This window comes from Bradyrhizobium sp. SZCCHNRI3043 (assembly GCF_032377735.1).
Classification (GTDB): domain Bacteria; phylum Pseudomonadota; class Alphaproteobacteria; order Rhizobiales; family Xanthobacteraceae; genus Bradyrhizobium.
On the sequence record NZ_JAUHID010000006.1, the window covers coordinates 1 to 57,671 of the forward strand.

General features: G+C 65.3%; 44 protein-coding genes (1 of these 44 running past the window's edge). 31 read left to right on the forward strand and 13 right to left on the reverse strand.

The genetic code is table 11. From position 1 onward, the window contains the following. Positions 1 to 317: 317 nt before the first annotated feature. A complete protein-coding gene (locus QX124_RS14790) occupies positions 318 to 737 on the forward strand; it encodes a DOPA 4,5-dioxygenase family protein (RefSeq protein ID WP_315797542.1) in 420 nt (139 codons plus the stop codon). Positions 738 to 801: 64 nt separating this feature from the next. On the opposite strand, the gene QX124_RS14795 is transcribed toward QX124_RS14790, so the two are convergent. From QX124_RS14795 to QX124_RS14810, 4 genes are all read right to left on the reverse strand, one after another. Then, entirely contained in the window at positions 802 to 1,692 is an 891-nt protein-coding gene (locus QX124_RS14795) for an alpha/beta hydrolase family esterase (RefSeq protein WP_315797543.1), read from the reverse strand. After that, the gene (locus QX124_RS14800) at positions 1,692 to 2,573 is read right to left on the reverse strand and encodes a sterol desaturase family protein (protein WP_315797544.1); all 882 of its coding nucleotides are present in this window, start codon (positions 2,571 to 2,573) and stop codon (positions 1,692 to 1,694) included. Before QX124_RS14800 ends, QX124_RS14795 begins: the two co-directional genes overlap by 1 nt. Positions 2,574 to 2,690: 117 nt before the next feature. Beyond that, positions 2,691 to 2,993, reverse strand: a complete 303-nt coding sequence (locus tag QX124_RS14805; protein WP_315797545.1) for a hypothetical protein — start codon at positions 2,991 to 2,993, stop codon at positions 2,691 to 2,693. A gap of 242 nt (positions 2,994 to 3,235) precedes the next feature. Continuing rightward, positions 3,236 to 4,603: a polysaccharide biosynthesis/export family protein gene (locus QX124_RS14810; RefSeq protein WP_315797699.1), complete on the reverse strand. Its 1,368-nt coding sequence runs from the start codon at positions 4,601 to 4,603 to the stop codon at positions 3,236 to 3,238. Between the two features lie 404 nt (positions 4,604 to 5,007). Between QX124_RS14810 and QX124_RS14815 the strand changes: the two genes are divergently transcribed. From QX124_RS14815 to QX124_RS14825, 3 genes are all read left to right on the forward strand, one after another. Beyond that, positions 5,008 to 5,277, forward strand: a complete 270-nt coding sequence (locus QX124_RS14815; RefSeq protein ID WP_409997705.1) for a hypothetical protein — start codon at positions 5,008 to 5,010, stop codon at positions 5,275 to 5,277. Between the two features lie 405 nt (positions 5,278 to 5,682). Continuing rightward, complete coding sequence (locus QX124_RS14820; protein ID WP_315797546.1) at positions 5,683 to 6,141, forward strand: hypothetical protein; 459 nt, start codon at positions 5,683 to 5,685, stop codon at positions 6,139 to 6,141. A gap of 923 nt (positions 6,142 to 7,064) precedes the next feature. After that, positions 7,065 to 7,448, forward strand: a complete 384-nt coding sequence (locus tag QX124_RS14825; protein WP_315739468.1) for an H-NS histone family protein — start codon at positions 7,065 to 7,067, stop codon at positions 7,446 to 7,448. A gap of 221 nt (positions 7,449 to 7,669) precedes the next feature. Here QX124_RS14825 and QX124_RS14830 read toward each other — a convergent pair whose 3' ends face one another. Next, on the reverse strand, positions 7,670 to 9,142 hold the full coding sequence (locus QX124_RS14830; RefSeq protein ID WP_315739469.1) for an undecaprenyl-phosphate glucose phosphotransferase: 1,473 nt from the start codon (positions 9,140 to 9,142) through the stop codon (positions 7,670 to 7,672). Positions 9,143 to 9,624: 482 nt separating this feature from the next. On the opposite strand from QX124_RS14830, the gene QX124_RS14835 reads away from it, so the two are divergent. Together QX124_RS14835 and QX124_RS14840 are read left to right on the forward strand one after the other, a co-directional pair. Continuing rightward, positions 9,625 to 10,422, forward strand: a complete 798-nt coding sequence (locus tag QX124_RS14835) for a glucose-1-phosphate cytidylyltransferase (protein ID WP_315739470.1) — start codon at positions 9,625 to 9,627, stop codon at positions 10,420 to 10,422. Next, complete coding sequence (locus QX124_RS14840) at positions 10,419 to 11,072, forward strand: PIG-L deacetylase family protein (RefSeq protein ID WP_315739471.1); 654 nt, start codon at positions 10,419 to 10,421, stop codon at positions 11,070 to 11,072. Before QX124_RS14835 ends, QX124_RS14840 begins: the two co-directional genes overlap by 4 nt. 122 nt (positions 11,073 to 11,194) lie before the next feature. Here the strand turns inward: QX124_RS14840 and QX124_RS14845 are convergent, their stop codons facing one another. Continuing rightward, positions 11,195 to 12,295 carry a hypothetical protein gene (locus QX124_RS14845; RefSeq protein WP_315781261.1) on the reverse strand — a complete coding sequence of 367 codons (1,101 nt, stop codon included), beginning with the start codon at positions 12,293 to 12,295 and terminating at the stop codon, positions 11,195 to 11,197. 380 nt (positions 12,296 to 12,675) lie between these two features. Between QX124_RS14845 and QX124_RS14850 the strand changes: the two genes are divergently transcribed. The 11 genes from QX124_RS14850 to asnB all read left to right on the forward strand — a co-directional run bounded on the left by QX124_RS14850 (position 12,676) and on the right by asnB (position 26,433). Continuing rightward, on the forward strand, positions 12,676 to 13,713 hold the full coding sequence (locus QX124_RS14850; protein ID WP_315797547.1) for an SDR family oxidoreductase: 1,038 nt from the start codon (positions 12,676 to 12,678) through the stop codon (positions 13,711 to 13,713). A gap of 52 nt (positions 13,714 to 13,765) precedes the next feature. Next, the gene (locus tag QX124_RS14855) at positions 13,766 to 15,028 is read left to right on the forward strand and encodes a class I SAM-dependent methyltransferase (protein WP_315797548.1); all 1,263 of its coding nucleotides are present in this window, start codon (positions 13,766 to 13,768) and stop codon (positions 15,026 to 15,028) included. Positions 15,029 to 15,069: 41 nt separating this feature from the next. Then, entirely contained in the window at positions 15,070 to 15,612 is a 543-nt protein-coding gene (locus tag QX124_RS14860; protein ID WP_315797549.1) for a dTDP-4-dehydrorhamnose 3,5-epimerase, read from the forward strand. 103 nt (positions 15,613 to 15,715) lie between these two features. Beyond that, positions 15,716 to 16,684, forward strand: coding sequence for a phytanoyl-CoA dioxygenase family protein (locus QX124_RS14865; RefSeq protein ID WP_315797550.1), 969 nt, complete (start codon positions 15,716 to 15,718; stop codon positions 16,682 to 16,684). Between the two features lie 24 nt (positions 16,685 to 16,708). Then, positions 16,709 to 18,076, forward strand: a complete 1,368-nt coding sequence (locus QX124_RS14870; protein WP_315797551.1) for a DUF4910 domain-containing protein — start codon at positions 16,709 to 16,711, stop codon at positions 18,074 to 18,076. Beyond that, on the forward strand, positions 18,073 to 19,230 hold the full coding sequence (locus QX124_RS14875) for a glycosyltransferase (RefSeq protein WP_315797552.1): 1,158 nt from the start codon (positions 18,073 to 18,075) through the stop codon (positions 19,228 to 19,230). The genes QX124_RS14870 and QX124_RS14875 overlap by 4 nt, the downstream gene beginning before the upstream one ends. A gap of 186 nt (positions 19,231 to 19,416) precedes the next feature. Further along, positions 19,417 to 20,916, forward strand: coding sequence for a lipopolysaccharide biosynthesis protein (locus tag QX124_RS14880; protein WP_315739483.1), 1,500 nt, complete (start codon positions 19,417 to 19,419; stop codon positions 20,914 to 20,916). A 139-nt stretch (positions 20,917 to 21,055) separates the two neighbouring features. After that, complete coding sequence (locus QX124_RS14885; protein WP_315797553.1) at positions 21,056 to 22,357, forward strand: glycosyltransferase family 4 protein; 1,302 nt, start codon at positions 21,056 to 21,058, stop codon at positions 22,355 to 22,357. Further along, a complete protein-coding gene (locus QX124_RS14890) occupies positions 22,357 to 23,415 on the forward strand; it encodes a Gfo/Idh/MocA family oxidoreductase (protein WP_315739485.1) in 1,059 nt (352 codons plus the stop codon). The genes QX124_RS14885 and QX124_RS14890 overlap by 1 nt, the downstream gene beginning before the upstream one ends. Continuing rightward, positions 23,412 to 24,443 (forward strand): NAD(P)-dependent oxidoreductase, encoded by a 1,032-nt coding sequence (locus QX124_RS14895; protein ID WP_315797554.1) that lies wholly within the window; start codon positions 23,412 to 23,414, stop codon positions 24,441 to 24,443. Before QX124_RS14890 ends, QX124_RS14895 begins: the two co-directional genes overlap by 4 nt. A 49-nt stretch (positions 24,444 to 24,492) precedes the next feature. Then, positions 24,493 to 26,433, forward strand: coding sequence for an asparagine synthase (glutamine-hydrolyzing) (gene asnB, locus QX124_RS14900; RefSeq protein WP_315797555.1), 1,941 nt, complete (start codon positions 24,493 to 24,495; stop codon positions 26,431 to 26,433). 38 nt (positions 26,434 to 26,471) lie between these two features. Here asnB and QX124_RS14905 read toward each other — a convergent pair whose 3' ends face one another. The 3 genes from QX124_RS14905 to QX124_RS14915 form a co-directional block, all read right to left on the reverse strand. Further along, a complete protein-coding gene (locus QX124_RS14905; RefSeq protein WP_315797556.1) occupies positions 26,472 to 27,248 on the reverse strand; it encodes an SDR family NAD(P)-dependent oxidoreductase in 777 nt (258 codons plus the stop codon). Positions 27,249 to 27,519: 271 nt separating this feature from the next. Next, positions 27,520 to 28,689 carry an acyltransferase gene (locus QX124_RS14910; RefSeq protein WP_315797557.1) on the reverse strand — a complete coding sequence of 390 codons (1,170 nt, stop codon included), beginning with the start codon at positions 28,687 to 28,689 and terminating at the stop codon, positions 27,520 to 27,522. Between the two features lie 178 nt (positions 28,690 to 28,867). After that, positions 28,868 to 29,818 (reverse strand): glycosyltransferase, encoded by a 951-nt coding sequence (locus QX124_RS14915; protein ID WP_315739492.1) that lies wholly within the window; start codon positions 29,816 to 29,818, stop codon positions 28,868 to 28,870. A 182-nt stretch (positions 29,819 to 30,000) separates the two neighbouring features. Here QX124_RS14915 and QX124_RS14920 point away from each other — a divergent pair, with 182 nt between their 5' ends. After that, on the forward strand, positions 30,001 to 32,052 hold the full coding sequence (locus tag QX124_RS14920) for a glycosyl hydrolase family 28-related protein (RefSeq protein WP_315739493.1): 2,052 nt from the start codon (positions 30,001 to 30,003) through the stop codon (positions 32,050 to 32,052). A 29-nt stretch (positions 32,053 to 32,081) separates the two neighbouring features. Here the strand turns inward: QX124_RS14920 and QX124_RS14925 are convergent, their stop codons facing one another. After that, positions 32,082 to 33,476, reverse strand: a complete 1,395-nt coding sequence (locus tag QX124_RS14925) for an O-antigen ligase family protein (protein ID WP_315739494.1) — start codon at positions 33,474 to 33,476, stop codon at positions 32,082 to 32,084. 475 nt (positions 33,477 to 33,951) lie between these two features. Between QX124_RS14925 and QX124_RS14930 the strand changes: the two genes are divergently transcribed. The 3 genes from QX124_RS14930 to QX124_RS14940 all read left to right on the forward strand — a co-directional run bounded on the left by QX124_RS14930 (position 33,952) and on the right by QX124_RS14940 (position 36,566). Beyond that, positions 33,952 to 34,983 (forward strand): WecB/TagA/CpsF family glycosyltransferase, encoded by a 1,032-nt coding sequence (locus QX124_RS14930; protein ID WP_315777005.1) that lies wholly within the window; start codon positions 33,952 to 33,954, stop codon positions 34,981 to 34,983. A 168-nt stretch (positions 34,984 to 35,151) separates the two neighbouring features. Then, positions 35,152 to 36,186, forward strand: a complete 1,035-nt coding sequence (gene opgC, locus QX124_RS14935; RefSeq protein WP_315777004.1) for an OpgC domain-containing protein — start codon at positions 35,152 to 35,154, stop codon at positions 36,184 to 36,186. Between the two features lie 119 nt (positions 36,187 to 36,305). Next, complete coding sequence (locus tag QX124_RS14940; protein WP_315797558.1) at positions 36,306 to 36,566, forward strand: hypothetical protein; 261 nt, start codon at positions 36,306 to 36,308, stop codon at positions 36,564 to 36,566. Between the two features lie 52 nt (positions 36,567 to 36,618). Here QX124_RS14940 and QX124_RS14945 read toward each other — a convergent pair whose 3' ends face one another. Next, positions 36,619 to 38,910 (reverse strand): polysaccharide biosynthesis tyrosine autokinase, encoded by a 2,292-nt coding sequence (locus QX124_RS14945; RefSeq protein WP_315797559.1) that lies wholly within the window; start codon positions 38,908 to 38,910, stop codon positions 36,619 to 36,621. Positions 38,911 to 39,324: 414 nt separating this feature from the next. Here QX124_RS14945 and QX124_RS14950 point away from each other — a divergent pair, with 414 nt between their 5' ends. The 3 genes from QX124_RS14950 to QX124_RS14960 all read left to right on the forward strand — a co-directional run bounded on the left by QX124_RS14950 (position 39,325) and on the right by QX124_RS14960 (position 44,911). Beyond that, the gene (locus QX124_RS14950) at positions 39,325 to 40,047 is read left to right on the forward strand and encodes a response regulator transcription factor (protein WP_315797560.1); all 723 of its coding nucleotides are present in this window, start codon (positions 39,325 to 39,327) and stop codon (positions 40,045 to 40,047) included. Positions 40,048 to 40,049: 2 nt separating this feature from the next. Beyond that, on the forward strand, positions 40,050 to 41,426 hold the full coding sequence (locus QX124_RS14955; protein ID WP_315797561.1) for an ATP-binding protein: 1,377 nt from the start codon (positions 40,050 to 40,052) through the stop codon (positions 41,424 to 41,426). Positions 41,427 to 41,791: 365 nt separating this feature from the next. Next, positions 41,792 to 44,911 (forward strand): NAD(P)-binding protein, encoded by a 3,120-nt coding sequence (locus tag QX124_RS14960; RefSeq protein ID WP_315797562.1) that lies wholly within the window; start codon positions 41,792 to 41,794, stop codon positions 44,909 to 44,911. An 8-nt stretch (positions 44,912 to 44,919) separates the two neighbouring features. On the opposite strand, the gene QX124_RS14965 is transcribed toward QX124_RS14960, so the two are convergent. Together QX124_RS14965 and QX124_RS14970 are read right to left on the reverse strand one after the other, a co-directional pair. Beyond that, positions 44,920 to 47,985, reverse strand: a complete 3,066-nt coding sequence (locus QX124_RS14965; protein WP_315797563.1) for an ATP-binding protein — start codon at positions 47,983 to 47,985, stop codon at positions 44,920 to 44,922. Between the two features lie 1,069 nt (positions 47,986 to 49,054). Continuing rightward, positions 49,055 to 50,005 (reverse strand): helix-turn-helix domain-containing protein, encoded by a 951-nt coding sequence (locus tag QX124_RS14970; protein ID WP_315797564.1) that lies wholly within the window; start codon positions 50,003 to 50,005, stop codon positions 49,055 to 49,057. A gap of 162 nt (positions 50,006 to 50,167) precedes the next feature. On the opposite strand from QX124_RS14970, the gene QX124_RS14975 reads away from it, so the two are divergent. From QX124_RS14975 to QX124_RS15005, 7 genes are all read left to right on the forward strand, one after another. Continuing rightward, on the forward strand, positions 50,168 to 51,385 hold the full coding sequence (locus tag QX124_RS14975) for an amino acid ABC transporter substrate-binding protein (RefSeq protein ID WP_315797565.1): 1,218 nt from the start codon (positions 50,168 to 50,170) through the stop codon (positions 51,383 to 51,385). Between the two features lie 78 nt (positions 51,386 to 51,463). Continuing rightward, positions 51,464 to 52,339, forward strand: coding sequence for a branched-chain amino acid ABC transporter permease (locus QX124_RS14980; RefSeq protein WP_315772819.1), 876 nt, complete (start codon positions 51,464 to 51,466; stop codon positions 52,337 to 52,339). Then, positions 52,336 to 54,006 (forward strand): branched-chain amino acid ABC transporter ATP-binding protein/permease, encoded by a 1,671-nt coding sequence (locus tag QX124_RS14985; RefSeq protein WP_315797566.1) that lies wholly within the window; start codon positions 52,336 to 52,338, stop codon positions 54,004 to 54,006. The genes QX124_RS14980 and QX124_RS14985 overlap by 4 nt, the downstream gene beginning before the upstream one ends. Next, positions 53,999 to 54,748 carry an ABC transporter ATP-binding protein gene (locus tag QX124_RS14990; RefSeq protein WP_315797567.1) on the forward strand — a complete coding sequence of 250 codons (750 nt, stop codon included), beginning with the start codon at positions 53,999 to 54,001 and terminating at the stop codon, positions 54,746 to 54,748. The genes QX124_RS14985 and QX124_RS14990 overlap by 8 nt, the downstream gene beginning before the upstream one ends. A 9-nt stretch (positions 54,749 to 54,757) precedes the next feature. Further along, complete coding sequence (locus QX124_RS14995; protein WP_315797568.1) at positions 54,758 to 56,209, forward strand: aldehyde dehydrogenase; 1,452 nt, start codon at positions 54,758 to 54,760, stop codon at positions 56,207 to 56,209. A gap of 273 nt (positions 56,210 to 56,482) precedes the next feature. Continuing rightward, the gene (locus QX124_RS15000) at positions 56,483 to 57,613 is read left to right on the forward strand and encodes a PepSY-associated TM helix domain-containing protein (RefSeq protein ID WP_315797700.1); all 1,131 of its coding nucleotides are present in this window, start codon (positions 56,483 to 56,485) and stop codon (positions 57,611 to 57,613) included. Next, positions 57,610 to 57,671, forward strand: the start of a protein-coding gene (locus QX124_RS15005; protein WP_315797569.1) for a hypothetical protein. Its footprint extends 208 nt past the window's final position; 62 of the gene's 270 nt are visible here — the first part of the coding sequence; the start codon lies at positions 57,610 to 57,612; its stop codon lies off the right edge, out of view. The genes QX124_RS15000 and QX124_RS15005 overlap by 4 nt, the downstream gene beginning before the upstream one ends.

Sequence of the window (57,671 nt, forward strand, 5' to 3'; positions counted from 1 at the left end):
CAGCGCCAATGGTACTATGGCTCAAGCCCTGGGAGAGTAGGTCGCTGCCAGGCCTGCAAAGGACATCCCCTCTTCACTCCCCAAAACGACAACGCCGCGCTGAAACCTCAGCGCGGCGTTGTCGTTTGTCTTGGTGCGTCAGCTCGCGTGGCGACATGCTGCCGGGGGCGGAGCTCGAGCCCCGCCGAGCTCTCGAGGCCAGAGTCCGCTGGCGATGACTTGCGCCGCGACTGAGGCCGGGCTGCGATGCTAGGATGACCATGCCGCATCGGTTCGCCCGCGCGGCCGACGCGATTGAAAATGATCGAGAGGCGCGGATGGAAACGACCTCGGCGGGGCAGCCGCATCGTCTGAGCGCAATTGCGAGCTTTCATGCCCACATCTATTTCGATGATGCCACTCGAACCGAAGCCGCACAGCTGCGGCAGTGGATTGCCGACCGCTTCCTTGTGACGCTCGGGCGTTGGCATGACGCGCTGGTCGGGCCTCACGAGCGGCCGATGTATCAAGTCGCCTTCGCGGTCGACGTGTTTCCAGTGCTGGTGCCATGGCTGATGCTCAATCATGGCCGCCTCCGCGTGCTGGTGCATCCGAATACGACGGAGCCGTTGGCCGATCACACCGCGCACGCGTTGTGGATCGGACCGCCGCTCGGCATCCGCGGCGAGAATCTTCCCTCGCACGGCGAGGCAGAGCTGCCGCGCGAGCCGAACACCACGCCGACGATCGCCGCCTGAGCTCGCGCGCGCACTGGTGACCGCGCCGTCTCCGCACGGTCGGAGCCTGGGCGGACTTGCCGGACTACAGCGTGCGCGCGAGATCGAACGCGCGGAGAATGACCTCGGCGGCATCGATGTCGAAATTGCTCGGGCCTAGCAGGCGCGGCGCCAGCGGGCGGCGGCCGGGCAGGGCATGCCCGCCACCTTCGACGCGATACAGCGACACGCCGCCGATCACCTGGCAATCGCGCCAGCTGAGTTGCGTGACGGAGGTGTCGCTGGCGAGATCCCGATGCGGCAGCGCCGCGGCCTGGCGCGCGCCGCAGCCGTCGCGCCGCGCAAAGAACTCCGCCGTCTTTTCAGCGCTCCACACCCGGCCGCGCCCGCCGCGCAGCCCGACCTCGCCACCGCGATAGGGCACCATCGGATCAGCCGTGCCGTTGATCATGACCACCGGCACCGGCCGCGCGGCGCAGGGCGCGATGCCGTCCGGCATGTTGGCGATCACCGTGCCGATCCCGGCAAACAACTCCGGCGCCTTGCAGGCCAGGGTGAAGCTCATCATGCCGCCATTCGAAATGCCGGCAAGATAGATGCGCCGGGGGTCGGCCGTGCCGTCGGCGACGAGCTGCCGCACCAAGGCGCGGATGAAGCCGACATCATCGGGACCGCCGGAGCGGCCGTCGCGGCCGTCATTCCATTGCCAGTCGAGGCCATCGGGAAAGACCGCGGCGAAGCCATGAGCTCTGGCGGCTTCGGCAAAACCGGTCGTGCGCGCGGTGCCGGCGCCGCTGCCGAGCGCGCCATGGAGCACGATCACGGTCGGCTGCGGCGTCTTGCCCGTGGTCATCACCAGCGCATGACGCGGACCGTCGCTTGTGTCGATGGTGATGCCGCGCCCCGCGGCGACCGCCGTGGTCGAGACGAACAGAGCCGCTGCCATGGCGGCCATGAACGATCGGAGATGTGACATCATGAGCATCCTTCTCGGCTGTCGGGTGACTCCCCGCGGTGGAGCTTCTGTCCGGGCGCAGCAGCCAGCACGCGCAGCCGCATCGCCCAGCTCCGGGCTGCCGCGAGGTCGCGGGCGATCGCAATCCATTCGCCAAATGCGATCCGCAACGGATTGAAGCTCGGCGCAACGCCGACGAGGCCGTAGCGCAAGGCCTCGCCGGCCGGGGCCTCGGCGAAGCTACCGAACAGCCCGTCGAAAATGATGAGCACGCCGCCATAGTTGCGATCGAGACAGGACTCGTTCGCAGCGTGGTGGACGCGGTGATGTCGCGGCGTGTTCAGCACATATTCGAGTGGACCGAGATGCGGCGCGAGCTCGGTATGGATGAAGAACTGGTAGAGCAGATTGACGCCGAGCATGCCGATGATGGCGAGCGGATGGAAGCCGAGCAGCGCCAGCGGCAGATAGAACAGGAAATGACCGGAGATCTCGCTCGTCCAGCCGAGACGAATGGCGGCGGTCAGGTTCAGATGCGTCGAAGAGTGGTGCACGGCATGCGTGGCCCACAGCCAGCGAACCCGATGCGAGGCGCGATGGTGCCAGTAGTAGACGAACTCGCTGGCGAGAAACAATGCGAGCAGGGCGAGCGGCCGGCTCGTGTCGAAATCGAAGATCCTGTGGCGATAGGCGATGGTGAAGGGAAAGGCCGCGACGAGCGCGACCATTGCGCGGATCAGATGCTGTCCAATCGCGATGGCGAACGAGGCTGCGGTCTCGCGCAGGTCGTGAGTCTTGCGGCCTGCGAGCCGGCCGAGCCCATATTCCAGCGTCATGAAGCCGAGCGCCGTCAGCAGCACGATCATGCGCGTCGACGGCGGTAGGGAAGAGAAGATGGGCATGGCGCGCATCCGACCTCATCGAATGGAGGCGGCGCGCCGGTCCGCCCCGGAGAGGCAGGCGGACCGGCGACATCGATGCTTCAGGGAGGCCGCCAGCAGCAACGCTATGGTGTTCGTTCAGCGCGTGAAGGTGCGGCTGTAACTGTAGGAGTTGCCGCGCGGTCCCGTGCCCTGGCCCTGCCGGGTGCAGCTGCCGTCACTGCAGCTCGCGGAGCCGGAGCGCGACCAGCTGCGGCCGGCGGGACCTGTGCCGCCACCCTGCCAGGCGCAGGCGCCGCCGGAGCAGCTGCCGGAGCCGCCAAATGAGGTGGTGCCGCGCGGTCCGGCGACCGAGCCGCTGCGGGTCCAGGCATTCGCGTCGACCGCGGCTGCCGCCGAAAGGACTGCCACGAGCAAAAAGGTCGCGATGGATGTCTTCACGTCAGTCTCCCAATTCGTTCGCGCCGGCGATCGCGTCGCCTGCAGAGGGATACTGTGCGTTGGATGTCGCGGGCGGATACACCGCCGGTGTCGTTTGGTCGCGGTGATTGGCCGGATTGTAACGGCTTGTCACGCGATCGCCGTCCGATACCGCAACATCGAGCGGCGCGGCGGGCTCTGGTCCAGCCGCACCCTCGACGTTCCGGCGCCTGTTCAGGCCGCTACCGGCCCGTCGGTGTGCTTCACCACCTGGTCTTCGTCGCCGTGTTGACGTTGATCACCGCCGTGGCCGTGTTGGACGTGGTTGTCGCCGTGTTGTTGATCAGGGTCAGCAGCTTGTAGTAATCGACGACCTTGGCGTTGGCGACGTACATCACGTCCTTGCTGCGCATCTGAAAGCCCGAGGCCAGCAGCATGCCGGAGGGGTCGCGCAGGTTGACGTGGTAGATGGTCGGAATGCGGTCGTAGATGAAGCGGCTGGTATCGATGCCGAGCTTCTGCAGCAGCGGGCGTTCCTCGTAGCGATAGAGGAAGACCTCGGCTGGATCCGATTGCTGATCGTTCAGGCCGCCCGCCTTGCCGATCGCCTGGGCCAGCGTCAGCGTCTCCGTATCGAACGAAATCTCGGAATTGAAGCCGAAGACGTTCTGATTGAGGGCGCCGAGGGCCGTGAAGGTGGGGGATTCCCGCGTGATGTAGACGACGTCGTTCGGGCGGATGAAGATGTTCTCGCGCGGATCCTGCACCACGCGGCTGAGCAGCACGCGCACACGTTTGCCGTCCCGCTGCAGGGTCACGTAGCTTTCGATGGCCTCGTGCTTCGGGCCGCCCGCACGTGCAATCACCGCCAGCAGGCGTTCGCCCACGCTGTTGAGGGCCAGCACGCCCGGCGTATTGACGTCGCCGAGCACGCTGACCACGCTGGAATGCTGCTGGTTCAGGCTGACGACGACCTGCGGCTCGAGGGCGCGCTTCTGGAGCCGGAAGACGATGTCCTGCTCGATCTGCGGCAGAGTCCGGCCGGCGGCGGCGATCTCGCCCGCATAGGGAACGCGGATATTGCCTTGCTGGTCTACCGCCTGCGCCGGCAGATCCACGAAGTTGCCCGGGCGGGCGCCGGCGGCCGTAGGCGGCGTGAACAGCCCGCCTGGGGCGGCTTCGAAAATGGAAACGTTCAGCACGTCGCCGATGCCGGCGACCTGCACCGGCTTCGGCCGCTTGTCCGGAAACACGCCCTGGAACGTGACCATGTTGGGCTGCGACAGGAAGCCGATCGTCTCGGGGCTGACGTCGACCAGCGCATAGGGAAGCGCCGTGTTCGACCGCACGCTGGCCGTGGCATTGTCGTTCACTGCGTCGCTGGTCGGTCCTGTTCCGGGGAGCAAGGAACAAGCTGGCAGAAGCGCCAAGATCACCAGAGTTAGGAGCGCGCGCGAGCCGCGGCAAAGGCTATGAAAGCCGCTCGGGTCCACTGCGCTGTTGCGCACAGGAGACCCCCCGCCGCCGGTCGACCCGCGCGGATTGATCAAGGCCTTCAAACCCATCCCCGAATACAGCAAAAATACGTTTCCCCACGCTGCTCCCTCCACCAAGAAGGGAGAACGTCCCACATATTTCAACCTACCCGGCGGCCATACTGGACGAAAGCGCACCGCCGGGCGGGTTGGTCCGCTTTTGCCCGGCCGTGCCAATTAGGTCACAGTCTGGCCTTACCATATTACCGCAACGAGCTGTCAACTCCGCCGGAGGTCCATGGTGGACGGATGATCCGTTCGACCTAACAGGAGCCCAGCAATTTTAAGCACAAAGCCGTTGCGCAACGGTTAGCCTGAGTCGCTTCGCTCAGGCAGGGGGCGACGACATCGCAGGCCGCGCAACGAGTCGGTGAGCCAAGGCCGTCGGACGGGGCGCCGGGACCGCAAGCGGGCGGCCGGCTGTCCAAGGCCGCCGATCAAGTCTATGCTGCTGCGCCAGCCCTTGAGGCTCTTTGCAACGGAGCACGCAATTGTCGAACGTGATCAGGATCGCCGCAGCTGCTTTCGCGATCGCCTTCACGGGCCTATCCGATCCCGCGTCCGCGCGCGGCCTCTATCCGCTGACGGAGTGCGGGCCGGATCTCAGCAGACTCTGCCGGCTGCACGGGGCATTCGAGGCCACTCCGTTTCATTACAATCTCGCGATTCATCCCGGGTGCATTCGGCGTGTCGCCGTCCAGACGCCCCGGGGCGTGCTGTACCGCCGCGCGCTGGTGTGCGGAGCGCCGGAACGGCCCATGGTGTGGTAACCCCGGCCCCTTCCTCGGCGTCTCCGAAGGGCGCTGGACGCTCCGCTCGGCCGCTTCATGGTCAAGCTTGGCGCAAGATGGCGGCCGCGATGGCTGATGCGGGCCGTGCTCGTTTCGACGGCTGGCGCCCGCCCCAGCCGTGTTCGGGAGTGTCGATCATCGCGCGGACGATTAAATGGGCAGTTCCGCACCGTGTTTTTTACGTGATCTGAAATTAAATTAATCGTGTCCAGACGATTCCGCGCGGTCGGAGACATAAAACGGTAGACTGAACAAACTAAAGCTTCAATTGTACCGGACCAAAGGTGCTTAATAAGTCCTTTCTGGCAATGCGGTAGCATTTTACTGCAAACCGTAGCGAGTGCCAGAAGTATTTAATGTCTTGCTGTCAGATGGTAAATTAACTTGTCGCGAGTGGTTAATTTAATTTCTAAAATCGAATCCGTGCATCGTCGCGATGACGGTTTGCCGGAACTCGAGAAAAATCCCTCAAAACTCGCCAATGAGTGGGGTCCGTCCTTGTGTGACGAGCTTGGTACCGCGTTGATCGAGGATATTGAGACGGATGGCGGCGGTGGCGCTCTGAATGCTGTCCTGAAATCGCTGAATAAGATGCGCCTTGCGAAATCACGTTTCGGCCGGCCATCGTCGGGCCGTTCGCCGCAATCCGCGCTGCGGTCTCAGATCGAGCTTTGTGATGCCCTGCTCGAGGAGATCCAATCCATCAGCAGCAGCCTGGGCAAGCGCGCGAAGAAGTCCGCGGCTCCCAGGCGTCGCCCGATGGCCACGCGGCGCCGCCGCGGGACGGCTCATTTGATCGCGCCCCAGCCGGCGGTGCCGGGTCGGACCAGGCAGCAGAAATAATCGCATCGGAAATTGATCGGCGCGGCGGCCGGCCGTCATGGTCGCGCCGGTTGCCGGCGCGAGGCGACGGCCGCTCAGCATCGACCCCGACGGCGCATCAGATCGCCCAGTGCTGCTGTCGCTGGCAGCGACGGCCGGACGTCATCCGGGCGTTCTTCAGCCGTCGTATCGCGCAAAGACGGCGCCCCGAGACGGTGCCGGCCGGAACCCATGTCACCGGTGGGCGGAGGATCGGGCCGCCGGGTGATCGCAGCCGTCCTCCACGCCACAGCCGATCGCGCGGCAGTCAGTTTCCGCTGCCGGTGGTGTGCCTGTCTCACGCCGCGCGACCCCGGATGCCGTCGGCGCGACGTGTTTGAGTCTGATTCGCATGAGCGCGCCTGAAGGATCCCGTGTTTGGCGAAGGCGCTTGATTCGCCGAATCGATGTCGGCGGCTTTGCGGCATGTTCACGATGCGGGCTCAATTAAACCAGCTCGCGACATTTTGTGCGCATGCAAAAATATCTCGATCCGGGTTATCGGGGTGCTCGCCCAAATAGGTTGTAAGCCCTCGCGGCAGCTTTGAAAAACATGGCGCGGTGAAAATGTTCAGCGACCGAATTCGGCACCGTTTGATCATCAAACCTACGTCACTTTGACGCGATCTTGCCTCAATAAGCAGCGAATCCGTTGCAAATCGTGTTGATTCGGCGACTTCTTCCAGCGTGCAGACGAATGTTGCCACAATCTGGGGGCGGTGCGACATAATTTCGGAAAAGGGGGTTGCGGGTTGATAATTGTTTGAGTTACAACCATTAGGTCTAGCCGGATTGGTATAAACTCAAATATTCAGTTTTTCCGAGCGTGAGCCACTTGCGGAACGAAATACCGAATTATATGACGTTAATTCGGCAGGATAGAGATCACAGACAAAGGTCGCTGCATGTCCACCAAGAAGATCGATTTCGAGGCGATGTCTTTCGATGACCTCTGGTCTCTCCATGAGCAGATCAGTCAGATCCTCGCTGTGAGGATCACGTCGGAGAAGCGCGAACTCGAACGTCGTCTGGCGGTTCTCAACCGCAGCCGCGGTGCCATCGAAGGCGCCGGCAGCGAGGGTGGGCAGTCCTACACCACCAGCGGCAAGGCGCGGCGGAAATATCCCCGGGTCCTGCCGAAGTATCGCAACCCACAGACCTCCGAGACCTGGTCCGGCCGAGGCAAGCAGCCGCGTTGGCTGGTGGCGGCGATCAAGACCGGGCATCGGATCGAGGAATTTGCGATCAATGGGGCTGGCGCTTCGAAAAGTCGCCGTCAGCGCGCCTGATCGGGGTAGCTTCAATCAAGCTCGCCGAGCCGATAGTTGAGCGACGCTGCGCGTCGATACTGGGCCTGATTCGCCCTCTCAGCATCCACGAACGACATGTGAGCGGTTTGACGCCGCAACGTCGCGATCCGCCGATCAAGACCTGACCGAAGTGGGCCCGTCCGATCTGCCCCGCACGGCTCCGCCGATTGGCTCGCGATCATCATCTGTTGCGAATGCGCCTAATAGGCATTGTTGCCGCGGATCAGCTCGATCGGCGTCCTCAGCAGGATCGCGACGTCGAGCGACAGGCTCCAATTGTCGATGTACCAGAGGTCGAATTCGACGCGCTGTTCGATCGACGCACGCGTGGGCGTGGGGCCGCGGCAGCCATGCACCTGCGCCCAGCCGGTCAGTCCGGGCTTGACACGGCGACGGAACGCGTAGTTGCGCACGAGCTTGTCGAATTCGTTGTCGTGCGCCAATGCGTGGGGGCGGGGGCCGACCAGGGACATGCTGCCGTCCAGGACGTTGAGCAACTGCGGCAGCTCATCGATGCTGGTCCGGCGCAGCCAGGTCCCGAGCCGGGTGAACCGGCTGTCGCCGATCTGGGCCTGGACGATCGAAGGCCCGTCCTCGAGAACGGACATCGTGCGAAACTTGTAGATCTGAAAAGATCGGCCGTTGAATCCGCAGCGTTGCTGCCGGAACAGCACCGGCCCGGCCGAGTCGAGCTTGATGGCGATCGCCACCAGCAGGAGCAGCGGCGACATCAATGCCAGCGCGATGCCCGCCAGCATGACGTCCATGAGCCGCTTGGTGGCGTGTTCGAGCGGGCTCAGCAGGCCGCGCTGCAGCTCGATGCAGACCGCATTGCCGAGTTCGCGGCACGGCCGCTTGAAGATGTCCGAAGCCGTTCCGACCGGCACGAAACTCACTGGAAACGGCAGGACTCTCAGCTCCGCGCCGAGCGTTCGCAGATCGGACCAGGGTTCGGGATTGGCGCCAACGACGATCTCTTCGATATCGGAGCCGCGCACATAATCGATCACGCTCGAAACGATCCGCTGCCGCTGATCCGGATCCGCGTCGGGCTCAGGAAGCAGGAAGTGTCGCTGGACGCGAAAGCCGGTGTCGGTGAGCACCTGGGTCAGCCCGGCGTTGTCCTTGCTTGCTTCATCGGTGATCAGAACGATGTTTCGGCCGGAAAATCGTCTCTCCGCCAGCCCCTTTGCCAGCAGATATGCGGTGGTGCGGCGATGCAGGATCAGCGTCGCGAGCCCGAACATCGCGAATACGATGCTGGTGCCGCGCGAGAATTCGCTCCCGATCTTGAGCGCGAACAGCGCGCCGGCCAGCACGAGGAACGCCGTGACCCAGGTCAGGCAGGCCGCGCGGATCTGGCGCGGCAGGATCAGGAGCTCGGCCGGCCGGTACATCCCGCGGATCTTCATCAGCGAGACGAACAGCGCCGACACGAGGATCGCCAACCCGAGCGATTTACTGACGTCGTTGGCTCCCGCCGGATCCTGCAGATGATACAGAAACCCGGACAGGACGCTCGACATGGTAATCGTTGCAATGTCCGCCGCGATCGCGAAGGGCTCCACCGAGTCGTAGTGGACGGGCCATTTCCGCCCTTGGAATTGTCGTTCCAAGAGGACGGCCGGCATGCCATTTCGATCGAGAGTCTTGGGCTGATCCACGTAATGCATGGGATGTCGGTGTTCGAAACTCGGTTAAATAGCGATTAGTCGTCATTATATGTTTTGGCATTTAATTTAAACAATTAAAACTGCCATTGGGATTTATTCGCGCCGTTGGACGTCTCCCGATACCGCGACGAGGCCGGTGACACCGGAATGCCGGTTCTGGAGGACGGAAACGAGGCCGCTCGCCCCCTCCAAGTCGGTCCTGGCAATGCCCGCGTGACGATTTAATGTTCGTGAAACGGATATTTCAATGCGGGTGGCCAAGAATGGCATTTAAAAAGAGATATAATTGGATTATTAATCCGGTGCCGGGCGCCCGCGACGCGGGTGACGCGTCCGCAGCCGACCGAATGCAGGGGGAGGTTTTCCTCGTGCAGCCGGGAGGGCGAAGCGAGGGCACGGCGAGCTGTCTTCGAGGCCGGCCGGCGAGATTGGAAGATTATGATGCTCATTTCAAAGATTGAGAACCCGAAGGACGTCGCGCCATGAAGGTTGTATTGTTCTGTGGAGGGCTCGGGACGCGGATCCGGGAATATTCCGAGAGCATTCCGAAGCCGATGATTCCGATCGGCCACCAGCCGATCCTCTGGCACGTCATGCAGTATTACAGCCAGTACGGGCACCGGGATTTCGTTCTGTGCCTGGGCTACAAGGCCAATGTGGTGAAGGACTATTTCCTGAACTACAATCAGGCGTCCACCACCGACTGCACGATCTCGCAGTTCGGCAAGAAGGTCGAGCTGCTGGGCGATCGCCCCCCGGATTGGCGGGTCTCGCTGGTCGACACCGGCATCTGGCGCAACATCGGTCAGCGACTGCGGGCGGTCCGGCACATGGTCGAGGGCGAGGAGATCTTTCTCGCCAACTACAGCGACGGCCTGACGGACGCGCCGCTGCCGGAGATGATCGATCGTTTCAAGCGCAGCGGGAAGATCGGCTGCTTCATCGCCATCCACCCGCCGATCAGCTTTCACCTCGCCGAATTCGACGCCGACGGCACCGTGGGCCGCATGGCAGCGAGCAACGATTCCAACATCTGGATCAACGGCGGCTACTTCATCTTCCGCAAGGAGATCTTCGACTATATCGACGAGGGTGATGAGCTCGTCGTGCAGCCGTTCAAGCGGCTGATCGACCGCGGCGAGCTGATGGCCTATCGCTACGAAGGGTTCTGGCGCGCCATGGACACGCTCCGTGACCGCCAGGTGCTCGAGGAGATGATCGAGCGCGGCGACACGCCCTGGCAGCTCGGCGCCAACCTTCCGGCGGTGGTGAACGGATGAGGGCCCTGCAGCTCGCCGGTCGCGGCGACCGGCTGTCGGTCCTGTGTCTCGGTGCGCACTCCGACGACATCGAGATCGGGGCCGGAGGCACGCTGCTGTCCTGGCTCGACCAGGGCGTCCGCCTGGATGTTCATTGGTGCGTGCTCAGCGGCAATGGCGAGCGCGGCGTCGAGGCGCGGGCGTCTGCCGACGACTTCCTTGCCGAAGCCGCCGGCCGCAATCTCGAGATCATGCAGTTCCGCGACGGCTTCTTCCCCGAGCAGGGGGAGGAGATCAAGGCCTGGTTCGAGCAGCTCAAGGGCCGGATCAACCCGGACGTCATTCTCGCTCACCGCCGCGACGACGCCCATCAGGATCATCGGCAGGTCAACCGCCTGGTCTGGAACACGTTCCGCGATCATCTCGTGCTGGAGTACGAGATTCCGAAATGGGACGGCGATCTCGGACGGCCCAATGTCTACATGCCCGTCTCCGAGCGGATCATGAAGCGGAAGGTCGCGCTGCTGATGGCGCATTTCGGCAGCCAGCGCTCCAAGCAATGGTTCGACCCGGAAACGTTCATGGGACTGGCGCGACTGCGGGGCATGGAATGCCGCGCCGCCGAGCGCTATGCTGAGGCATTCGTCGTGCGCAAGCTGTCCTTGGGGTGAACGGCGGCCGAATCCGTTCGCCGTGAGGTCCTCGCGGCGGACGCATCAATGTCCGATCGGCAATGTCCGATCTGCGAGGAGATGATCGGCGCTTGGCCGCGATGCGTGGCTGCGGCCGGCGGTCAGCCGGCCGCCCGTCGGGGAAGTTCGACGATCTCCTCTGCCGGCGGACGCTCGATTGCGGTGGCCGGCACCTTCTCCAGCCAGACCTCGCGCCACCACGCATAGATGCCGCGCGGGCAGAACAATCGGTTCTCGCTGTAGCGCGACTGGCAATAGACGCCGTCGAGAATGACGGCCGGTGTCTTCATCCGCCGGATGTAGCCGGTGCGCTCGTCGATGAACTTCTCGACGCGCGTTCGCACCCGGAACACCTTTCCGCAATAGGGCACCATCTCGGCGTCGAAGCCCATGCCGCGGTTGTTGGTCTGCTTGTCGATGGTGGCCAGGATGTCCTTGTGCGGGCGGACGCGGACGAGATCGCCGGGCTGCAGCCCGAGATCGGCGATCGGCGCGTCCTTGTCTGTCAGGAGATCTCCGCGCTTGCGCGGAAACGGGACGCCGTCCCACAGCGACTGGACGCGGTCGTAGACCCAGCGCGCGGGCCGGCCGAGCCGCGGACGGCGCGCCATGGTGGCGCCGACATAGGCGAAGTAGAGAAAGCCCTTCAACATCTTCGCGAGCGAGACATTGCCGGACGCGACATCCTCAGCGTATTGCCGGGCGTCCCACCATTTGAGCGGCTGGGTGTAGGTCGGCAGCTCGGTTGCCTGGCAGGCGTAGCGCGGGCCTTTTCCCGGCTGCTGATCCGGCGACTTCGTCGCGTCCCACACCGCGCGCACCGTGCATCCGCCGGACGGCTGAGGCGCAGCCGCCCGGTCCGGGCCGGCCGGCGCGGGTTTGGTCGCATCCACCGGGGAGAGCCACGCCTCCTTCCAGAAGATCAGGCAGGCCGCCTGGCAGCCGCCATAAGCCTCGCCGTCACAGCGGTGCTCCAGATGCACCGCGTTGGGAAGGCGCCGGCCGAGCCATTCTCCGGTGTTGTATCCGGTGACCGTGTCGCAGGTCTTGTGGGCGCGCTTGTAGACCTGGAAGCGTTGACCGCACCATTTGAACATCTGCGGCATGAACGGCAGCCCTTCCAGGCGCCCGTTTGCGTCGAGAGTGGCCAGGATCTCTTCCTTGCTGCGCACTTCGACCCAGTCGCCGGCGGATAGTGTCATGCTCTGTCTTTCAATGCTTAAATCAATGCGTCATCGAGGCGGGCGGGGCATCCCGCGCGGGACGCCTCATTTGCCAGTGATCGAATTAAAGCTGCCGAGATCTGCGGTCAACATTTGTCCCTTTTGTGGCGTTATTTAATTTGAGCCAATTAATTAAATCAAGAGGGCGCCTGATGTCGCGCCGGCCGGATGGTCGCGACATCAGGCGGATCGGGGTAAATACACGGGTTTTCACGGAGTTTTATGTGCCGCGCCGGAGAAAGCGGCTGGCGACGTCGCTTGCTGACGGATTCACTGGACGCTGGCTAGAAAATTAAATTATAATCTATTGGAGGGTGATTTAAATTCTCGTTTTGGTTGGTGACATAGAGGGTGCGATTTTGAAGGTACTGATCACCGGAAACATGGGCTATGTGGGTCCGGTCGTCGCGCGGCATCTGCGGGCTCGGCGCCCGGATGCGACGCTACACGGCTTCGACAACGCCTATTTCGCGCACTGCCTGACCGGAGCGCCGGTTGTTCCGGAGCGATGTCTCGACGAGCAGATCCATGGCGACGTCCGCGACATGTCGCTCGACCTCCGTGGCTATGACGCCGTGGTCCAGCTGGCGGCGATCTCCAACGATCCGATGGGCAATCGCTTCCAGGAGGTGACGCTCGACGTCAACCAGAACGCCACCGTATCGCTCGCCAGGAGGGCTGCGGCGGCTGGCGTGAAGAATTTCGTGTTCGCGTCGAGCTGCAGCGTCTACGGCATCGCCGACGGACCGCCGCGCAAGGAGAGCGATCCGCTCAATCCCATCACGGCCTACGCCAAGTCGAAGATCGGATCGGAGCAGGAGCTCGCCGCCATCGACACCGGCATGACCATCACCTGTCTGCGCTTTGCGACGGCCTGCGGCATGTCGGATCGGCTGCGGCTCGACCTCGTCCTCAACGATTTCGTGGCCTGCGCGCTCACCCGTCGCCAGATCAGCGTGCTCTCCGACGGCACCCCCTGGCGCCCTCTGATCGATGTCGCCGACATGGCGCGGGCGATCGACTGGGCGATTGACCGGCCGGCGGCGACGGGCGGCCGCTTCCTCACCATCAATGCCGGCTCCGACGACCGCAACTACCAGGTCAAGGATCTCGCCAATGCGGTGGCTGCGCGAGTGCCCGGGACCAGCGTATCGATCAACACCTCCGCGCCCGTGGACAGCCGCTCCTACAAGGTCGATTTCGGCCTGTACCGCTCCCTCGCACCCGATCATCAACCGCAGGTCACCCTGGACCAGTCGATCCAGAACCTGGTCGAGGGTCTCAAGAGAATGCAGTTCAAGGATGCCGAGTTTCGTTCGTCCGATCTGATCCGTCTCAAGGTCCTGCAGGACCACATGGAGACGGCCAGGATCAACGACAGGCTGCAATGGACGTGATTGCGCCGGGCAGACGCTCGCCTCTGCCGGCAAAGACAGTGACGGAGACACCATGGAACTGACCCTTCCCACCGCCGTCGGCGTCGCGCCCAAGTGCCGGCACTGCGGCGACGACCTGACCCTCAAGCTGATCGACCTCGGCGCCTCGCCGGTCGCGAACGACTACATCGATCCGGCCAACTACATGCGCGCGGAGCCGTTCTATCCGCTGGAGACCTTCGTCTGCCGCGAGTGCCGTCTGGCGCAGACACGCGACCTCCTGGCCGCGTCCGAGATCTTCCGCGCCGACTATGCCTATTTCTCCTCGCACTCCACCTCATGGCTCGAGCACGCGCGGCGCTACGTCGAAGTCATGGCCGATCGCTTCAAGCTCGGTCCGGCCTCGCGGCATGTCGAGATCGCGTCGAATGACGGGTATCTGCTGCAATACTCCCTCCAGAAGGGGATCGCCTGCCTTGGCGTCGAACCCTGCGAAAGCGTTGCGCTGGCTGCACGTACCAAGGGCATCGAGACCCGCATCGAGTTCTTTGGCCGCAACTATGCGACCCGCCTCCGGGAGGAGGGCTGGTCGGCCGATCTCCTCACGGCCAACAACGTGCTCGCGCACGTTCCTGATATCAATGACTTCGTCGGTGGCGTCAAAATTCTGCTGGCGCCGGAGGGCGTCGCGACCTTCGAGGTCCAGCACCTGCTGACCCTGATGCAGCGGCATCAGTTCGACACCATCTATCACGAGCATTTCTCCTATCTGTCGCTGATCGCGGGCCTGCGCATCTTCGCACGGGCGGGCTTGCGCGTTTTCGACGTCGAGCTCCCGGAAACGCATGGCGGCTCGATCAGGTTCTTCGTCTGTCACGAGGGCGCCGCTCATGCGGAGAGCCCGAACGTCGCCGACGTCCTGGCACGAGAGCGGGCCTATGGGTTGCATGACGACGCGATCTACATGGCCTGGAACGAGCAGGTCAAAGAGACGAAGCGGGCTCTGCTCGAGCAGCTGACGGCACTGAAGCGCGACAACAAGAAGATCGTCGGCTACGGTGCCCCGGCGAAGGGCGTGACGCTGCTCAATTATTGCGGGATCCGCACCGATTTCCTCGACTTCACGGTCGATCGCGCCCCGTCCAAGCAGGGCCGCTACATGCCGGGCGTTCGCATTCCGATCCTGCCGCCGGAAGCGATCTTCGAAGCCAAGCCCGACTACGTCCTGATCCTGCCGTGGAACATCAAGAGCGAGATCAAGGCGCAGATGGCGGCCATCCGCGACTGGGGCGGCCGCTTCATCGTGCCGGTCCCCAAGGCGACCATCGAGGAGTAGGGCAAGGCATTGCCGCACGATTGCGCGAAGAGTTTTGAGCCATGAGGTTTGTCCAGCTGGGACGTTCGGATGCGCGGCTGATCGAGCTTACCGTTCGCTCCGACGAGCGCGGCAGCTTCACGCGGACTTGGTGCGCGAAGACCTTTGCGGAGCAGGGCATCGCGTTTATCCCGGTGCAGGGCAACAGCTCGGTGACCCGTCTCCGCGGCACCGTCCGCGGCATGCATTTCCAGCGCGCGCCGAAGCCCGACGCCAAGATCGTCCGCTGCAGCGCCGGCTTGATCCATGACGTCATCGTCGACATCAGACCGGATTCTGCGACGCGCGGCGAGGTCTATGCCTGTGAGCTCGGTCCCTCGACGGCGCGGATGCTCTACGTCCCCGCGGGCTTTGCCCATGGCTTCCAGACGCTGACCGACGACGTGACGGTCGAGTATCTGATGGGTGAGGACTATGTCGAGGAGCTCTCGGACGGTTTCCGGCACGACGATCCGATGATCGGCATCCGATGGCCGCAGCCGGTGACGGTGTTGTCGGCCAAGGATGCCGCCTGGCCCTCGCTTGCTGAGCGGGAGCTGTGGTGAAGCAGCATGACGGCAGCGCGGTGTCTTGGGGGAGGAATCTGGCGGCCCCGGAGCGGCCCGATCGCCTCGAAGGTTCTGACTATTTGTCGAGGAGGATCACGGAATGACGAACATTTTCGTTGATGCCATCATGCCCGATGACGAGCGGCGCCAGAAACTGTACGAGGGTGCGCTGTTCCTGTACTCGCCGACGCCCTCGCTCGATGCGCTGGTCACGTTTGCCAGGGAGCTGATCGAGGAGGCGTTTCATCCTTACGATCCGCGGACGGCGCAATTCGAGCTTCCTGTCGAGCGCTACGTCGAGATTCTCGTCAGGCTGAAGCCATTCTTCATTCATCACGCCCGGTCGAAGGAGCTGGTGCAGGGAGCGCTCCGCGAGCTTGGCTGCGATCCCGAGCTGACCTATTTCGACGTGCCGCGGCTGCGGTCGGCAACGAGCGATGACTATCTCACCACCGGGATCGCATTCGCATTCCACCCTCATCGCGACACCTGGTACTCGGCGCCGCCGTGCCAGCTCAACTGGTGGCTGCCGGTGTATGACATCGCGCCAGACAACGGCCTTGCATTCCACCCGCGCTATTTCGACGAAGCGATCAAGAACGGCTCCAGAAACTATAACTATTACGAGTGGAACCGGACCTCGCGGGCATCGGCGGCGCAGCACATCAAGACCGATACACGGGTGCAGCCGAAGCCGGAGCAGCAGATTGCACTGGATCCACAGATCCGGGTGATCGCGCCGAGCGGCGGCGTCACGATCTTCTCCGGAGCTCATCTGCATTCGTCGGTGCCGAATACCTCGGGCGTGACGCGGTTCAGCATCGATTTCCGCACCGTGCATTTTGCCGACGTCAGCGGCAGGCACGGCGCCGTCAACGTCGACTCGGAGTCCACGGGCACGAACCTGCGCGACTTCCTGCGGGTGACCGACCTCGCGCGGCTGCCTGAGGAGGTCGTCGCGCCGTATGATCAGGTCGAGGCCCCCCGCGATCATCTGATCTATCAGCCGACGATCGTGCCGCTGGCGAACGGCGGTCTCGCAGCCGATGCCGCGCAGGCATCGGCCTGACGGATGATGCAAGGCTCGCAGGTCATGCTGGACACCCTCACATCATCGATTGGGCCGCGGGCGCCGGCGATCGATCTCCATGATCTGATTACGGAGCTGTTTCCAATCAACCGTAGCCTCACGGGAGCTGGGGTCCGTCAGACGCTCGAGATCGTCTCACGCTATGTCGACCTCGTGATTCACGAGGTACCGTCCGGAACGCCCGTCCTCGACTGGCATGTGCCGGCGGAGTGGAACATTCGTCGCGCGACGATCTCGACCCTGGCGGGCCGCCCTCTCGTCGACTTCGCCGACAATAATCTGCATGTGATGGGCTACAGCAAGCCGGTCCAGGCGGTGCTCAGCCGCGCTGAGCTTGCGAAGCACGTTCATACCTTGCCGGAGCAGCCTGATCTCATTCCATACCGGACCGGCTACTATGCCGACGATTGGGGGTTTTGCCTGCCGGATCGTCTCTGGCGAGAGATGACGGACGACAGCTACCACGTCGAGATCGACAGCGAGCTCTCGCAGGGATCGTTGACCTACGGCGAATTCTTCGTCCCCGGACAGACGGACAAGGAAGTCCTGATCACCTGCCACGTCTGCCATCCGAGCCTCGCCAACGACAATCTCTCAGGGATTGCCGTCATGACGGCGCTGGCGATGCGGCAAGCGCAACGGCCCCGCCGGCTCGGGTACCGATTTCTATTCCTGCCGGCAACGATCGGCGCGCTTGCATGGCTCGATCGCAACGAGCGGGATCTCGACCGTGTCGAACACGGCCTCGTCCTCACCTGTCTCGGCGACCCCAGTGGATTTCACTACAAGCAAAGCCGGCGGGGCGCGACCATCGATCGCGTCGTCGCGCATGTCCTGAAGCAATCAGGGCATCCTCACGAGATTCTGCCATTCAGTCCCTATGGATATGACGAGCGGCAGTTCTGCTCACCGGGATTCGATCTCCCGGTCGGGTGCCTGATGCGCGGCGTGCACGGCACATTCCCCGAATATCACACCTCGGCCGACAATCTGAATTTCGTCAAGCCGGACTGTCTCGACCAATCCTACGCCGTCATCGAGGAGGTGCTGGATCTGCTCGATCGTGACTGCATCTACGAGCGCGTCGATGGGCGAGGGGAGCCGCAACTGGGACGGCGTGGTCTGTATCGCGCGATTGCCGGTCAGCGCGAGGCAGGTGGCGCGACGCAGATGGACCTCCTCTGGGTCCTCAATCTGGCGGATGGCAGGCACAGCCTGCTCGACATGGCAGTCCGGGCCGACGTTCCGTTCGCGCGAATCGAGGCCGCCGCACGGATCGCGCTGGACGCCGGCCTCGTTATCGTAACGTCATCGCCTTCTCCGTCAGCACCGGAGCATGTGAGCCGACAAGACCAGAGTGAGGCGTCATGAGTTCGCAACCGGGCAAGCCCCGCATCGCCGTCTTTTCACTCCGAAACATCTTCGGTAAGGCGCTCAATCGCGGCCCCCACGTCGAGTTCGAGGACATCATCTGCGAGGTCGATTCCGCCGAGCTGTTCGCGCCCGAGCTCGATCCGTCGCGCAGACGGGCGAGCTTCGCCACCCGGCTGGGCTACCACGCGCCCGTGCTGTTGAATCCTGGGATCGCGCGGATCCAGCCGCGGCAGCAATACGACGTTCTGTTCGCGATCTGTGGATTCCCGCAGGACCTGATCATGTTCGATGCGATCGAGGATCTGAGAGGGGCGTGCAGGACCTCGGTGTGTCTGCTGGACGAGCTATGGGTGAAGGAGATCGCCAAGCACCGGCACTTCCTGAAGATCCTCGCCAAGTTCGACGTCGTGATGCCGTTCCAGATCAGTACGGTGCAGCCGCTCAGCGAGGAGATCGGCCAGGCTTGCGTGCATCTTCCGCTCGCCATCGACGCGATCCGCTTTTGTCCCTATCCCGATCCCCCCGAAAGGGTCATCGACGTCTTCAGCATGGGGCGCCGCTCCCGCGTCACGCACCAAACGTTGTTCGCGATGGCGCGGGACACCGGCCTGTTCTATCTCCACGACACGATCGGCGGCAGCCAGGCCATCGACCTCCCGGAGCACCGGGCCCAGATGGCAAACCTCGCCAAGAGGAGCAGGTATTTTCTGGTCAATCCCGGCAAGTTCGACGAGCCGCAGGAGACCGGGCGGCAGGTCGAGTTCGGCTACCGGTATTTCGAGGGCGCGGCATCGGGAGCCATCATGCTCGGTGAGCGTCCCGACAACGAACTCTTTCCGCGGTTGTTCGACTGGCCCGAGGCGATGGTCGACGTGCCGCACACGTCGCCCGACATCGACCGGGTCATCAGGGAGCTGGACGGTGACCCGGTCCGGCAGGACCGGATGCGGCGAAGCGGCATGGCCCAGACCTTGATGCGGCACGACTGGGTGTATCGGTGGGAGACGATCCTGGAGGCCACGGGTCTGCAGCCGATGCCGGGCGTCGCTGCACGCAAGGATCGGCTGAAGAGGCTGGCCGAGATGGCGGCCGGTCCGGGGGTGGCGCGCGAGCATGAATTAGATCGCGAGCCGGCATTGTTGGCGCAGTGATGTTTCAATCCGTTTCTCCGCCACAAATTGGCGTCATCGCGCCCCGGCGGCCCATGTTTCGGCTGCAGACGATTTTATACCGGCTGCATTTCGACGATCGGATGTTTCATTGCCCTGTACGGATCTGTTTGGCCGTGACTGGGAATAGGAAAGTTGGTTGCAATGTTTGAAAGCGATTGAACGAAGATGTCGGAAGCCGTCGCCGCCTATTTCGAGGAACATCGGGAGTCGAACGATCTCGGACGCCGCGCGTTGCGCGGCGGCCTGATTTCCATCGTCATCCAATACGGCAATGCCGTGCTCCAGATCGGAGCGGCCATCGTGCTGGCCCGGCTGCTCGCGCCGGAGGATTTCGGGCTCGTCGCCATCATCACCGTGCTGACGAGCTTCGCGCCGCTCCTCATCGACTTCGGCCTGCTCGACGCCACCGCCCAGCGCAGCAGGATCACACCGGCCCAGGTCAGCGGCCTGTTCTGGGTCAGCACCGGCATCGGCGCGGCGGTGGCGATCGTCGTCGCTGCATCCAGTCCGCTGATTGCCTGGGTCTACGGTGATCCAAGACTGGAGCCGATCGCGCTCTGCGTCGCGATCACCTTCGTGCTGTCCGGGCTGACCAATCAGCACATGGCGCTGCTCCGGCGCACGTTGCAATTCGGCCGCATCGGTCGGATCCAGCTGTTCGGCACGCTGGCGGGGACGGTTGCCGCCGTCGCCATGGCGTTCGAGGGCTACGGCTATTGGGCGCTGGTCATTCGCCCCGTCGTGACATCGATCTGCGTCGTGGTCGCCGCGTGGTCGGCATGCCGTTGGCGGCCCAGCGCGCCGGTGTTCGACGCCGAGGTGCGATCGATGGTGCGTTTTGGCCTCCACGTGGTCGGATTCACCGTGGCCTATACGTTGTCACGGGCGGTGGACCGGATCGCGCTCGGTCTGCTCTACCGGCCCGATCAGGTCGGGTACTACCAGAATGCGATGAACCTGTACGACAACTCGATCTATGCGGCGCTCAATCAGACGCATGCGGTGGGAAGCTCGGCGCTCAGCAAGCTGCAGACCAATCCGGTCGCGCTGCGGCAGAAGTACGAGGCGGCGCTCTCGATCCTGGCCTTCTTCGTGATGCCGGCGGCGGCGATCCTCTCCGTCACCGCCGAGGACCTGACCGTCGTCCTGCTCGGGCAGAAGTGGCAGGCTGCGGGAGCGCTGCTCAGCATCATCGCGCTGCGCGGCATTTCGCACGTCGTCGAGGGCTCGCAGGGCTGGCTGCATCTGTCGCTCGGACGGGCGGACCGGTGGCAGACCTGGGGGATCATCTCGCTCGTCGCGCAGGTCGTTGCGGTGCTGGTGGGGCTGCCATTTGGGCCGGTCGGCGTGGCCTGGGGCGTCGTGGTCGGATACTCGCTGATCGCCCTGCCGTCGGTCATGTACGCCGGACGTCCGATCGGCATCGGTGCGGAGGTCGTGATCCGGGCCGTCGGACCGCAGACCATCGGCGCCGTCGCGACTGCAGCTGCCGGCTGGTGGCTGCAAGCCGCGCTTCTAGGGGCCTATCCCGTCCTCCTGCGCATGTTCCTGTCCGGGTGCTTCTGCGGCTGTCTCTATCTCGCGATCGTCGTCGGCGTGTTTCGGGTCCGCGAGCCGCTCAGGATCGCAGGTACGATCGTGCAGGATTTCGCCGGCAAGCGCTGAGAGGGAGCGAAAGGAGGCTCGGACAGCACCGCACGTCGCGATTAACTATCGCAATCATTGAATACCCCATATAAAACATCCCGTGATTTAAATGCTTTAAATGGTCATGGCCAGCGACAACCACCCGGACTTGGATGTGATGGAGGCGGATCCTGCGCCATCGGCGCAGCGCGAACCCGAATGGTCCGCAGCCGGTTTCGCCGACCGACGGCGGCTCAGCATCCTCAGCGTCTCGCACATGCCGGCGAGCCCGCCGCGGTTCGGGGCACAGGCGCGCATGCACGGGCTGATGACCCAGCTCGCGCGCCGCCACGACCTCACGGCGGTGACGCTGGTCGATGACGCCTTCGACATCGACGAGTGTCGGCGGGCCATGCAGGCCTATTGCCGCGACGTGGTGCTGGTGCCGAACCCCTACGGCCGTGACGGTCTGGCGAAGCGGCTGCTGCAGCTGCGCTCGCTGGTCTCGTTGCGGAGTTTCGATCGGCTGCGCGTGGCCCTGCCGGAGCTGCAGCGGGCGCTGGATCGGGTGCTGCGGACGACACCGTTCGACATCGTCAATCTCGAATTTCCCTATCTCGGCCACTGCCTGTTCCGTCAGGCGCCGGCCGGCGCGTCGCCGCCGCGGCTGATCGTGGACTCGCATGAGATCGCCTATGACCTGGCGCGGCAGTTCGCCGCCACGGGCGCGAGTCTGGGCCGCCGGCTCTACGCCGGTGCGAACTGGCGCAAGCTGCGCCGCGAGGAGATCGCGGCCTATCGCGAAGCCGATGGCGTTTATCTCTGCAGCGCGGACGACGAGAAGCGTCTGCATGACGACGTTCCGAACGCCCGCACTGCGGTCATTCCCAACGCCGCCGATATCGACTTCTATCAGCCGCGCAGCACCGACCCCGCGCCCGACGGCCGGACGCTGGTCTATTTCGGCCTGCTGTCGACGGTGCCGAACATCGATGCGGTCACGCATTTCGTACACGACATCTGGCCTCGTATCGCCGCCCGGCATCCCGATGCGCGCTGCAAGATCATCGGCGGCCGGCCGCCGCCGGCATTGACGGCGCTGGCCGGGCCGCGGATCGAGCTGACCGGCTTCGTGCCGGACCTGCGGCCGCACCTCGCCGCGGCCGCGGCGGTGATCGTCCCGCTGCGACTCGGTGGCGGCACGCGGCTGAAGATCGTCGAGGCCATGGCGATGGGCAAGGCGATCGTCTCGACCAGCCTGGGTGCCGAGGGCATCGAGGCCATGCCCGGGCGCGACATCCTCATCGCAGACGAGCCCGACGCCTTTGCGGGCGCGGTCAATCGGCTGCTCGCCGAGCCCGATCTCGCGGCGCGGATCGGCGGCGCGGCGCGGCAGGTGGCGGTCGAGAAATATGCCTGGAGCGCGGCGGCGCAGGCGCTTGAAGACTTCTACTGCGAGATCCTGGAGACAAGATCGTGATGAAGGCCGCGCTCATCGGGGCAGGGCAGATCGCCCGCCAGCATCTGGCCTGTCTCAACAGTTTGCCGGGCGTTCAACTGGCCGGCATCTGTGATCTGTCGCCGGCGACGGCGGAGGCCGCAGCCGAGCGTTACGCCATCCCGTCTTGGTTCACCGATCATCGTGCGATGCTGCAGACCGTCCGGCCCGATGTGGTGCATGTGACGACGCCGCCGACCTCGCATTTCCGGCTGGCGATGGATGCGCTCGAGGCCGGCGCGCATGTGATCGTGGAGAAGCCCGCGACCTCGACCTTCGACGAGCTGCAGACCCTGACGTTGCGCGCCAAGCAAACCGGCCGCCATGTCGTCGAGGACTACAACTACGTCTTCAACCGGGCACCGCAGGAGATCCTGCGTCGCATCGAGACCGGCGAGTTCGGCGCCGTCACCCATGTCGACGTGCAGATATGCCTCGACATCCTCGGTCCCGACGGTTTTGCCGATCCGAACTCGCCGCATCCGGCGCTCAGCCTTGCGGGCGGTGCGATCGCCGACTTCCTGCCGCATCTCGCCTCGCTGTCACATGCATTCGTCGGCCCGCATCGCAACGCGCATACCGTCTGGAGCAAGCGCAAGCCGTCGCCGCTGCCGTTCGACGAGTTTCGCAGCGTCGTCGAGGCCGAGCGTGGCACGGCGACGCTCGGCTTCAGCGCGAGCGCTCAGCCCGACGCGTTCTGGCTGCGGGTCTATGGCGAGCGGATGCAGGCGACCGCTAATCTGTTCGAGACGCGGCTGACGTTCGACGGCCCCCGCAACGTGCCGAAGCCGCTGCGCCCATTCTTCAGCGGACTGGAGGAGGGCCGCGACATCCGTCGTGCCGCGCTGTCGACCCTGCTGCGCAAGTTCAAGGGCCCAGGGGCCTATGAGGGGCTGTGGGAGTGCCTGGCACGCACCTATCAGGCGCTAGGCTCGGGAACGGCCTTGCCGATCACGATGGAGGACGTCCTGGCCGTCAATCGGATGGTCGAAGCGATGAAGCCGACGGAGCAGGCGGACATGAGGAAGCTGGCGATATGAAAGCCCTGGTCACTGGCGCCAACGGGTTTCTCGGCCGGCATGTCGTCGATGCGCTGCTGGCCCGCGGCATTGAGGTTCGCGCCATGGTGCGTCCGGCGACGCGCGTTGACGCGCTTGGCTGGCCGTCGTCGGTCGACATCGTCAGGGCCGACCTGCGCACCTCGCGCGACCTTGTTCGCGCGTTCGAGAATGTGGATGTGCTGATCCATCTGGCGGCGGTGGTCGCCGGCGGCGAGGATGCGCAATTCGCCGGCACGGTAGGCGGCACCGAGCGGCTGCTCGAGGCGATGGCGGGCAGCGCCTGCCGCCGGCTCGTGCTGTGCAGCAGCTTCTCGGTGTACGACTACACGGCGACGCGCGATATCCTCGACGAAAGCGCACCGCTCCAGCAGACACCTGATGTCTACACCCGCGGCGGCTACACCGTCGCCAAATGGTGGCAGGAGCGGGTGACACGCCGTTACGTCGAGAAGCACGGCTGGGACCTCACCGTCCTACGTCCCGGCTTCATCTGGGGACGCGGTCACGGCTATCTTGCGGCGCTCGGCCAGCAGATCGGGCGCCACCACGTCGTGATCGGGCCGCTGACCCGCATCCCCATGACCCACGTCGAGAACTGCGCCGATGTCTTCGCGCTGGCCGCCGCAGATCCGCGGGCGATCGGCCAGACGCTGAACGTCGTCGACGGTCCCGGCGAGCGGGTCTGGACTTATCTGTCGGACTACATGCGCGGCACCGGCGAGCGCGGCCTCCGGTTGCCCATCCCGCATTGGCTCGCCAGCAGCATCGTACGGCTGGCGTTTGCGACCGTGTTCAGGCGGGCGACCAAAGTGCCGGCGATCCTGACGCCCAAGAAATTCAACGCGATGCTCAAGCCGCTGCGCTTCGACAATCGCAAGCTGAGGGATACGCTCGGCTGGACGCCGCCGCTCGACTACGAACAATGTCTGGCGCGGACCTACGGTCCGTTGCCGGCTTCGGCGGCAGCGCCGGCGTCCTGGTCGTCTGGAACGGCTGCTTCCATTTGAGGGCCGCGTCCGCCATTTTGACGTCGCGCGTCGCAAGCGGATTGTTCTGATGTGTGGCATCGCTGGGATCATCGGACGGGTGGACGACGACAACCGCGCAGCGCTGCAGCGGATGAACGACGCCATGCTCCATCGCGGTCCGGATGCCGGGGGAATTTGGGCCTCGGCCGCGGACGAGCGTGGCTGGGGCGCGCTGCTGGCGCACCGCCGGCTCGCAATCCTCGATCTGTCGCCCGCCGGTGTGCAGCCGATGATCGATCCGGTCACCGGGCACGTCATCGTCTTCAACGGCGAGATCTATAATTTCGCCGATCTGCGGCAGCGTCTGGTCAACGACGGCCAGCAGTTCAGCTCGACGGGCGATACCGCGGTGATGCTGCGCGCGCTCGGCCTGCATGGGCCAAAGGCGGTGGCCTGGTTGCGCGGCATGTTTGCGTTCGCCTGCTGGGACCCGAAGGAGCGCCGGCTGCTGCTGGCGCGCGATCCCCTCGGCATCAAGCCGCTGTATGTCGCCCGCGCGTCGAAGCCCGATGCGGGCTGGTCGGTGGCCTTCGCATCCGAGCTGCGCGCTCTCCTGGCGTCCGGTCTTCTGGGCAGGCCCCAGCTCGATCCGCAGGCCGTCGCCAGCGGTGTCTGGAACGGCTTCGTGGTCGGCCCCGGCACGGCGGTCAAGGGCGTCGAGCTGCTGTCTCCCGGCCATCTCACCGCGTTCGACGGTGTCGGCAACACCGTCCGCGACGAGGATTTCTGGTCGATCCCCGAGCGCGCCCCGGACCCGACGATGGATGAGGATCAGCTTGCCGCGATCCTGGAGGAGGGGCTGAGGCTGCATCTCGCCAGCGACGTGCCGCTTGCGGTGTTTCTCTCGGGCGGCGTCGATTCCTCGGTCATGGCCAATCTGGCGCAGCGTGCGGCCAAGAGCCGGATCCACACCTTCACGCTGGCGTTCGAGGAGCAGGAGCTGAACGAGGGGCCGATCGCGCGGCAGATCGCCGCCGCGATCGGGACCGAGCATCACGAGGTGGTGCTGACCGAGCAGCACTTCGTCGACAACCTCGAAGCGGCGCTCGACAGCCTGGACCAGCCGACCTTCGACGGCCTGAACTCGTACTACATGTCGCATGCCATCCGCGGCGCAGGCTTCACGGTGGCACTGTCGGGGACCGGCGGCGACGAGCTGTTCGGCGGCTATACGTCGTTTCGCGACCTGCCGGTCCTGCAGCAATGGTCGAAGCGTACGGCCTGGGTGCCGGCCGGCCTGAAGGTTGCTGCGGCGAAGCTGGCTGCCAATATGCTGTCACCCTCGGGCGGGACGGTCGCGCCGCAGACGCGCTGGGCCAAGCTCCCGGAGATGGTTCGACGCGGCGATGATCTTCTAGCGCTCTACCAGATGGCCTATGCGCTGTTCCTGCCCGGTTTTCAGCGCGAGCTGCTCGCGCCGGACCTCATCGATACGCTGAGCGACGGGCTGCCGGCCGCGATGAGAGCGAAGATCACCGCGGAGACCCGCGCACGCGCCCCGCTGTCGGCGATCAGCGTCATGGAGCAGCGCCTGTTTCTAGGCGAGCGCCTGCTGCGCGACAATGACGCGGCGAGCATGGCGGCCTCGCTGGAGCAGCGGGTGCCGCTGGTCGATCAGGTGCTGTTCGAAAGCGTCGACCGGCTGCCCGATGCGACGCGCTATCAGCCGCTGCGAAGCAAGGCGATGCTCAGGCGGATCGGCCTGCGTGGCCTCGATCCGTCGCTGTTCGACCGGCCGAAGAGCGGCTTCGTGCTGCCGCTCGATCGTTGGATCCGGCGCGGCCTGCAGGATGCAATGGACCGGACCCTGCGGGACCCGCAGGCCGTTGCGCCGGTGGGGCTGGACCCCACGGCCGTGGAGCGCCTCTGGCGCGCCTTCCTCGATGGCGCTCCGGGGATCTATTGGTCGCGCGTATGGTCGATCTATGTGTTCGTGCGTTGGTGCCACCGTCACCGCGTCTTCCGCTGACGTCCGACATCAGAAGAGCCGGCGCCAGATGCGCGTGCTCAGGCCTCCGGCATGACGCTTCCGCCGCACACCGGCACGCGAACGCCGGTCACGAAGCTTGCGAGGTCCGAGGCCAGAAACGCGATCATGTTGGCGACGTCCTGATCGTAGCCGCGCCGTCCGAGCGGCACGGACCGCTCGTAGAGCGGCTGCACCTCGTCACGGTCACGACGGTCCTTGTCGGAGATGACCCAGCCCGGGGCGACCTGATTGACCGTGATGCCATGCGGTCCGAGCTCCCGCGCCAGGGACCGCAGCATGCCGTCCGTGGCGCATTTGGCTGCCGTGTAGGGCGCTCGGTTGGGCAGAGCCAGGCTCGTCATCTCCGTGCCCAGGGAGATCAGGCGTCCCCATTTTCGCTCGATCATGGGGCCGGAAAACACCCGCGCGGTGGCCCAGGCCTGCAGGACCGAGGAGCGAAACACCTTGTCGAACTGGTCGGGTGTCTGCTCGACGACGGGACGTTCGTCGAACCATGTCACTGCATTGTTCACGACGATGTCGACGGGGCCGAGCGTGCTCTCGGCGATGCGGCGCATCGCCTGGACATCTTCAAGCACGGCAACGTCACCCGACATCGTACACGCGTGCTGCGGCTGAAGCTCGTTCAGCTCATCGCAGAGTCGTTCGGCAGCAGCGCGTGCCGTCAGATAGTGGATGGCGACCTTGGCACCACAGGCCGCCAGCGTCCGGGCGATCGGACGGCCGAGTTCTCCGGCCGCTCCCGTGACCATCGCGACCTTGCCCGACAGATCGATCTGGAGCGGTGACCTCAACGGTCTCAGCGCCGGATCGTCCGGCAGGGGACCGAGCGTATTTCGTCGAATTCGTCGTGCAACTGCGCTCGCGATCCGCATCCACCCGTCCCCCGAAAGTATTCGTTGGCTCGGGTCGAGTATTAAATGCGCGATTAAATAAATTGAATTGCACAATTTGCCGCATTTGTTCGGGTGGGTGCACCGATCGGTTCATAAGGGCGCCCGTGCCCGGTACGCGCTCTTGGTGCCGGCTGCAGCAGCCGGTGAGCGTTGACGAGGGCCGATGCGCTCAGGATGCGCGTGTCGTCGGACTCTCGACGAGACGGTCGCCAAGCGGCCAGTCTGCGCCAGATGTATCCTGCGCTCGGCCTACGGCAGGCACCGGCCTGCACTTGTGCCGGAGCCGCCTGAAATACGGCTCGATGAAGCGCTCGATGGCCGCCGCGTAGAGGACCGAGATCAGGAGCGCGAGCGGAAACAGGATGTAGGGTTTGGCGGCGATGGCGGGCAAGTTCTTGTCGATCGTTCGGATCACGACGTTGTGGATCAGATAGATCGCGTAGGAATAGGTGCCGAGCGTCATCACCCAGGCGTGATTGAGATGACGAAACAGCGGCGCGTCGGCGAAGCGGACCGCGAAGTAGAACAGCGGCATCAGCGCCAGTCCCTGAAGGCTGTAGCGGGCGGTCTCCCGGAACACCGGATCACGGTAGACCAGGGAGACCAGCAGCGCCGCCGCGGCGCCGGCGAGCAGCGCCCATTGAGCCACCGACATCCGTCCTGAGGAAGAGCGCTGCCGCACCGGGGTCATGACCAGCGCCAGAATGCAGCCATAGGCGATCGAGTCGATGCGGGTGTCCGAGGCGTAATAGGTGCGGTCGGAGAAGAATTCCGGGGCGTGCACCAGATGGATGCGCCAGGCGAGGACGCCGAGACAGACGAGCCCGAGCAGCGCGCCGATGGTGCGCGGCCGCAGCACCGATCCGAGCAGCAGGGTCATCAGCAAGGGATAGACGATGTAGAAGTGCTCTTCGACCGCCAGGGACCACAGAATGCCGGTGCCGTCGGGAACCGTATTGCCTGGATCGAAGAACAGGCCGTAGTAGTTGGCGAAATACAGGACCTGGGCCGCCAGCCCCTTGGCGGTCATTCCGCCGTCCAGCAGGCCCGCGGCGGTGAGACCGTAAGCGATCGCCAAGGACAGCAGCAAAGGCGGCATCAGCCGGAACACGCGCCGCGCATAGAAGCTGGGAACGTCGAGCGCGCCGGTGCGCTCATGCTCGGCGAGCATGAGCGTGGAGATCAGGAAGCCGCTCAGGAAGAAGAAGATGGTCACGCCGAAGCCGCCGGGTACCATGGCCTGAAGTCCGGAATGGCCCAGGACCACGATCAGCACCGACAGCGCGCGGATGCCGTCGAGTGATGGAATGAGCAGGGATGCGCTGCCATGAGCGTTCATCCCGTGTGACGCTATCGGCGCGGTCCCACCGCCGTCGACAGACGTCATCGGCGGCACGGCGGAAGCATCACGAAGGCGGCTGAACTCGAGAATGTTGGCCATGCTGTCCAATGGAGTCGGAGAAACACCTAGCTTCGCAATTCTCGCGTCAGTACCGCGGCGATCTGTCCGCCGAGCGTCATCGCGTATCGGCTGCGGCGTGGCTGGCCCGCCAGAGCTGAGCCCGCTCCGCATCGATCCGGGCCGTCGCGGCGCGCTTGCCCAGGCGCAGGCAGGCGTGCTGATAGGCGCGGAGGAAGCGCCGGAACTCGAGATCGTCGTAGCGCGGCAGGCCCGCCAGCCAGCTCCGGAAATAGCCCCACAGCATCGCTGCGCTGCCGATCAAGGCGGGATAGGCCGGCAGGTGATAGACCGCCACCGCGAATTGGTACAGCGGCGACGTTCCCATGAAGTACTGGCCGAAGCCCTTCCGCAGGCGTCCAGTCCAGATGCCCTTGTGACTGGCGCCCTGCGGCCGCAGATGGATGAAGCGCAGTGCTTCGGTATCGATGCTCTCGGCAATCCAGCCGAGCATGCGGCAGCGGTGGCAGTCGATACCGTCCCACATGACCTGGCGCACGAAGCCGCCGATCTCCTGGAAGCAGGCGACGCGGTAGAACTTGGTCATCCCGACCGACATCTCGTCGCCGCAGACCTCAGGCTCCAGGGCGCCGGTCTGCGGGTGGACGAACCACGGCTTGCCTGAGGTGGTCCCGACCCGCGGATCGCTCTCCATTCGCTCCATCAGCAGCTCGAAGTAGCGCCCGGGCAGATCGAGGTCCATGTCGAGCTTGCAGAGATAGTCGAAATCCTCCAGCCGCACCGTCTCCAGGCCGGAATAGAACGCCTCGATCACGCCAGGACCGACCTTGCGTCCGCCGCGATCGGCGCGGCGGATCACGCGCAGATAGGGCAGGCGCTGGGCGTACTCCTCGAGAATGGCGGGGGTGTCGTCGGTCGATCCGTCGTCCACCACGATCCATAGCGCCGGCGGCACCGATTGCGCAGCGACGCTGTCGAGAGTCCGGCGGAGGTACTGGCCCTCATCCCGGCAGGGCGAGACGAGCAGGTAGCGGCGCGATGGCGTCACGTATCAAATCCCTTGCGGAAGACGGAAGGACCGATGCAAACCTGCCGCGAGCAGGGGAGTCACCGGTCGCCTTTCAATAAATTAAATCGTGATTTAATATTATGTCATGGCGCGTGTCAAAGTCATGGTGTTTTTAGTCGGCGCGCCATTTCAATGTGTGGTCGGTCCTGCGAGAAGGTCCCATGGATAGCGTCCGCCTCGTGATCCCCGGTTGCACTCAGGCTCAGTCCCGGTCGTCTGCACGGGTGTCGCGCCGGATCGATGCCGTGGGCATCCGGGCGCTTTGCACGGCAGCGCTTGCCCTGCTGATCCTCAGCGGAGCTGCCGAGGCCGCCGAGCCGGCCGCGTCCACCCGGCCGGCATTGGCCGGCAGTCTCCTGCCGGCGGAGCGCCTGGCCGCCTGGAATCCGGGGTTGATGTCAGCCGGCGGTATTCCGAGCCGCACCATCATTTATCGCACGCTGTCTCCGAGCGGGAGAGATGACAGCGGCGCGATCCAGGCCGCCTTGAACGCTGCGCCCGCCGGCCGGGTCGTGATGCTCAACCCCGGTACGTTCATCGTCAACGAGCCGCTCTTGATCAGTCGCCCGGTCACGCTGCGCGGCGCGGGCGCAGGTGCGACCAGGCTGGTGAAAACCAACGGCGCACGCGCACGAACGTCGGCCGTGATTGCCGGCACGAAGGGAATCCTCACGCCGGTCGACCCGAGCTCGTACAGTTATGATCCCAAGCCTGTCATCATCGTCGGACCTTCGCGCTGGAACAATGGCCCCGACAGCAGCGCGTCGCAGAACCTGCTGGCCGACGGCGAACAGGGAACGTCGACCGTCACCCTCGCCAGCGCCGCGAATATGAAGCCGGGCGATTTCGTCCTGCTCGACGAAGTCTCAGGCGCATCGTGGCAGGCGACGCCTGCCGGTTTTCCGGCGGGAGCGAAGGTCTGGCAAGGCGATCGCGTCGCCTGGAACATGCACGATCCGGTTCAGCCGGGCGATGACAATGCCGGCGCGAATGCGGGAGGCCCCTATGACCAGGCCCCCGGCGTCTTGCCGAAGCCGATGTCGTGGTTCGCCCGCGCCGACCGGGCGACCGCCGAGATCAAGGAGATCGCCTCGGTGACCGGGAGCACGGTGACATTCACCTCGCCGCTCACGATCAGCTATCGCAGGGATCACCAGGCGCAGCTCACGCCCTACAGCACCGACCCGAACAGCGGTCGCCACGCCGCCAATCATCGCGACATCCACGTTGCCAATGTGGGCGTCGAGGATCTGAGCATCGTAGGTGGAGCGGACGGCGCGTTGCGGTTCGAAGCCGCCGCTTACTCCTGGGCCAGATCCGTCGAGGTGACGCAGTGGCTCGGCGAGGGCGTGGCGATCAATAATTCGTTCCGGGTCGAGCTCCGCGATTCCTACATTCATACCGGCTCGTGGCCGCAGCCGGGCGGCGCCGGATACGCGATCAGCCTGGCGGCGGGCTCCTCGGAGGTCCTGATCGAGAACAACATCCTCGTCGACGTCTGCAAGAACATGGTGTTCCGGTCGTCCGGCGCCGGCAGCGTCGTCGGCTATAACTATGTCGACGACTCGTTCGATTTCGACAACCCCGGCTGGGTCGAGGTCGGCATCAACGCATCGCACATGGCCGGCGCCCATCACGTCCTGTTCGAAGGCAATCTGTCCCACAATGCCGACAGCGACTACACCCATGGCAACGCGATCTATCTGACCTTTTTCCGCAACCATCTCACGGGGCAACGCCAGCGCTTCGTCGATCGTTCAGGCATTCGAGCCGTGGGTCTCGCATATGGCTCGTGGTGGGATTCGTTCGCCGGCAACGTGCTGGGTCGGCCGGGACGCATGAGCGGTTGGACCTACGACGATCCTTCGATGCAGGCCGGCACGGCGGTTTGGGGGCAGGGCGGTGTCGGCAACGTCTGGATGCTTGGCTACGATCCGGAGCGATGGACCATGGCGCCAGACCCGAAGACGCTGACCACAGTGATCCGCGGTGGCAATTTCGACTATCTCACCAGCAAGGTGGTCTGGACCGACGGCCTCGCGGCGCAGCCGCTCCCGGCGTCGCTGTATCTGAGCGCCAAGCCGGGCTTTTTCGGCAATCATCCGTGGCCCTGGGTGGATCCGACCGGCGATACGAAGCTGCATACGTTGCCGGCCAAAGCGAGATTCGATGCGGGCACGCCGTTCGCGGCGACGCCGGGAACAACGCAATAGAGCTGGCGTGAGGCTCCAACGGGTTTCCGTCAGGTGCGGACACCGAGTCGCGGCCGCCATGCCGGTCGTGTGCGGCTCCAACGAGCCGGTCGCCTGCTCACGGGCTGAGGAGAGGCGGGCATGCTCTGTTGCGACCTCCGCCAGTATCGCGCGGCCTCGACCGTGACGAGCACGAACACGACCCAGGACACGTCGAAAGCGCGCAGCCACAAGGTCTCGAGAAAATCATACAACATGACGAACAAGGCGACGGACAGCAGGATCCACGCTCGCTTGTAGTCGTAGCGCGCCACGCGGCCGATGACGTGAACGGTGGCCGCCAGAAAGACGAGGAGAAAGGCAAGACCCACATAGCCCAGCTCGAGCATCGCATCATAATAGCCGTTGTGGGAGTTCGGCATGGCCTTCACCCAGCCAGGTGCCTCGGTGATGCTCGGTGCGTCTGCCCCGACCAGCCAGAAGCTCTGATAGCCCCATCCCAGGAGCGGCCTCTTCGCGATCTCCATCTCCGAAAAGGCCCATATGGTCGTCCGGCCGGTGAAGCTGGAATCGCCCGTCAGCAGATAGGCGATGCGGCCGGTCGTGAAGCCCGCGAGCTCGCCGAACATGAAGTAGCCAAGGATCATCGCGGTGAGAATCAGAATCGGCGCAAGCCGCAGCGTTCTCGCGATCGCGAGCGTCAGGATGGCCAGGACGGGAGCGACCAGAGCGAGACCGAGCGCGGTCTTCGAGCTCGAGAAGAAGATCAGGGCGATGGCAGCGACGGCAACGACGATCCCGAGCGCGCGGCGCGTTCCGGGATAGAGCAACTCGTGAACCGAGAGCAGGAACGCAATGGCGGCAAACTCGCCCAGCAGGTTCTTTCCTGAGAAATAGCCCTGGTAGCCGATGTCGACCAGCGTGTTGCCGTATAGCGCGTAGGTCGCATAGCCGCCGGGAAGCAACAGTATGTTGAGGATCACGCCGACCGCGAAGCAGAGGAACACCCCGCGCATGATGTTGGCGTTCGGGTTCGACAACAAGGCGGGCAGCACGACGGCGGTCAGAACCATCGCTTCCTGGACGAAGCGGACGAAGGCGAACTCGGGTTTGAATGCCCATCCGATGCTGGCGCCTGCCAATCCGAAGTAGGCGCAGAGAGCGATAATGTTGGGCGGAAGGGCAAGCCGGTCGCCGCGGGCCAGGCGTTGCATCGCAACGACGATGGCGACGGCTGCGAGGACCGGCCAGAAGACCCGGTTCTCAATCCGGCTCTCGAGCAGGCCCTGGAGCCCCGCCGACGGTGGGAAGCTGAAATAGATCAGCGGCTGAATGAGGGACGAGTAGGCGAAGGCCAGCACCGGTATCAGCGCGCAGACGTCGAACGTCCCCGCAGAGGCCCGCGGCCCGGCCGACATCGACGTCGTCGCTGAAATTCTCGGCATCACAATCTGGCTCAGACATTCGAACGGGGCGGCCGGGCCGGCAGCCGCCAGGAATATTGTCGAGCGATATTATCCAGAGATGCAATTAAATAAAAGCGCCTCGTTGTGCGCCTGGGAGACATTGCTGCGACTGCGCCGCAAATCTGCTCTGGTATTCACAAATAAATCGTATTAAATGCGTCGTGTGATTTAAAATTAAATAGTGATATTTTGGTCACCCGCCTCCGTCAGGGAGGTGCGGCCGGGGTCCGCAACCCGGCATCTTCGTGCGGCGGGGCAGATTGAGGGAGAGCGGCTGATGCTGACCACGCATGAATTGCAGGAGCCGGGATCAGCCCTCTATCGCGTAGGGCGCTCCGGGACGGGTCGCGGTCGGCCGGAGGCCGATGCTGCAGCCATGTCCGACCCCGCAGTTCCCGACGACCTCGCGCGCGACGTCTATTGCGTCCTCGGGATACCGGTCGATGCCATCGGCATGCGCGGCGTGCTGCGCCGCATCCGCGACGCTGCCCGACGCAGAACGCGGCTTCTCATCTCGACTCCCAATCTCAACTTCCTGGTCGCCAGCCAGTCGAACAGGAGCTTCAGGGAGTCGCTGATCCTGAGCGATCTCTGTACGGTGGACGGCATGCCGGTGGTCTGGATCGCCCGGCTGCTTGGGATTCCGATCAAGAGCCGGACGGCCGGCGCGGACATCTTCGACGCGCTGAAGTCGGAGGCCGGAGCAGCGAACGCGCTGAAGCTCTTTCTTTTCGGCGGCCCGGAGGGAGCCGCCGAACGGGCCGCCCGGACGCTGAACGGCCAGTCGGCGGGATTGCAGTGCGTCGGTTGGTCGAACCCCGGCTACTTGTCGGCCGAGGAGTTGAGCCGGGATCACATCATCGACGAGATCAATGCCAGTGGGGCCGACTTCCTGGTTGCCTCTCTGAGCAGCGTGAAGGGACAATCATGGTTGCAGCGCAATCATGAGCGTCTCGAGATTCCGGTCCGCGCCCACCTCGGTGCCGCGCTCAACTTCCAGGCCGGGACGGTGAAGCGTGCACCTGCAATCCTGCGTCGATCAGGCTTCGAGTGGCTGTGGCGCATCAAGGAGGAGCCCTATCTCTGGCGTCGCTACTGGAACGATGGGACGGCGATGCTCGGCCTCATGCTCACCCACGTGCTGCCGTTCGTGGTCTGGACCTGGTGGATGCGGCGCACGCATGAGCGGGGTGAGGCGCTGACCATCACGCAGGACCATGGAGCGCGAGCGGTCACGCTCAGCCTGTCGGGGCCCGCCGATGCGCGCCACGTGGACAGGGCCATCCCGGTTTTCCGTGCCGCTGCTGCGTCCCGCAAGCCGGTCACGCTCGATTTCTCGAACGTCTGCGCCATCGATGCGCGCTTCCTCGGATTGCTGCTGATGCTGAGGAAGCAACTGGAAGCCCACGGCTGCATAGCGACGTTCGTGGGCGTTTCGCCGCTGATGGCCCGCATCTTCCGCTTCGGCGGACTGGACCGGCAATGACAGGGGGAGGCTCGTCACCGATCGCATCACAGCTCCCGCAATCGGTGGTTCGATGATCGCCGCCGCGGCGCTCGCCGGCGTTGCGAAGGATTGCCTGAGCCGTGAGTCCGACCAGCGCCCCTCGGCTGATCGCCGCCCATGGAGTGACTCGTGTTCGGAGATTGAGCGTTGAGCGCTGCAAGTCCAAAAGGACGCGAGCTTCTGATCGACTTCTATCGAAGCTGCGCGATGCTGTTCGTATTCTATCATCACACAGCCAACGTCTTTCCGGACTCCGTCGATCTGTTCACGAAATTCAACCCCTTCGCCGAACTGTTCGTCGTGATCTCGGGGTTCATGGTCGGGTACGTCTATCTGCACAAGGAGAGACACGGAGAGCTCGTTGTCCGCGGGTTGAAGGTGCTCGCCGCCTATTTCGTCATCTCGGTGCCGGTCGCGATGGGCATGGCTGTCCTGGGGAAGAAGCGAGAACCGGTGGGGCAGGCGATTTTCGACGTTCTGACGTTCCAGTCCGAGCCGACCTGCATCACGATCCTCAAATTCTACGGGTTGATGTTCCTGCTGCTTCCGTTGATTCTGCTGGTGTTCAAGCGCCGCAGGCTCCTGGTGCTGGCGTTGTCGGCTGCGATCTTCGTGGCCTGCACCTGGTTCAGCAATACGACCACGGCAACCGAGTTCGAGAATCCAGCCGTCATTCTGTTGCTGTTCTCGCTCCAGGCGCAGATGTTTTTCATGATTGGCATCTGGCTCGGAGATCTCCATCGGTCCAACCGCTTGATCGGACCCGCGTTCTACACGGCGCTGGCGGGGATCTTCATCTTCGGGCTGCTGCTCGACTACGGACTCGGCTTTCCCAGCAATGGCGAAAAATACCCCTATCGGTTCGACAAGCTCCTCAACCTGCTTTGGACATTGCCGCTGCTGTTGGCGATGTTGTGGGCGGTGTTCGCGCGCACCCGGCGATCGCCGGCGGTCGCGCTCATCCTCAACGTCGGCCAGAACTCGCTGATCGCGTTCCTTGGGTCGGAGGTGGTGCGGCAAGCGGTCAAACTCGCGCTCCTCCTGGGCGGCGTTCACCCGCAGGTCTACGGCCAGACAATGATGGGCCTGTTCGATGTGGTCCTGGTGACCGCGGTGCTTTGGCTCTACCGGGCACGCTGGCAGAACCGCCAGACAGTGCTGCACCCGCTCAGCGGGCCGTAGCGGCGTCTTTCGCCTGGAAGTGTTGCTCCAGTGCGCTTGCTCGAATCCTCCCGGGCGGCTTAGCTCATCGCTAACCATTGGCCGCTAGCCTCTCGAGACGCCCGAGGAGGCATGAACTGATGTGGGTGATAACGCTTCATTTTGCAGCCGGGGTCGTTGCCGGGACGATGTTCACGGTTCGCACGCTGCTGGCGCTTGCCGCGATCGTCTTCATGGAGTCTATCGCGGCTTCGATCATCAGCGGGCTGTCGGCCGCGCTGTATGCCGGCGCCGGTCTGATTGCAGTCCAGGTGGGCTATCTCTCAGGCGTCTATGTCCGCAGCGCTCTGGAGCGTGCCGGCATCGCCCATCCCTCCATTCGCCCCGAGCACCAGCGCTGACGGCCGATCTCTTCTCTGTCAGCGGCTCATTCGATGGCGCGCGCTGACAGACCTACTCGGCCATCACGCTCCCGTAACGAGCGTAATATTTGTGGTTGTAGTAGTCGCCGAAGTGATTGGCGTAGCGCTTCAGCGCCTTCATGTTCGTCTTGTTGAGCACGACGCCGAACAGGGCATCGTAGACGTTGGGAGCTGTGTTCAGCGCGTGCTCGACCACCTCGGCCGGCGTGCGTCCCCATTCCACGACGAGGACGAAGCTGTCGAGCAGCGCGGAGATGGCGCGCGCATCGACAACGGGCGCGAGCGGCGGAAGATCGACGATGACGTAGTCATAGGATGCCCGCAGCTGCTCGAACAGCTTGCGCATCTGCTCGTTGCCGAGGATATCGCTGGTGTCGCGCTGTGCGGCGCCCATTCCCGGCAGAAAATCCAGGCGCGTCACCGGGTCGGTCCAGACTGCGTCTGCGAGCTGGCATCCTCCCAGGACGATGTCGGCGATCCCGGTGCCGGCATCGGGGGCCAGCATGGCGGAAAGCGACGGATTCCTGAGGTCGCAATCGACCACGATCACCCGCTTGCCTGAATTTGCGATGAGCTGAGCCAGCGACGCGGCGATGATCGACTTGCCTTCGTTGGGCAGGGCGGACGTCAGTCCGAAGACCTTCCGCGACGTCCGGCTCGGATCCTGGTCGATGGCGACTTTCAACGAGCGGATGGATTCGGCAAAGCGCGAGGTGGGCATGGCGGATGCGGCCCAACAGGTCCCGGGGCCTCTCGAGACCATGCGCTGGCTGCTGTCGGGTTCGGCCTTGTCGGGGGCGGCCTTGGCAACGGCGTTGACCGTCGCCTTCTTGGTGAACCTGTCGACTTCGCCTCGTTTGAGCAGAGGGACGACTGAGAGGCAGGGCAGGCGCAGGCGATCCTCGACCTGGTCGGTCGTCCGAAAGCTGCGGTCCTTGACTTCTGCGAGCAGGCCCAGGCCGCCGCCGAGCGCCAAGCCGCCGAACAGGCCGATCGCCATCAGCACGATGGACTTCGGCTTGATCTTCTTCTTCGGCGGCGTGGCCGTTGAGATCACCCGCGCCTTCGCAATCGGGAAGGAGCCCTGCTGGACTGAGCCCATGTAGCGCTGAAGGAAGGTGTCGTAGAGGGAACGATAGCTCTTGGCGCTGGTCTCCAGCTCGCGGAGGCTGAGCTCGGCCGCCCTGGTATCCTGCGACCGGACAACGGCCTGCGCCAGCTGCTTCTCGATCTCCTGCTGCTGCTGCTTGGACTCCTCGTAATCGTGCTTGGCGACGTCGGCAAGGCGCCGCACCTCGTCGACGATGGCCTGGCGGATGCTCTTCATCGTCGCGCGGATATTGACGACCGCGATATGATCCTTGCCATATTTGGCGGAATACTCGTACTCGCGCTTGGCGCTATCGAGATATTGCTGACGCAAGCTGTTGATGATGAGCGTGCTGTTCGAATTGCTCAAGGAGAGACCGTCGGGCGGATTGACGTTGCCGCTGAGCTCTGCCGGGGAGAAGTCGGAGACCGCGGCTACGCGGTCGATCGTCATATCGGCATTGCTCGTCGCGAGCATGTCGTCGAACCGATTGAGCCGGGTCATCAGCGAGGCGGTACGCGTGCGCACCGCCACCAGACGGTTGGTGAGCTCGGTGACCTGTTGCTGGTCCATGAACCTGCCGTCGGCCGAGACGATGTTGTACCGGCTTTTCAGCTCGTTCACGGAGCGTTCGGCGGCGGTCGCGTCGTTGCCGAGATCCTGCAGGCGGTCGTGAAGCCAGGCGGTGATTGTGCGGTGCTCGTTCGCCTCCGCCTTCAACTGCTGATCGAAATACTCCTTGACGATGGCGTTGGCGATCATCGCCGCCCGATTGGGGTCGCTGGCGCTGAAATCGACCTCGACGACCGTGCTCGTGCCAATTCTGAAGGCGTTCATCCTGCGCTGGAATTCGTCGAGGAGATCGTCCATCGAGGGCCCGTTCGGCTGCGGCGCCGAACTCACGAGGCGGCGAACCGCATCAACCGCACCATGCAGCGGGCTGGCTTTGCCGTTGAAGTCGGGATCGTCCGCCAGGTTGAGCTTGTCGATGACCGCTGTCGCGATCGACTTCGATTTAAGGATCTCGATCTGCGATTCCATGTCGAGCGGCGGCTCGTCCTGAACCGGCGGTTGCGGCTGCACAACTGCGGCTTTCGAGGTGCCGAGCATGATCTTGACGTCCGCCGAATAGGTGGGCGGTAGGATTTTCAGCAGGGCGAAGCTGGCCACGAGCGAAAGCACGGTGGTGATCGCGATCACCAGATAGTGCCGGCGCAGGAATCCCAGCGCCATGTCGAACGGTCCGGGTCCGCTACGTTCCCAACCTTGCTCCTGTGGAGAGGGGGAGGCAACCGTGCTCGCGTTAGGATTGTGCAGCATTTTTGTGAGGCTTTTCAGTTGCGCTTCGGACGTCGGAGCCGCCCGGTTGCCTGCGAGAACGAGGATCTTGTTTTATAACCATTAAATGATATTGGAGTGCCGCGCGATTTAATTTATATTAAATCTGATTTTGCTCAGCAAGTGGCTCTGCAAAATTAAATGTCGCCTGCGTGGAGGGCGTGCCTTGCGCCTGCGGCGGCCTTCTCGGCCGGCCGGATGGCGGCGTCCTGGTCGTCCGCATCCCGGTATTTGGCTGCCGCGTAACGGCTTGTAACAGTCGCTCCCGGCCCATTGCCAAGCCGCGGGTTTTGGGCATCAGTCCTGGCGATGAGCATGCCTGCGGCCACGCTTTTGATGGTGGAGGACGACCCGGAGATCAGCCGGCTGGTCAGCGATTTCATGCGCCGGGAAGGGTTCGAGATCGAGGTCGCCGCCACGGCGCCGGCGATGGATGCCGTGCTGCGAAGGCTGCGGCCTGATCTCATCATTCTCGACCTGATGCTGCCGGGAGAGGACGGGCTTTCGATCTGCCGCCGGCTGCGGCAGAGCGACGACATTCCCATCCTGATGCTGTCGGCCAAGAGCGACGAGATCGATCGCGTGGTCGGGCTGGAGCTCGGCGCCGATGATTACTTGGTCAAGCCTTTCGGACCGCGCGAGCTTCTGGCCCGCGTTCGCGCGCTGCTGCGGCGCTCCCAGGCGAGCCCACCGCGTGACGCGAGCCGGCGTTTCGGTTTCGACCGGTTCGTGGTCGATGTCGATGCCCGCAGCATCGAGATCGTGGATGCCCAGGCCGCGCCGATCCAGCTGACCTCGGCGGAATTCGACCTGCTCGCCTGCTTCGTGCAGCGGCCACGGCGGGTGTTGAGCCGCGACCAGATCCTGGACTGGACGCGCGGCCGCTCCGCCGACCCGTTCGATCGCACCGTCGACATGCTGATCTCGCGGCTGCGGCGCAAGCTCGATGCCGCAAGCCCGGGAACGAACCTGATCACCACCGTCCGCAACGGCGGATACCTGTTCACGGCGACGGTGAGGCCGGTGGCGTGATGATGCGGCTGACGCTTGCGATGCGTATCGGCCTCATCGTCATCATCGGCCTGCTGGCGATCTGGATCGTCACCTTGGCGCGGTTCTACCGCGCCCGTACCGCCGAGCTCGAAGGCGCGACGCCGCCGCCGACGCGGCTGGCCGCGCTCGCCGAGCTGATCGAACGAACGCCCGGGACGGAGCGGGGCCGGGTCGTCGATGCCGTGTCCTCCGACCGCTTCGAGGTCCGGCTGGTCGGGGCTGACGCGGCGGTCCGGCCTCCGCGGACAGAGCCCGCGCCGGTCCGGTCCGGATTGCGCGACGCCTATGCCCGCGCGCTGGGTGCGCGCCCGCTGACCATCACCTCCGTGCCCGAGCCGGAGGGTCGGTGGTTGCCCCGGCTCGCGCGGGCGCCGCAGAATGCCCTGGAGTTTCGCATTGGCCTGAACGGCGGCGATGTTCTCGTCGTGGACTCGCGCTCGTCGCTGGTGCTGACCCAACAGGGGCTGCCGATCGGCTTCGGCGCAGGCCTGTTCGGAACGGTGGTCGCGCTGCTCGCGCTCCTGATCATGCAGCGTGAGACGCGGCCGCTGGTGCGCCTTGCGGCCGCCGTCGACCGGGTCGACCCCGGCGGGGCGGCGGTACCGCTGCCCGACGTCCGCCGCAATGCGCCAGAGGTTCGCGCCGTGGTCACGGCGTTCGGGCGGCTGCAAGACCGGCTCGCCGATCTGATGCAGGCGCGCATGGCGCTGGTCGGCGGCATTGCTCACGACGTTCGCACCTTTGCCACGCGGCTGCGGCTGCGTGCCGACCTGATTCCGGATGACGCCGAGCGGCAGCGCGCCGTGGTCGATATCTCCGACATGATCCGTCTGCTCGACGACGCGCTGCTCGCGAGCAGGGCGGGTGCCGGCGAGCTGCCGCAAGAGCTTATCGCCTTCGACGAGCTGGTGCGCGCCGAGGTTGAGGATCGCCGCGCGCATCGGGCGCGGGTGCGCTTCGACAATGCAGGCGACGGGCGCGAGCTGCTGATGCTGGGCGACCGCGTCGCGCTGCGCCGTATCGTCGCCAACATCATCGATAACGCGCTCAAATATGGCGAGGCGGCGCACGTCTCGCTGCAACGCCAGCCGGAGCACGCCATGCTGGCGGTCGATGACGAGGGGCCTGGGATTCCCCGCGACCAGCGCAAGGCCATGCTGGAGCCGTTCACGCGCCTGGACACGTCGCGCAATCGCGGCACCGGCGGAGCCGGGCTCGGGCTGGCGGTGGTGCGGACGCTGGTGGAGGCCCATCGCGGCAGCATCGAGATCACCGACGCGCCGCGCGGCGCCCGCATCGTCGTGCGGCTGCCGCTGTTTCTCGACGGACCCGGCGACGTGCATTCCGATCCGGCGTGATCGACGGCGGCGTGATCGGGGCGCTGTCTTTGAGTGGTGGCAATCCGCCGCTCTTCTCGTAAAAGTTGAGGATGACGACGTAGCCGGCGGGAAGGATGCCATAGCCTCCGTCGTCGCCTCACGTGAGGTCGACGATGCGCCTTGCGCCGCTTGATGATCGCGTGGAGATTGTGATAGGTATTCGATGCATCCTCATTGCATCGCCACGCGGATTGAACTGGGCGCGGCGCCGATTTTGTAAACCCATAGTACCGAATGTCATTCAACCGCACGGGCCGCGCGGACCGCGGACCCGTGCGCCGATGGACGACGTCGTACCGGCTCGCCCGGGCACGAACGTCCGAGGTCAGGGCAGGATCATCGACATGGCAGCAAGAAAGACCCGCGTGGCGATATTGGGCGGCGGCATCGGCGCGTTGAGCGCGGCCTTCGCCTTGAGCGAGATCGATCCGCGCGGCGAGCGCTACGAGATCACTCTCTATCAGCTCGGCTGGCGTCTCGGGGGCAAGACCGCCAGCGGACGCAACGCCAAGCAGGGCCAGCGCATCGAGGAACACGGGCTGCATATCTGGGCCGGCTTCTACGAGAATGCCTTCACCATCCTGCGTGCAGCGCTGAAGGCGCTCGATGCGCCGCCGAGCGATCCGATCAGGACGATTGATGATGCGTTCAAGCGGCAGAACGAGATCTTCTACGCCGAGGACATTGATGGCCAATGGTTGCCCTGGCCGTTCTGGTTCCAGCCGGATGTCGATGAATCGGTCTATCCTGGCCGGGACAGCCTGTGGGCACCCGCCGACAACATCGTGCCGCCGCTCTCGACCCTGCTGCTGCGGACCATCGCCAGCATCATTTTCAACCTGAACTACTACCTCGACGACTGGCCGGGCGACCAGAATGCCGAGCTGGCGAAGGTGATCGCCGCCATGCCCGCCGAGCGGCGGGCCCGGCTGGCGGCCGTTGCGCCTGATGGCAAGGGCCATCCGCTGCTGCTGCTGGCCCACCGCGTCGGCGAGAAGCTGCACAGTGACGTCGAAGCGATCCGCCGCGATGCCCAGGGCGACATGGCGGCGCTGCTCCATGCGTTCCGCGGCATCGTCAAGGAGCACCAGACGATCGACGGCCTCGAGGAAGGCCTGCGCCGGCTGTTGATCCTCGCCAATCTCGGCATCTGCATGCTGCTCGGCATCATCGAGAACGACTGCCTGACGGACGGCCTGGAGGTTCTCGACCGGTACGAATTCCGTAGCTTTCTGGCGCAGCAGGATGAAGAGGCCGCCAACAACGCCATCGTGACCGCTCTCTATGAATACATCTTCGCCTTTCGCAACGGCTCCCGCGAGCCGTCGCAGCAGCAGGTGTCGGCCTGCTCGGCCGTTCAGGGACTGCTGCGGCTGTTCTTCACCTACAAGGGTGCGTTCTTCTATAAATCCGTCGTTGGCATGGGGGATACGATCTGCACGCCGATCTACCAGGTGCTGGCGCGGCGCGGCGTGAACTTCAAGTTCTTTCACAAGGTCACGAGTCTCGAGCCGACCGAGGACGGCAGCAACATCGCGACCATCCACATCGACAAGCAGGTCGAGTTCGTCGACGGCAAATATGATCCCCTGGTCCTGGTGAAGGATTACTGGTGCTGGCCGTCCGAGCCCAAATGGAAGGAGATCGAGAACGGCGAGTACTACGCGCTGAAAGGCTACAATTTCGAGAACGCCTATGGTCCTCCCAACCCGCCGCAGCCGCCCCCGGCGGCGCGGCTCAGCCTGCAGCTCGGCGAGGATTTCGACAAGGTGGTCCTCGGCATCTCGGTCGGCGCGCTCAATGAGATCTGCCAGTCTCTGGTGCAGCAGAAACCGGCCTGGGCCGACATGGTCGACAATCTCCCAACCGTGCGCACCATGGCGCTGCAGCTCTGGCTCGACTGCGCGGTCGCAGATCTCGGCGGTCCCTACGTGGCGCCTGGGCCGTCGCTCGAGACGATGGGGCCGATCGTCACCACCTGCAAGCCGCCGCTCGACACCTATTCCGACATGTCGCAATTGCTGCCGGCCGAGGACTGGCCGGCGCCGGGGCCGCGCTCGGTCGCCTATTATTGCGCCATCATGAGCGACGAGAGCGCGCCGAACAATGAAGAGCTGGCTGCTGATTATGTGAAGGGCGCATCCAAGGACTGGATGACCTCGTGGCTCGATACGCTGTGGACCAACATCGGCAGCGGCAGCACGTTCCGCTGGGATCTCCTGCATGCGCCGAGCGACATCAGCGGATCGGCGCGGCTCGACTTTCAGTTCTGGCGCGCCAACATCAATCCGAGCGAGCGCTACGTGCTGAGCCTGCCGGGCACGCTGCGGCATCGGATGGAGTCCGGCAAGTCCGGCTACGACAATCTCTTCCTCGCCGGCGACTGGACCCGCGTGCCCGAGATCAACGCCGGATGCGTGGAGGTCGCGGCGATGTCCGGTCTTGCCGCCGCCTCGGCGCTGTCGGGCGTCTACATTCCGATCGTCTCGACCAGTCCCGAACCCTACATCACCAACGCCTACGTCAACTACGCCGGATGGATCACGCTTCCGCCGGCGCCCTATATCTGCAACGACTCAACCTTCTACGGCTTCGCCGTACCGGCCGACCTCGGCGCCTGCCAGCGGTTCCTCGACCGCTCCTTCAACCGCGTCGCGGGCCGCGACCAGTTCCGCGTGATGCTGGACATGGCCTTCGTCAACGTCATCCAGGTGCGCAAGAGCCAGGCCGCCACGCCGCCGTTCGCGGAGCAGGGGACGATGTCCGAGACCGATATCGGGCTGTGGCTCTTGGTGGGCAGCTACGAGCGGGGCGCTTTGCTGCCGAAATCGATCGGTTTCGTGCCGGCCTATCTGTTCGTGGACAATGCCTGGTCGGTGGTTGCGGGGCAGGAGCTCTGGGGCTTTCCCAAATATCACGCGACCATCGCCCAGCCCGCCAGCGCACCATCGAACGATCCGTTCGACGTCTCGGGGCTGGCGATTGCCAGCTACGAGCCGGAGGCCCACGCCTCCCAGCAGCGCATCATCCGAATCGAAGGCTCGGCGGGATCGACCCCGACGGCAGCGGCCTCTCCGGCGGATGCGTTCCGGCAGCTCTGTGCGGGGGCCGACCAAGAGCGAATGAAGCAGCTCACGAGCGGGCCGGGCATGGCGTCGTTCCTGGGCGGCGCCTGGGGCCTGCCGATCCCCGTGTTCTATCTCAAGCAGGCGCGGTCGGCGGACAGCCTCACCGCGGCGAGCTACAAGACGCTGTTGAACGGCGCGCTCGACCTGACAGGGCTGCGCAGCTGGCAATTGCAGTCGGGCAACTGGTCGATCGAGATGAGCGCGCTCGACAGCCTGCCGTTCATTCGCGACCTCGGGCTCGGCACGCCCGTCGACGGCAAGCTCGTGCTGACCGCGACCACGCGCATCTGGGCCGAGATCGATTTCACCGTCGCCATGGCCAGCCCCATGGCCTGAGCAGCTCGTCACGCCGATTGTCGCCTCGGCGCGTCATCGTCGATGGCGGCGAGCCGCGCCGCTGCCCGGCGCAGGAACGCCGACGCGCCTTGCGCCTCGGCGACCGTGACGGCCTCGCGTAGCGCGGCCGTCACCTGACCCGGTGCGGTGTCGGGCAGGGCGGCCAGGATCTCGGCGCGCCGCCGATGCAGCGGCGACAGGAAATAGCCGTCGCCATAGCGCCGCGCGGCGTCGATCGCCGCGTCGATCGTCTGCATCGCCTCGGCCGTCTTGCCGACGATCAGTTGCAGGCCGGCGACCTCGCCGAGATAGAAGCAGGAGAAATGCATCATGCCGAGCGTCTGGAACGCCGGCAGTGCCTCGCACGCAGCCGCGAGCGCCTCGTCTGGATTCTTGCCGAGATGGCCGCGGGCGTGCGCCTCCAGGCTGCCCGCCACCAGCTGATAGAGCGGATAGCCATGGTCGCGGCAGATGCTCAGGGCCTCCTCGGTCGCGAGGAGGACATCCTCATAGTCGCCGCGTGCGAGCTGATAGAAGGCGAGCCACGACAGCGCCCAGGCGAGGTCGAACGGGCGTCCGAGCCGACGCGCATGCGCGATGAGATCGCTGGCGATCGCGGCCGCGCCGGCATCGTCTCCCATCGCATGCAGCACCTGCAGCAGCGAGGCCTGGCCGGCGACCAGCGGATCCTGCGAGGACAGTTGCGGCAGCCGCGCGCCGTCCGACACCTGATAGAGCTGCACCGCGGCGGCCAGCAGCCGGCGCGCGGCGGGGAGGTCGCCTCTGGCGAAGAGAATGTAGCCCAAGGCAATGCCGCCCTCGATCCGGTGCTCGGGGAGGCCGGTCTGCTCGCCGATCCCCAGGCACAGATGCGCCATCTCCTCGGCACCGTCGAGATCGCCCGCGATGATCAGGAAACTGCAGATGCCGCGCAGCACGGCGAACAGGCCGGCGGTGTTGCCGAGCGCGTCGCAGATCGCCCTGGCCTCGGAAAGCGCCTTGCCGACCTCGGGCACGGTGTAGCCGCGTGAGGCGGCGAGGCTGACGGCAAGCCCGATCAGGAGCTCGAGCTCCAGTCCCGCGCGCTCGCCCTCGGCGGATTGATGACGCAGCAGGTCGAGCGCCGTTTGCAGATGTCGTGCCGCTTCGACATGCGCGGCGCGCGAGGCGGCACGCCGACCCGCGGCCGCCCATAATGGGATGGCCTCGGCGATCGCGCCACTCTCGGTGAAATGGTAGGCCAGCAACTCCGGCTCGGTGTCCCGCGTCTCGGGAAAGCGGTCGCGCAGCACGGCCGCGATCCGGCCGTGCAATGTCTGGCGTTCGCGCCGGAGCAGGGACTCGTAGGCGGCGTCGCGGATCAGCGCGTGCTTGAACGTGTAGAGGCTGTCGGGCGGCGCGCCGCTGCTCTCCACGAGGCCGGACTTGACGAGCTGATCCAGGCTCTCGCCGAGCCTGGCTTCGGGCTCCGCCACGATGGCCGACAACAGATCGTAGCTGAAGCGGCGGCCGATGGCGGCGCCGAGATTGGCGATCCGTCGCGCCGGTCCCAATCGGTCGAGCCGCGCCACAAGGGAATCCTGCACCGAGGCGGGGATGGCTACGCTCGCATGACCGTCCCAAGCCGGCGCCGCCGAGGCTTCGATGACGTACTTCGCGAGCTCTTCCAGGAACAGCGGGATGCCCTCGCCGCGGCTCACGATCTGGTGCAGCGTCGTCGCGGGCAGCGCGGCCGAAGCGGCCACATGGGCGCAGATCCGCTCGGCGTCGCCGTGACTCAATCGTCCGAGCTGGAGCCGCGTGACCTGCGGGCTCGCGGCCCAGGGCGGCTCATATTCGAGCCGCGCCGTGACCACGATCAGCCAGCGGCGTTGTCCGGCGCGCCGGATCGCCCGATCGAGCAGCTCCAGCGTGGTCGTGTCGCTCCAATGCGCGTCTTCCAGCACCAGCAGCGCGGGCCCGGTCGGCACCATCAGGTCGATCAGCCGGAGCAGCGTCTCCCGCGTGACCTCCGAGCGCTTCTCGACGGTCATCGTCTGCAGGGGACCGTCCGGCTCGGGAGCGACGCCCAGGACATCGGCGAGCACGGCGCGCGCCGTGGCGTCGCCGACGCCGTGCTCGTTCATGAAGCGATCGAGCTTGTCGCGACGCGTCGCAGCGCCGTCGGAGCGGTCGAAGCCGGCGATGAGCGCGAGCTGTTCCGAGATCGGATACAGCACGCTGTCACAGCGGGTGGGGCTGCAGTACCAGATCATCTGCAGTTGGGAGACGTCGGCCACGCGCCGGCGCAGCTCCTCGACCAGCCGCGACTTGCCGATGCCCGGCTCGCCATGGAGCAGCACCACCTGTCCGCTGCCGAACCGCGCCGCCGCCCAGCAATCGAACAGACGCGCCAGCTCCTGGTCGCGTCCGACCAGAGGGGAGCTTTCGCCGCGAATGCGGGCGTGGAAACGGCTCGCGACGGCGGCTTCCTCCAGCACCTCGAACGCCTCGACCGGTGCGGCGAATCCCTTCAGCGCGAACGTGCCGAGATCGCGGAAGTCGAACATGCCGCGCGCGATGCGCTCGGTCGTCCGGGCCACGACGATGCTGTCGGGGGCGGCGATCGATTGCAGCCGCGCCGCGAGATTCGGCGTCTCGCCGACGATGTCGACCGGGCGACCGTCGGCGCGGGGTAGCAGGTCGCTGACCACGACGAGGCCGGTGGCGATGCCGATGCGCAGACGCAGCGCCTGTCCGTGCGGCGCCTCGAGCCGGCCGACGGCGTCGCGCAGGGCGATGGCGGCGCGGATCGCGGTGGCCGCATCATCTTCCCCGGCACGCGGATAGCCGAAATACGCGAGCACGCCGTCGCCGGCATATTGCGTGATGGCGCCGCCATGGCGGCCGATGACGTTTTCGCAGGTCGTCAGGAAGGCGTCGATGACGCTGGTCATGTCCTCCGGATCGAGCCTGACGGTGAGCGAGACGGAGCCGACGAGATCGCAGATCAGCGCCGTGACCTGCCGCCGCTCGGCGCGATGCATGCCGAGCAGGCGCGAACTCGTCGTCGTATCGGATGACGGCTGCCGCAACGCCCCGCCGCACCCGCCGCATACGTCCGAGCCCGGTGGATTGGGGCGACCACAGGTTTCACAATCCATCTGCGTTCGGGCTCCCGGACACGGCTACGGAATGCGAATGAGCGCGAAGCGCGGAGCTGGCGATGCGGGCGCGGTCACGGCGTCCGTATCGACCGACGTCGCGCGCCGAGCGCGATGCATCGGTTTGCGGTACTGGCATTTTGAGCGCGACCAGGACCGGCTGATCATGTCCAACTCATAGCGCATTCGTGGCAAGGTAGCAACGGTGCCGCAATACTCGCGATCGCTCCGGGGAGCGGGAACGATGTCGGACGGCTCCCTCGGGAGTCCTCGATGCTGGCGGGACCGTTCAAGGCTGCGACGATTTGCCTTCGATGTGGGCACAACAGGTCGCCTCTCCTGCGGAGAGAGTCGCGCATGATCTCGCGATCCCGCGGCGGATGGCCCGTCCGGGTGATACATCGTGAGGCCCCCGGGAAAGCGTGAGGGCGCAGGGAAGGCCGGACCTCGACTGAGGCCCGTGGCCCGCCTGCGAAAAAAATGCAGGCGGCAGGTACCACAGGTCAGCCGGAAATCCGGCCCTCCCTGCGCGATGGTTGAACGGCTGCTTCGCTTTCTCCCTGGTGCGCCGGGCTTTCTGGCCACCATCCCCACGCGAAGCAAAGCCTCGACGTGAGTTGATATCAGCATCGGGATATCAGGACCGAGCGACTTGACCGTGCGTGGCGGATTGTTCGTCGGCGCGAGCAACCCGCGCTGCAATCCACCACGCCCACCGCTCCCCGCCTCGCATGTCGTGACGACCGCGATACGCCCCTCAGCTCGAGACGGGATGGGGGGATAGAACCATGATTTCCGGAAAAACGAAAGCTGAATATTTTGGGCGCAGGGACTGGACAGGCCAAATCAGCTTGATCGCGCAGCGGAAATGCGTTTCTCGGCGCATTGAGCATCCAGCGGTTGCGCCGCCCGTCCGAGCCTGAGATTTGCTGGTCCGACGCTGACGCGTCGTCCTGAAATGACGAAGAGGGTGACCGAGGCGCCTGGCTGCGCCGCTCTGTCACGGCCAGTCGGCGAAGTTGAGCATGGCCCGTGACTGGCCTTTGGTCCGCTGCGACGAAACACCTTTGCGCCACGCGCCCGGTGATTGACCGGTGTGCCTGACGAAGAAGCGGTTGAAATAGGCGCTGTCCTTGAAGCCGAGCGCGAAGGCGATCTGCTTGATCGTCGCGGTGGTGGTTTCGAGCCGGGTCACCGCCTCCTGAATGACGCGTTGCTGAATCAGCGCGCTCGGTGACCGCTGCAGCACGCGGGTGCACAGCGCGTGCAGGCGATCCGGCGTCACGCCGAGCAGCGCAGCGTAGTCGGCGACCCGCAGTTGCTGATGAAAGCGTTCCTCGACGAGCCGGCGAAAGCGGCTCAGGATCTCGGCGCTGGAGCCTTGCGCCTCGCCGGCGCTCTCGTCGGCAAACAGCCGCCAGAAGCGCAGCACGCACAGGGTCAGCTCCGATGACATGATCGAGGCCGCGCCGCGCCGTGAGGGATTTTCGATCTCGGCTGCGATCGCCGCCATCGAGCGCGCGATGACCGCGGCGAACTCGGTCGTGACGGAGAAGGCCAGGACGGCCTCCGTGCCTGCGAGATCGAGATAGGCGGGCTCGGCCGAGGAGGGCAGGTGGCGGTGCCAGAGCCCGGAGCGCAGCCGCAGGAGATGGCCGGCGGAACCGGCCGCGACGTCGAGATGCTCGGCCCCTCCCGCCGGCACCCAGACCAGCGCCGCACCGGCCCAGATCTGGATGTCGTCTTCGGCGAAGCGTACCGAGGCCGTTCCGGCGGTCAGGCAGAGCAGGTGGACGAACGGCCGCGCGGCATCCGAGCGCAGGGCCCAGCGCCGTGCCTCGAAATGCGAGGGAATGACTTCGGCGCCGAGCGCTGCCGGGGTGCCACGGGCCGTCGGCGGCAGCGTCCGAGGCGCGGCATTACGCGCAGTCGCCGCCCCAGAAAAGTGCACTCTTTTACCGGAACTGTCCATTGCGCCACCCAAGCCTGCGGTGTTTCCCTCGTCAAGTCCCGACGACCGCAAACAAAAAGCCGCGGACGACGCCGGGGCAGAGGAACGTCACCGATTCACCCGCGCGGTCCGCGCGCGTGAACATGGGAGGAGGACAGAGAGATGACTTCGACCAACCGTCGTCAGGTGTTGCGGATCGCGGGGGCGGCGATCGCAGCCGGCTTTGCCGTATCGGCCGCCCAGGCACAGTCGCAGGACAAGATCCGCATCGGCTATGCGATCTCGAAGACCGGCCCCTATGCCGGCGGCGCCGGCATCACCACGCTGCCCAACTATCAGCTCTGGGTGAAGGACGTGAACGCGGCCGGCGGCATCAAGCTCGGCGACAAGCGGCTGCCGGTCGAGATCGTCGAATATGACGACCGCAGCTCGTCGGAAGAAGCGGTGAAGGCGATCGAACGCCTCGCCAATCAGGACAAGGTCGACTTCATCCTGTCGCCCTGGGGCACCGGTCTCAACCTCGCGGTCGGTCCGACTCTCAACCGGCTCGGCTATCCGCATCTCGCGGTGACGTCGGTGACCGACAAGGCGCCGGAGCTCGCCAAGCGCTGGGCCAATGCCACCTTCTGGCTCGGCACGTCGGCGCAGATTTCCAATGCGCTCGCCGAGCTGCTCGGCAAGCTCAAGAGCGAGGGCAAGATCGGCGGCACCGTCGCGATGGTCAGCGTCGCCGACCAGTTCGGCATCGAGCTCGCCGCCGCCGGGCGCGAGGCCTTCAAGAAGGCCGGACTGACCGTCGCCTACGACAAGACCTATCCGATGGGGTCGCAGGATCTGCAGCCGCTGCTCAAGGATGCGATCGCGAGCAACGCCGATGCCTTCGTCGCCTTCAGCTATCCGCCGGATACGATCGGGCTGACCGAGCAGGCGCAACTGCTGAAGTACAATCCGAAGGTCTTCTATGTCGGCGTCGGCACGGCGTTCCCGCTGTTCAAGGGCAAGTTCGGCGCGGGCAGCGACGGCGTCATGGGCATTGGCGGCTGGAATGCCGACGCGCCCGCGCTCAAGGACTATCTCGCCCGCCACAAGGCGGCGACCGGGCAGGAGCCGGATCGCTGGGCGAGCCCGATCACCTATGCGAGCCTGCAGGTGCTGCAGCAGGCGATCGAGAAGGTCGGCAAGGTCGATCGCGCCGCGGTCGCCAAGGAGATCCGCGAAGGCACCTTCGACACGATCATCGGCAAGGTGAAGCTGAAGGACGGCCTGCTGCAGGAGGTGTGGGGCGTCGGCCAGTGGCAGAACGGCGAGTTCTATGCGCTGGCGCCGGCCTCGCTGCCGGGCGCACGCGCCGCTGTCGTGCCGAAGCCGGAATGGAAATAGCCGGAACGAGGTCGTGAGCTCGCGGGCGCGCGTGATCCGGCGTGCGTCCGCGGGATTCGCGCAAGAGGCACGCGCCCCATGCTGATGTTCGACATCCTGCTGCCCGGCCTGGTGCTGGGGGGCATGTATGCCCTGATTGCGCTCGGGCTCACGCTGCAATATGGCGTGGCGCGCATCATGAACCTGTCCTATGGCGAGTCGCTGGTCGCGGCCGCCTTTGGCACGCTGTCGCTCTATTCCGGCCTGCAACTGAGCCCGCTGCTGGCGCTGCTGCTCGCGATGCCCGTGGCGGGGCTGCTGAATTGGCTGCTCTATCGTCTGCTGCTGCAGCGTCTGATCCGCCGGAGCAAGGACGCCGGCGCGCAAGAGGTTGACAGCATCCTCGTCACCTTCGGCGTGCTGTTCGTGATCCAGGGCGTCATGCTGGTGGCCTTCGGCGGGCAGTATTACAGCTATAGCTATCTCTCCATTCCCGTGACGGTGCTCGGCTCGACGCTCGCGGTGAACCGGCTGGTCGCGCTCGGTTTCGCCGCGCTGATCGGCACCGGCGTCTATCTCGCGCTGACGCGGACAAGGATCGGCACAGCCGTGCGTGCCGTCGCGGTCGATGCCAATGCCGCGCGGCTGGTCGGCATCGATGTCGCTTGGCTCGCAGGCCTGGCGTTTGCGTTCGGCGGTGGACTGGTCGCGGCCGGCGGCGTGCTGGTCAGCATGTTCCTCACCTTCAATGCCTCGATGGGCGTCGTGTTCACGATGAAGGCGCTGGTGGTGGTGATCATGGGCGGCGTCGGCAACGTCATGGGCGCGCTGGCCGCAGGGCTGCTGCTCGGCGTCGTCGAGACCGCGGTGGCGCGGCTGGTCGATCCCGGGCTGACCTTGGCGGCGACGTTTGCGATGTTTCTCGCCGTGCTGCTGATCCGGCCGACCGGACTGTTCGGAAAGGCGGCGTCGTGATCAGCCCCGGCAAGATTCTCGCCTGGTGCATCGGGCTCGTCGGCGTTGCCGCGGCAGTCGCGCTGCCGCTCTATGCCAACGGCTACTATCTCGCGCTCGGCATCAGCATTCTCTATTTCACCGTGCTGGCAACCGCCTGGGCAATGTTCTCCGGACCGACCCGCTACGTCTCGCTGGCGACGGCTGCGTTCTTCGGCATCGGCGCCTATACGGCGGCGGTGACGGGCGAGACGCTGAGCTGGCCGCTGCAACTGATGACCGCTGCGGGTGTCGGCGCTGTCGTCGCGGCCATCACCGGCCTGTCGACGCTGCGGCTGTCCGGCATCTACTTCATCATCTTCTCGTTCGGCCTCGCCGAGCTGATCCGCCAGCTCGTGATCTGGTACGAGGTCAACATTCACAAATCGGTCGGCCGCTATCTGTTCAGCGACATCACCCAGGAGATGCTGTACTGGCAGCTCTGCGCGTTGACGGCGCTGGTCTTCCTCGCCGGCTTTCTGCTGACGCGCTCGCGCTATGGCCTCGCGCTGCGCGCGATCGGCGCCGACGAGACCGCCGCGCGCCATTCCGGCATCGATGCGACCGCGGTGAAGCTCGGGGTCTTCATCCTCAGCGCGGTGTTCATGTCGGTGACCGGCGCGATCATGGCGCCGCGCTGGACCTATATCGATCCGGCGATCGCGTTCAACCCGATGATCTCGTTCCAGGTCGTAATCATGGCGCTGCTCGGCGGCGCAGGTTCGCTGATCGGCCCGGTGCTCGGCGTCATCCCGCTGGTGCTGCTGTTCGAGGTGCTGACCGCGGCGCTGCCCAATCATTTCAGCATCGTGCTCGGCCTCATCTTCATCGGCATCGTGATGGCGCTGCCGCGCGGTGTGATCGGGCTCGTCGACAGCACTTGGCGGAGGGAGCGCCGGGTCGTGCCCGAGAAGCCCGAGCAGGACGGTCGGCCGCTGCTCGTCGCGGAGGCCGTCGGCAAATCCTTCGGCGGCCTGCGCGCCGTCGACAGTGTGAGCCTGGACGTCCGCGCGGGCGAGATCCTCGGCGTGATCGGTCCCAACGGCTCCGGCAAGACGACGCTGCTCAACATGCTCTCGGGCGCGCTCGTGCCCTCGGCCGGCACGATCCGCTTCGGCGGCATCGTCATCAGCGGTCTTGCGGCACACCGGATTGCGCGGCTTGGTCTCGCCCGCACCTTCCAGTTGGTGCGGGTGATGCCGGACCTGACGGTCGCCGAGAATGTCGCGGCGGCGGCGTTGTTCCGCACGCGCCAGACCGGTGCGGCCGCAGAATCGATCCATGAGCTGCTCGCCCTGGTCGGCCTCGATGGCATGGCGGAGATGCCGGCGGGCGACCTCACTTACATCGACCAGAAGCGGCTGGAGTTGGCCCGCGCGCTGGCGCTGCATCCGCGTCTTGTGCTGCTCGACGAATGGCTGGCTGGGCTCAATCCGACCGAGCTGGAGACCGGCATCAGGCTGATCGCCTCGCTGCGCGACCGCGGCATCACCATCGTGATGGTCGAGCATGTGATGGATGCGATCCGCGCGCTGTGCGACCGCTGCGTGGTTATGAGCGCCGGCACCGTGATCGCGCGCGGAACGCCGGGCGAGGTGCTGGCCGATCCCGCCGTGATCACAGCCTATCTCGGAGAGCCCGATGCTTGAGATCAAGCGGCTGTCGCACGCCTATGGCAAGCACCAGGCGCTCACCGATGTCGCGCTCGAGGTCGCGCGCGGCGAGATCGTCGCCATCCTCGGCGCCAATGGCGCCGGCAAGTCGACGCTGCTGAAGGCGATCGCGGGACTGATCCGGCCATCGGCTGGGTCCGTGATCCGCCTCGGCGGGACGGACATCGGCTCGCTCGCGCCGCATCTGATCGTCGAGCGCGGCATCGCGCTGGTGCCGGAGGGCCGCGGCGTGTTCGGCGATCTCACCGTCGCCGAGAACCTCCAGCTCGGCGCTTATCCTTCGCGCGCCCGCGACGGCGAGGCCGCGCGGCTGGCGCACGTGCTCGCGCTGTTTCCGCGCCTCACCGAGCGCATGGGGCAGGCGGTGCGCACCATGAGCGGCGGCGAGCAGCAGATGGTCGCGATCGGCCGCGCACTGATGTCGCGGCCCGATTTGCTGCTGCTCGACGAGCCGTCGCTCGGCCTGTCGCCGCTCTTGAGCCGCGAGGTGTTCCGGGCGCTGAGGACGATCCGCGGCGACGGCGTCGGCATCCTGATGGTCGAGCAGAACGCGCGCGCCAGCCTCGACATCGCCGACCGCGTCTACCTGATCGAGCAGGGGCGCAACGCCGGCCGGGGGCCGGCGTCCGAGATGAAGAACAATCCCGACATCCAGCGCGCCTATCTCGGCCAGTCGCGCGCGCCGGCTTCCGCAACCGCATCAACCCCATCGACCTAGGAGCGCCCCATGAACGCGATCAATCTCCTGATTGGCGGCAAGGACCAGTCCGCCACCAATCAGCGTACCTTCCAGCGGCTCAATCCGATCAGCGGCGAGATCGCAACCATCGTTGCGGCGGCGTCGATCGATGACGCGCTGCGCGCCGCCGATGCCGCCGCGGCGGCATTTCCGGCGTGGTCCCGGCTCGGTCCGGGCGAGCGCCGCAAGCGGCTCAATGCGGCTGCGGATGCGCTGGCGCGCAACGCCCCGGAGTTCATCGCGCTGATGATGGCCGAGACCGGCGCCACGGCGGGCTGGGCCGGCTTCAACGTGCATCTCGCCGAGGGCATGCTGCGCGAGGCCGCGGCGATGACGACGCAGATCGCGGGCGAGGTGATCCCGACCGACGTGCCCGACAACATCGCGCTGGCGCATCGCCAGCCGGTCGGCGTCGTGCTCGGCATCGCCCCGTGGAATGCGCCGGTCATCCTCGGTGTCCGCTCGGTGGCGATGCCGCTCGCCTGCGGCAACACCGTGGTGCTGAAGGCCTCGGAGATGAGCCCGGGCGTGCACCGGCTGATCGGCGCGTGTCTGGCCGAAGGCGGTCTCGGCGACGGCGTCGTCAACGTCGTCACCAATGCGCCCGAGGATGCGCAGGCGGTGGTCGAGGCGCTGATCGCCCATCCCGCGATCCGCCGCGTCAACTTCACCGGCTCGACCCGCGTCGGCCGTCTCATCGCCATCGCCTGTGCCAGGCAATTGAAGCGCGCGCTGCTCGAGCTCGGCGGCAAGGCGCCGCTGGTCATTCTCGACGATGCCGATCTCGACGCCGCGGTGAATGCCGCCGCGTTCGGCGCCTTCATGAACCAGGGCCAGATCTGCATGTCGACCGAGCGCATCGTGGTCGACGACAAGGTGGCGGATGAATTCGTCGCAAAGTTCGCCGCCAAGGCCAACAGCCTGCCTTACGGCGATCCGCGCAAGGGCGATGTGGTGCTGGGCTCGCTGGTCAGCGCCGCCGCCTGCGACCGTGTCGGCGGCCTGATCGAGGACGCGGTGGCCAAGGGCGCCGTGTTGGCCGCCGGCGGCCGCGGCAGCGGCACGATCATGCCCGCGACCATCGTCGATCACGTCACGCCGGCGATGCGCATCTATGGCGAGGAGAGCTTTGGCCCGGTGGTGACGATCGTGCGCGTCAGCGGCGTCGACGAGGCCGTGCGCGTCGCCAACGACACCGAATATGGTCTGTCGTCGGCGGTGTTCGGCCGCGACATCGCCCGCGCGATCGGCGTCGCCAAGCGCATCGAGTCCGGCATCTGCCACGTCAACGCGCCGACGGTGCATGACGAGCCGCAGATGCCGTTCGGCGGCGTCAAGGCCTCCGGCTATGGCCGCTTCGGCGGCAAGGCCGCGATCGACGAGTTCACCGAGCTGCGCTGGATCACGGTGCAGACCGGCGAACGGCACTATCCATTCTGAGACGGCGTTTGCGGCCCGGCCCTGGCGCATCGTCGGATGCAGCCAGAGCCGGTTGCGTTCCGCGCGGCCATGCGCGGCAGCTTTTCGATATGTGTCGATGGTGCGAGGCGCGATCGAAATTCACGTTGTAGCTCCGCTGGTTGCGGCAGACAGGCGCGCTACTTTAAAGAAATTCCAACGGTTTTAGATCGATTCAGTTTGCTGCGGCCCTTCTCTTGCCGGACGTTCGGATCATCACGTGCAACGTCGATGAAGAAGGGTGGGTTCGAGCGCATGCGGCTGTGGGTTCAGGTTCACACGTGGACGTCGCTGATCAGCATGATCTTTCTGCTGATGCTGTGCCTGACCGGGCTTCCGCTGATCTTCCATGACGAGATCGATCATCTCTTCGAGGACGAGATCGCCGCGCCGGCGATGCCGGCCGACACGCCGCTGCTGCCGCTCGACCGCCTGATCGCGGCGGCCAAGCAGCAATTGCCGGAGCAGCATGCGCTGTTCGTGAGCCTGAAGCAGGCGGAGCCGCTGATCGTGGTCGCGATGTCGCCGACCGCCATTCCGGTGCCCGGGCAGTTTCATCGCCTCACCGTGGATGCGCGGACCGGCGTCGTTCTCGGCGAGGAGGCGCCGCATCAGGACGTCATGGACGTGATCCTGCGCATCCACCGCGACATGTTCACCGGCCTGCCGGGCGAGCTCTTTCTCGGACTGATGGGACTGGTGTTCGCGGCCTCCATCGTCTCGGGCGTCGTCGTCTACTGGCCGTTCATGCGGCGACTGCAGTTCGGCACCGTGCGGGATCGCTCGGCTCGGCTGAAATGGCTCGACCTGCACAATCTGCTCGGCATCGTCACGGTGAGCTGGGCGCTCGCGGTCGGCTTGACCGGCACCATCAACACGCTTGCCGTGCCGCTGTTCGATCTCTGGCGCGCGAAGACCATGCCGGCGCTGCTCGCGCCCTATCGGGGCAAGCCGCTGGCGGAAGCAAAATCGATCGAGGCCGCCGTTGGCGCCGTCCGCACCGCGTTTCCGGACCGGCTGGTGACGTCCATCACACTGCCGACGACGACGCGGTTCGGCAGCCCGCAGCATCTGATGATCTGGACCAAGGGCCGCACGCCGTTCACCGCGCGCATGTTCAAGCCGGTTCTGGTCGACGCCCAGGACCGCAGCAAGATGGTCGCGCCCGAGCTCGCCTGGTATCTCACCGCGTTGCAGGTATCGCGGCCGCTGCATTTCGGTGACTACGGCGGACTGCCGCTGAAGATCATCTGGGCCGTTCTCGATGTCATCACGATCATCGTGCTGTGCAGCGGACTCTATCTGTGGGCCGCCAAGCGCTGGGGCTTCCGCAGGAAGGTGTCCGGCGTTGTTACATCGGCAGCGCCTGCGGTGGTGTCGCCATGAGCTCCTCGGCCGCATCGGCGACGCCATCTGCCCGCGTCGCGCAACTCTCGACCTGGCA

What these genes read in the sequence shown, in the direction of transcription:
- QX124_RS14790 (WP_315797542.1), top strand. Translation starts at nt 318, where the DNA reads ATGGAAACGACCTCGGCGGGGCAGCCGCATCGTCTGAGCGCAATTGCG.
- QX124_RS14795 (WP_315797543.1), bottom strand. Translation starts at nt 1,692, where the DNA reads ATGTCACATCTCCGATCGTTCATGGCCGCCATGGCAGCGGCTCTGTTC.
- QX124_RS14800 (WP_315797544.1), bottom strand. Translation starts at nt 2,573, where the DNA reads ATGCCCATCTTCTCTTCCCTACCGCCGTCGACGCGCATGATCGTGCTG.
- QX124_RS14825 (WP_315739468.1), top strand. Translation starts at nt 7,065, where the DNA reads ATGTCCACCAAGAAGATCGATTTCGAGGCGATGTCTTTCGATGACCTC.
- QX124_RS14830 (WP_315739469.1), bottom strand. Translation starts at nt 9,142, where the DNA reads ATGCATTACGTGGATCAGCCCAAGACTCTCGATCGAAATGGCATGCCG.
- QX124_RS14835 (WP_315739470.1), top strand. Translation starts at nt 9,625, where the DNA reads ATGAAGGTTGTATTGTTCTGTGGAGGGCTCGGGACGCGGATCCGGGAA.
- QX124_RS14840 (WP_315739471.1), top strand. Translation starts at nt 10,419, where the DNA reads ATGAGGGCCCTGCAGCTCGCCGGTCGCGGCGACCGGCTGTCGGTCCTG.
- QX124_RS14845 (WP_315781261.1), bottom strand. Translation starts at nt 12,295, where the DNA reads ATGACACTATCCGCCGGCGACTGGGTCGAAGTGCGCAGCAAGGAAGAG.
- QX124_RS14855 (WP_315797548.1), top strand. Translation starts at nt 13,766, where the DNA reads ATGGAACTGACCCTTCCCACCGCCGTCGGCGTCGCGCCCAAGTGCCGG.
- QX124_RS14860 (WP_315797549.1), top strand. Translation starts at nt 15,070, where the DNA reads ATGAGGTTTGTCCAGCTGGGACGTTCGGATGCGCGGCTGATCGAGCTT.
- QX124_RS14865 (WP_315797550.1), top strand. Translation starts at nt 15,716, where the DNA reads ATGACGAACATTTTCGTTGATGCCATCATGCCCGATGACGAGCGGCGC.
- QX124_RS14870 (WP_315797551.1), top strand. Translation starts at nt 16,709, where the DNA reads ATGCTGGACACCCTCACATCATCGATTGGGCCGCGGGCGCCGGCGATC.
- QX124_RS14875 (WP_315797552.1), top strand. Translation starts at nt 18,073, where the DNA reads ATGAGTTCGCAACCGGGCAAGCCCCGCATCGCCGTCTTTTCACTCCGA.
- QX124_RS14880 (WP_315739483.1), top strand. Translation starts at nt 19,417, where the DNA reads ATGTCGGAAGCCGTCGCCGCCTATTTCGAGGAACATCGGGAGTCGAAC.
- QX124_RS14885 (WP_315797553.1), top strand. Translation starts at nt 21,056, where the DNA reads ATGGAGGCGGATCCTGCGCCATCGGCGCAGCGCGAACCCGAATGGTCC.
- QX124_RS14890 (WP_315739485.1), top strand. Translation starts at nt 22,357, where the DNA reads ATGAAGGCCGCGCTCATCGGGGCAGGGCAGATCGCCCGCCAGCATCTG.
- QX124_RS14895 (WP_315797554.1), top strand. Translation starts at nt 23,412, where the DNA reads ATGAAAGCCCTGGTCACTGGCGCCAACGGGTTTCTCGGCCGGCATGTC.
- asnB (WP_315797555.1), top strand. Translation starts at nt 24,493, where the DNA reads ATGTGTGGCATCGCTGGGATCATCGGACGGGTGGACGACGACAACCGC.
- QX124_RS14910 (WP_315797557.1), bottom strand. Translation starts at nt 28,689, where the DNA reads ATGAACGCTCATGGCAGCGCATCCCTGCTCATTCCATCACTCGACGGC.
- QX124_RS14920 (WP_315739493.1), top strand. Translation starts at nt 30,001, where the DNA reads ATGGATAGCGTCCGCCTCGTGATCCCCGGTTGCACTCAGGCTCAGTCC.
- QX124_RS14925 (WP_315739494.1), bottom strand. Translation starts at nt 33,476, where the DNA reads ATGCCGAGAATTTCAGCGACGACGTCGATGTCGGCCGGGCCGCGGGCC.
- QX124_RS14930 (WP_315777005.1), top strand. Translation starts at nt 33,952, where the DNA reads ATGCGCGGCGTGCTGCGCCGCATCCGCGACGCTGCCCGACGCAGAACG.
- QX124_RS14940 (WP_315797558.1), top strand. Translation starts at nt 36,306, where the DNA reads ATGTGGGTGATAACGCTTCATTTTGCAGCCGGGGTCGTTGCCGGGACG.
- QX124_RS14945 (WP_315797559.1), bottom strand. Translation starts at nt 38,910, where the DNA reads ATGGCGCTGGGATTCCTGCGCCGGCACTATCTGGTGATCGCGATCACC.
- QX124_RS14950 (WP_315797560.1), top strand. Translation starts at nt 39,325, where the DNA reads ATGAGCATGCCTGCGGCCACGCTTTTGATGGTGGAGGACGACCCGGAG.
- QX124_RS14955 (WP_315797561.1), top strand. Translation starts at nt 40,050, where the DNA reads ATGCGGCTGACGCTTGCGATGCGTATCGGCCTCATCGTCATCATCGGC.
- QX124_RS14960 (WP_315797562.1), top strand. Translation starts at nt 41,792, where the DNA reads ATGGCAGCAAGAAAGACCCGCGTGGCGATATTGGGCGGCGGCATCGGC.
- QX124_RS14975 (WP_315797565.1), top strand. Translation starts at nt 50,168, where the DNA reads ATGACTTCGACCAACCGTCGTCAGGTGTTGCGGATCGCGGGGGCGGCG.
- QX124_RS14980 (WP_315772819.1), top strand. Translation starts at nt 51,464, where the DNA reads ATGCTGATGTTCGACATCCTGCTGCCCGGCCTGGTGCTGGGGGGCATG.
- QX124_RS14990 (WP_315797567.1), top strand. Translation starts at nt 53,999, where the DNA reads ATGCTTGAGATCAAGCGGCTGTCGCACGCCTATGGCAAGCACCAGGCG.
- QX124_RS14995 (WP_315797568.1), top strand. Translation starts at nt 54,758, where the DNA reads ATGAACGCGATCAATCTCCTGATTGGCGGCAAGGACCAGTCCGCCACC.
- QX124_RS15000 (WP_315797700.1), top strand. Translation starts at nt 56,483, where the DNA reads ATGCGGCTGTGGGTTCAGGTTCACACGTGGACGTCGCTGATCAGCATG.